Source organism: Pseudoalteromonas sp. UBA6610 (assembly GCF_002433295.1).
Taxonomy (GTDB): Bacteria; Pseudomonadota; Gammaproteobacteria; order Enterobacterales; family Alteromonadaceae; genus Pseudoalteromonas; species Pseudoalteromonas atlantica.
Window position 1 is genome coordinate 1 of the sequence record NZ_DJHW01000094.1, and the last position, 54,258, is coordinate 54,258.

Annotated in this window: 43 protein-coding genes; 27 read left to right on the forward strand and 16 right to left on the reverse strand. The window is 40.9% G+C overall.

The window, feature by feature from the left end; genetic code table 11:
- Positions 1-258: hypothetical protein (locus tag B4F91_RS12430; protein WP_288635805.1), on the forward strand; the 258-nt coding region annotated here is incomplete at its 5' end.
- A gap of 504 nt (positions 259-762) precedes the next feature.
- Here the strand turns inward: B4F91_RS12430 and yejK are convergent.
- Entirely contained in the window at positions 763-1,779 is a 1,017-nt protein-coding gene (gene yejK, locus B4F91_RS12435; RefSeq protein ID WP_004588924.1) for a nucleoid-associated protein YejK, read from the reverse strand.
- A 62-nt stretch (positions 1,780-1,841) separates the two neighbouring features.
- On the opposite strand from yejK, the gene B4F91_RS12440 reads away from it, so the two are divergent.
- The 6 genes from B4F91_RS12440 (at position 1,842) to B4F91_RS12465 (ending at position 7,610) form a co-directional block, all read left to right on the forward strand.
- Positions 1,842-2,054 carry a DUF1414 domain-containing protein gene (locus tag B4F91_RS12440; protein WP_004588923.1) on the forward strand — a complete coding sequence of 71 codons (213 nt, stop codon included), beginning with the start codon at positions 1,842-1,844 and terminating at the stop codon, positions 2,052-2,054.
- Positions 2,055-2,059: 5 nt separating this feature from the next.
- Complete coding sequence (locus B4F91_RS12445) at positions 2,060-3,556, forward strand: DUF3413 domain-containing protein (protein WP_286938859.1); 1,497 nt, start codon at positions 2,060-2,062, stop codon at positions 3,554-3,556.
- Between the two features lie 82 nt (positions 3,557-3,638).
- A complete protein-coding gene (locus tag B4F91_RS12450) occupies positions 3,639-4,118 on the forward strand; it encodes a hypothetical protein (RefSeq protein ID WP_004588921.1) in 480 nt (159 codons plus the stop codon).
- 200 nt (positions 4,119-4,318) lie between these two features.
- Entirely contained in the window at positions 4,319-6,037 is a 1,719-nt protein-coding gene (aceK, locus tag B4F91_RS12455) for a bifunctional isocitrate dehydrogenase kinase/phosphatase (protein WP_286938861.1), read from the forward strand.
- 17 nt (positions 6,038-6,054) lie between these two features.
- The gene (locus tag B4F91_RS12460) at positions 6,055-6,993 is read left to right on the forward strand and encodes a LysR family transcriptional regulator (protein WP_024032602.1); all 939 of its coding nucleotides are present in this window, start codon (positions 6,055-6,057) and stop codon (positions 6,991-6,993) included.
- 173 nt (positions 6,994-7,166) lie between these two features.
- Positions 7,167-7,610, forward strand: a complete 444-nt coding sequence (locus B4F91_RS12465; protein ID WP_096041891.1) for a ferritin-like domain-containing protein — start codon at positions 7,167-7,169, stop codon at positions 7,608-7,610.
- A gap of 302 nt (positions 7,611-7,912) precedes the next feature.
- Here the strand turns inward: B4F91_RS12465 and B4F91_RS12470 are convergent, their stop codons facing one another.
- Genes B4F91_RS12470 through B4F91_RS12480 form a run of 3 tightly spaced genes read right to left on the reverse strand, consistent with a single transcriptional unit; the run spans position 7,913 to position 12,620 of the window.
- The gene (locus B4F91_RS12470; RefSeq protein ID WP_288635816.1) at positions 7,913-10,945 is read right to left on the reverse strand and encodes a TonB-dependent receptor plug domain-containing protein; all 3,033 of its coding nucleotides are present in this window, start codon (positions 10,943-10,945) and stop codon (positions 7,913-7,915) included.
- 23 nt (positions 10,946-10,968) lie between these two features.
- Positions 10,969-12,048 (reverse strand): FecR family protein, encoded by a 1,080-nt coding sequence (locus tag B4F91_RS12475; protein WP_004588916.1) that lies wholly within the window; start codon positions 12,046-12,048, stop codon positions 10,969-10,971.
- A complete protein-coding gene (locus B4F91_RS12480) occupies positions 12,045-12,620 on the reverse strand; it encodes an RNA polymerase sigma factor (protein WP_004588915.1) in 576 nt (191 codons plus the stop codon). The genes B4F91_RS12475 and B4F91_RS12480 overlap by 4 nt, the downstream gene beginning before the upstream one ends.
- Before the next feature lie 119 nt (positions 12,621-12,739).
- Between B4F91_RS12480 and B4F91_RS12485 the strand changes: the two genes are divergently transcribed.
- The gene (locus B4F91_RS12485; protein WP_273609460.1) at positions 12,740-13,255 is read left to right on the forward strand and encodes a DUF2937 family protein; all 516 of its coding nucleotides are present in this window, start codon (positions 12,740-12,742) and stop codon (positions 13,253-13,255) included.
- Here B4F91_RS12485 and B4F91_RS12490 read toward each other — a convergent pair.
- Positions 13,235-14,122 carry a LysR family transcriptional regulator gene (locus B4F91_RS12490; RefSeq protein WP_024032599.1) on the reverse strand — a complete coding sequence of 296 codons (888 nt, stop codon included), beginning with the start codon at positions 14,120-14,122 and terminating at the stop codon, positions 13,235-13,237. The genes B4F91_RS12485 and B4F91_RS12490 overlap by 21 nt on opposite strands.
- A 120-nt stretch (positions 14,123-14,242) precedes the next feature.
- Here B4F91_RS12490 and B4F91_RS12495 point away from each other — a divergent pair, with 120 nt between their 5' ends.
- The 8 genes from B4F91_RS12495 (at position 14,243) to B4F91_RS12530 (ending at position 23,283) form a co-directional block, all read left to right on the forward strand.
- Positions 14,243-14,893: a peroxiredoxin-like family protein gene (locus tag B4F91_RS12495; RefSeq protein ID WP_024032598.1), complete on the forward strand. Its 651-nt coding sequence runs from the start codon at positions 14,243-14,245 to the stop codon at positions 14,891-14,893.
- Positions 14,893-15,660, forward strand: coding sequence for a haloacid dehalogenase type II (locus B4F91_RS12500; protein WP_286938000.1), 768 nt, complete (start codon positions 14,893-14,895; stop codon positions 15,658-15,660). The genes B4F91_RS12495 and B4F91_RS12500 overlap by 1 nt, the downstream gene beginning before the upstream one ends.
- Positions 15,661-16,041: 381 nt before the next feature.
- A complete protein-coding gene (locus B4F91_RS12505; RefSeq protein WP_054982349.1) occupies positions 16,042-16,650 on the forward strand; it encodes a PilZ domain-containing protein in 609 nt (202 codons plus the stop codon).
- Between the two features lie 57 nt (positions 16,651-16,707).
- Complete coding sequence (locus B4F91_RS12510) at positions 16,708-17,763, forward strand: agmatine deiminase family protein (RefSeq protein ID WP_286937998.1); 1,056 nt, start codon at positions 16,708-16,710, stop codon at positions 17,761-17,763.
- Positions 17,760-18,653, forward strand: coding sequence for a carbon-nitrogen hydrolase (locus B4F91_RS12515; protein ID WP_286937996.1), 894 nt, complete (start codon positions 17,760-17,762; stop codon positions 18,651-18,653). The genes B4F91_RS12510 and B4F91_RS12515 overlap by 4 nt, the downstream gene beginning before the upstream one ends.
- Before the next feature lie 51 nt (positions 18,654-18,704).
- Positions 18,705-22,178, forward strand: coding sequence for a transcription-repair coupling factor (gene mfd / locus B4F91_RS12520; protein WP_138686074.1), 3,474 nt, complete (start codon positions 18,705-18,707; stop codon positions 22,176-22,178).
- Positions 22,178-23,014 carry a peptidoglycan binding protein CsiV gene (locus B4F91_RS12525; RefSeq protein ID WP_064386480.1) on the forward strand — a complete coding sequence of 279 codons (837 nt, stop codon included), beginning with the start codon at positions 22,178-22,180 and terminating at the stop codon, positions 23,012-23,014. Before mfd ends, B4F91_RS12525 begins: the two co-directional genes overlap by 1 nt.
- Before the next feature lie 17 nt (positions 23,015-23,031).
- The gene (locus B4F91_RS12530) at positions 23,032-23,283 is read left to right on the forward strand and encodes a DUF3862 domain-containing protein (RefSeq protein WP_286937993.1); all 252 of its coding nucleotides are present in this window, start codon (positions 23,032-23,034) and stop codon (positions 23,281-23,283) included.
- A 67-nt stretch (positions 23,284-23,350) separates the two neighbouring features.
- Here the strand turns inward: B4F91_RS12530 and B4F91_RS12535 are convergent, their stop codons facing one another.
- The 3 genes from B4F91_RS12535 to B4F91_RS12545 all read right to left on the reverse strand — a co-directional run bounded on the left by B4F91_RS12535 (position 23,351) and on the right by B4F91_RS12545 (position 28,841).
- Positions 23,351-24,703, reverse strand: a complete 1,353-nt coding sequence (locus tag B4F91_RS12535; protein WP_024032591.1) for a hypothetical protein — start codon at positions 24,701-24,703, stop codon at positions 23,351-23,353.
- A gap of 103 nt (positions 24,704-24,806) precedes the next feature.
- Entirely contained in the window at positions 24,807-27,509 is a 2,703-nt protein-coding gene (locus tag B4F91_RS12540; RefSeq protein ID WP_138579716.1) for a TonB-dependent receptor, read from the reverse strand.
- 906 nt (positions 27,510-28,415) lie between these two features.
- Positions 28,416-28,841, reverse strand: a complete 426-nt coding sequence (locus B4F91_RS12545) for a hypothetical protein (RefSeq protein ID WP_286937990.1) — start codon at positions 28,839-28,841, stop codon at positions 28,416-28,418.
- Between the two features lie 339 nt (positions 28,842-29,180).
- Here B4F91_RS12545 and ccoN point away from each other — a divergent pair, with 339 nt between their 5' ends.
- From ccoN to ttcA, 11 genes are all read left to right on the forward strand, one after another.
- A complete protein-coding gene (gene ccoN / locus B4F91_RS12550; protein ID WP_004588826.1) occupies positions 29,181-30,614 on the forward strand; it encodes a cytochrome-c oxidase, cbb3-type subunit I in 1,434 nt (477 codons plus the stop codon).
- A gap of 12 nt (positions 30,615-30,626) precedes the next feature.
- A complete protein-coding gene (gene ccoO, locus B4F91_RS12555) occupies positions 30,627-31,301 on the forward strand; it encodes a cytochrome-c oxidase, cbb3-type subunit II (protein ID WP_004588825.1) in 675 nt (224 codons plus the stop codon).
- Positions 31,302-31,306: 5 nt separating this feature from the next.
- Positions 31,307-31,492, forward strand: coding sequence for a CcoQ/FixQ family Cbb3-type cytochrome c oxidase assembly chaperone (locus B4F91_RS12560; protein ID WP_004588824.1), 186 nt, complete (start codon positions 31,307-31,309; stop codon positions 31,490-31,492).
- Positions 31,489-32,523 carry a cytochrome-c oxidase, cbb3-type subunit III gene (gene ccoP, locus B4F91_RS12565; protein ID WP_054982343.1) on the forward strand — a complete coding sequence of 345 codons (1,035 nt, stop codon included), beginning with the start codon at positions 31,489-31,491 and terminating at the stop codon, positions 32,521-32,523. The genes B4F91_RS12560 and ccoP overlap by 4 nt, the downstream gene beginning before the upstream one ends.
- 141 nt (positions 32,524-32,664) lie before the next feature.
- Positions 32,665-33,156, forward strand: a complete 492-nt coding sequence (locus B4F91_RS12570) for a FixH family protein (protein ID WP_004588822.1) — start codon at positions 32,665-32,667, stop codon at positions 33,154-33,156.
- Between the two features lie 8 nt (positions 33,157-33,164).
- A complete protein-coding gene (locus B4F91_RS12575; protein WP_286937989.1) occupies positions 33,165-35,540 on the forward strand; it encodes a heavy metal translocating P-type ATPase in 2,376 nt (791 codons plus the stop codon).
- Positions 35,537-35,704: a cbb3-type cytochrome oxidase assembly protein CcoS gene (gene ccoS / locus B4F91_RS12580; protein ID WP_002963071.1), complete on the forward strand. Its 168-nt coding sequence runs from the start codon at positions 35,537-35,539 to the stop codon at positions 35,702-35,704. Before B4F91_RS12575 ends, ccoS begins: the two co-directional genes overlap by 4 nt.
- Positions 35,697-36,368, forward strand: coding sequence for a sulfite exporter TauE/SafE family protein (locus B4F91_RS12585; protein ID WP_286741937.1), 672 nt, complete (start codon positions 35,697-35,699; stop codon positions 36,366-36,368). The genes ccoS and B4F91_RS12585 overlap by 8 nt, the downstream gene beginning before the upstream one ends.
- A gap of 68 nt (positions 36,369-36,436) precedes the next feature.
- Positions 36,437-37,174 (forward strand): FNR family transcription factor, encoded by a 738-nt coding sequence (locus tag B4F91_RS12590; protein ID WP_248531003.1) that lies wholly within the window; start codon positions 36,437-36,439, stop codon positions 37,172-37,174.
- 106 nt (positions 37,175-37,280) lie between these two features.
- Positions 37,281-38,207: a universal stress protein UspE gene (gene uspE, locus B4F91_RS12595; protein WP_024032584.1), complete on the forward strand. Its 927-nt coding sequence runs from the start codon at positions 37,281-37,283 to the stop codon at positions 38,205-38,207.
- Positions 38,208-38,310: 103 nt separating this feature from the next.
- Entirely contained in the window at positions 38,311-39,228 is a 918-nt protein-coding gene (ttcA, locus tag B4F91_RS12600) for a tRNA 2-thiocytidine(32) synthetase TtcA (protein ID WP_029774533.1), read from the forward strand.
- Between the two features lie 59 nt (positions 39,229-39,287).
- On the opposite strand, the gene B4F91_RS12605 is transcribed toward ttcA, so the two are convergent.
- From B4F91_RS12605 to B4F91_RS12640, 8 genes are all read right to left on the reverse strand, one after another.
- Complete coding sequence (locus B4F91_RS12605; RefSeq protein ID WP_286937985.1) at positions 39,288-40,355, reverse strand: hypothetical protein; 1,068 nt, start codon at positions 40,353-40,355, stop codon at positions 39,288-39,290.
- Between the two features lie 87 nt (positions 40,356-40,442).
- The gene (locus tag B4F91_RS12610) at positions 40,443-41,504 is read right to left on the reverse strand and encodes a hypothetical protein (RefSeq protein WP_286937983.1); all 1,062 of its coding nucleotides are present in this window, start codon (positions 41,502-41,504) and stop codon (positions 40,443-40,445) included.
- A 461-nt stretch (positions 41,505-41,965) separates the two neighbouring features.
- The gene (locus B4F91_RS12615; RefSeq protein WP_096042570.1) at positions 41,966-42,364 is read right to left on the reverse strand and encodes a hypothetical protein; all 399 of its coding nucleotides are present in this window, start codon (positions 42,362-42,364) and stop codon (positions 41,966-41,968) included.
- A gap of 692 nt (positions 42,365-43,056) precedes the next feature.
- Positions 43,057-45,015, reverse strand: coding sequence for an exodeoxyribonuclease V subunit alpha (gene recD / locus B4F91_RS12620; RefSeq protein WP_286937982.1), 1,959 nt, complete (start codon positions 45,013-45,015; stop codon positions 43,057-43,059).
- On the reverse strand, positions 45,012-48,575 hold the full coding sequence (recB, locus tag B4F91_RS12625; protein WP_288635814.1) for an exodeoxyribonuclease V subunit beta: 3,564 nt from the start codon (positions 48,573-48,575) through the stop codon (positions 45,012-45,014). The genes recD and recB overlap by 4 nt, the downstream gene beginning before the upstream one ends.
- Positions 48,562-51,864, reverse strand: coding sequence for an exodeoxyribonuclease V subunit gamma (gene recC, locus B4F91_RS12630; RefSeq protein ID WP_288635815.1), 3,303 nt, complete (start codon positions 51,862-51,864; stop codon positions 48,562-48,564). The genes recB and recC overlap by 14 nt, the downstream gene beginning before the upstream one ends.
- A gap of 160 nt (positions 51,865-52,024) precedes the next feature.
- Positions 52,025-53,086: an alkaline phosphatase D family protein gene (locus B4F91_RS12635; RefSeq protein WP_286936263.1), complete on the reverse strand. Its 1,062-nt coding sequence runs from the start codon at positions 53,084-53,086 to the stop codon at positions 52,025-52,027.
- A complete protein-coding gene (locus B4F91_RS12640; protein ID WP_286936262.1) occupies positions 53,083-54,210 on the reverse strand; it encodes an alkaline phosphatase family protein in 1,128 nt (375 codons plus the stop codon). The genes B4F91_RS12635 and B4F91_RS12640 overlap by 4 nt, the downstream gene beginning before the upstream one ends.
- Between the last annotated feature and the right edge of the window lie 48 nt (positions 54,211-54,258).

Here is a 54,258-nt window from a genome sequence, read left to right on the forward strand (position 1 = left end):
AAACCTGAGCCTGTTAAAGCAGAGACTGAAGTAGCTGAGCAAAAAGATGCCAATGCAAAAACGGTTATTAGCAAAGGGGCTGCAAGCGCACCTATGGCTCAACCGACACCAGTTGCTGATAGCGACGTAAAGCATACATCAGTTGCCATGGCACACGATAAACGTGAGTTAGTTCCTGATAGTGGCTTACGCGCAGGGTCAATTAAACCTGCAGGTCGTGCTAGTTCAGACATGACTAAAACAATGAGCGCTGAGTAACCCTTAGCCTCATTAAAAAGCCGCGCTATGTAAAAATAGCGCGGCTTTTTTTGTTTTAATACCTGTCTTGTCCTGAAATGTATTTTCTCATTTACCCCTCTTTCGCTTCTCTTTGCGTAATAGATTTTTAAGTGTTTTTATTAGTAAAAAATTAAAAAACCAAAACGCTGATTCTCGCGTGAGCAAGCTTCACGCCTACGGGCGAAATTTCATACAGTGAATTTAAAATTGTACACTCAAGCTTGTTGGTGTGATGGGCAAAGCCCGTAATAAACGCATATTCACAGAGAGGATAAGAGACGCTGCGCTTTTAGAGTGAGTAATAAAGCTAAACAAGCTAATTTGAAAGAGCTAATAAACAATAGCTTGTATTTTCTCAGTTACTCCTCTTTCACTTCTCTTTGTGCAATAGATTTTTAAGTGGCTTTACTACCTAGCAAAAATAAAAAAAACGCGATAAAAATATCGCGCTCTTAAATCGGCTTTTAACTAGATCAAATGAGTTTATTCGCTTTCATTTTCCATAAAGCGCTGTAACTGATCTTTTAAGTTTGGTGGAATGCCTTTAATAACCAGTGTATCGGTCGCTTCATTGTAAGTTACGCGCTCACCTAAATGTTTACGCTCAAAACTAACACTAACACCGCCCCCTAAACCCGAAAACTTAACCATACTGGTCACCGTTTTTTTATCGACCGGGAAAGAGTCTTCTAAATCGTAGCTTTGCTCTTTGCAAAAGTTATCAAACGGACTATCGTCACCTTTCGTTAGCGTAGCCGAAAGCTCAGTAACGCTTGCATCTTCACCTGTGGTCACACAATCGTTACAGTAGTCAAATACTTGCTTACGTAATTCGTCTTTTTCTGATTTATCGAATGATTGCTCCGATAAATAGTCTTCAACGGCATTAAGCATCACTTGGCTTTGTTGTTTAGGGTCTATGCCCTCTTCACAACCTAAAAAGTCTAAGAAAAAGTCTGCTACTTTTCGACCTGCTCGCCCTTTAATAAAAGAGATATAGCGATTGTCCTCAGCTTGAGTATCCCACGCGGTTAAATCGATACGTGCAGCTAGTTGCATGCGCGATATATCTAAGTGGCGCGACGCTGCTAAATCAAGCTCAGAGGTCATGCTGTAGTGCTCTTTAATATTGATCATAGCTATTAGCATGTAATCAGTAGCCACATACTGATAATGACAAAACACTAAGTAGCCTGTTTCGCTAAAGGCGTATTTATCTAACTCTTCTTTTAAAACAGTGGATGCCTGCTCGGTCATGTGCCAAAAGCCTAACTCGTCATTACGATAGCTTTGCATTGCCGAGGCTACAACACTGTTTTTATCGCCACTAAATGCACAGTAGCCTTTACCTGGCTTTGAGTTGTATGCATGATGAAGTTGTTCGATAAAAACAGCGACTTTATCGTTTATCACCATTTCATCGTTTCGTAGGTGAATTTGCGTATCGTCGTCTTTTTTGTCTACATAATGAACGACTAATTTTTTAACGTCTGTTGTCATCTTTGTTTTTCACGCCTCTGGTGTTAAAATACGAGAATATAACTCTTTTATTGAACCAACTGATGCCAATCTTATCAAAATACTCTAATGAAGAAGTAGAACAAATCGTCGATCAGCTTATTGATGTGCTAACGCAACACAATGCGCCGGTTGATTTAAGCCTTATGTGTTTAGGAAATTCTATCACGCATATCCTAAAAGAGCATGTACCTGCAGGGAAAAGACAAGCCGTAACTGAGAACTTTGCAAAAGCACTTGCTCAGTCGGTTAAATAAATTATATGAATTTATCGCAGCACAATCAGTTTTCGTCAAAAGCGAGTCAGTTATTAAGTTGGGGCCACTGGTTCACTTTTGCAAATATTGGTTTAGCGCTTTTTATTAGCCTAAGCTTTTTATTTGCAGATTCACCGCCAACTAGCTTTATGGGTATTACCTATATGTTAGTGACGTGGTTAAGCCATACGAGCTTTATCGCTTTTTTAGCATTTGTGCTGACGGTATTTCCTTTAAGCTTAGTGTTCCCCTACCCTCGACATATTCGAGGTATGGCTGCCGTTATTGCTACGCTTGGGGCGTCTATTTTAACGCTTGATGCGTATGTATACGTTAATTTGGGCTACCATTTAAGCTCTTCTGCGCTACCGGAAATCATTTCCTTACTGTGGCATCGTCTAACTAGCTCGCCTGCCCTTACTACATTGTTAGCCGGGGGGATTGTTTTACTCATTTTAGGCTTCCAGTTAGTTGTAAGTAACTATACATGGCAGCACTTAGCGCGTTTAAAACAACTTAAGTTTGCACGTTTTGCCAGCTCGTTTTTAGTATTATGTTTTGCACTTAGCCACAGTATTCACATTTGGGCAGATGCAAATTTAAAGTTTGATATAACAAAGCAAGATAACGTTTTACCGCTGTCGTACCCTACGACCGCTAAAAGCTTATTAGCAAAAAATGATTTGCTCGACATTGAAAGCTATAAACAAGCTCACAATGTAAGAATTAATAACCAAAATATTAATTACCAAATACCTGCGCCAATGCAAAAATGTGAAGATTACACTGCGCAGCAAGTCGATATTTTTGTATTTGATACCAACGAGCAGTTAAAACGCTTTGTTGCCAAGCATAAAAACCTACATAAAACTGATCAGTTTTTACAGCCAACACACCATGGCGATAGCTTGTTTAGTTTAGTGTATGGCTTACCTTCTTTTTATAAAATGGCTATTTTATCAGAGCAAACCTTACCTGCTTGGCAAAGTCAGCGCAGAAGCATAGAGCTTGCTGGAATTGAAAAGCTAAGCTTTATAAACGATCAAGCTCATTCAAACAGTGCAATTAAAATCATTAAAGGTGAAGATAATCCGTCTCCTCGCAGTGACGACACCCATATTTTTGCGTTTAGCTTAGCTAATAATAGCTCGGAAGTAGTTACATCATCGGTGTTATACAGCTCAGATAAGCGAATAGCCAAGGTAGATGGACTTATTCAACCCAGTGATATTATTGCAACCAGTGTAGGCCAATACTTAAACTGTAAGTCTGTGGTTAAACAAACCATGCTAGGTGAAAACCTGTATAAGAAAAAAACGGACACTGGCGTGAATTACTCGCAAGGCGTAGTTATTGCTTACAAAAAAGATAGAATTACGCTAATAGATTCAGACGGTAACTATAAAAATATATCTGCCGCTGAAGGTTTTTCTATTGAGCAAAGCCTCGATATCCCGTTTTTAGTACAAAGTATTAAAAAGCTAAAAACCTACACACAATAGCCCTATCCCTTAACCTAGCTTGCTATAACACCAAGCTAGGTTATATTTACTAAATCATAGTAAACGCTCAGGGATGAAATTAATGCAAAAACACACACTTTTTTTATGCGCAGTAATGGTATGCCCACTTTCTCTTCAAGCGCAAAATGCCACAACTTACTATAAATGCGTGACAAAAAACGGCACTATCTTTTCGCAATTCCCTTGTAACGATAACGCTACCGCCTACACAATTAATACAGTATCGGGAATTAATACTGCACCGGCACAAGATTACACAAAAGAGCTAAACGCATTAGAGCGCGAACGGATTGTGCTTGACCTGCAAGCTGAGCTGAGAAGTAATACTAATAAATTAGCGATTATAAAACGTAAAAAAGACCGCGCAGAATACAACCAACAACAGCGCCTCAACCGTATTTTAGATGACGAGGACAAAAAGTTAATTAGCAAAGATATTACCAAGCAATTAAAAATAATAAATAAAGATCATAAAAAGCAAACCACCGAAATTGAAAAGCGCATTAAAAAGTTAGAGAAAAAAATAGCCTCCTACCAATAACTTAGCTTTTGCCATCACACTCAATTATGCTTTAATCTAAAAGTATAAAAACTGAGAATATTTATCTTGGTTTTAAACTTAAAATAACATAACCTTAACAACCATAGAGTTAAAGCTCTAACGTGTATAACACTACAGCACCACTAACATTTATAAATGCTGTACTAAAATCGTTATATACACTTTTTTAAGGAGTGTTTATGCAGCCACGCCACATAGCTGAATTAATTTTAACGGGTTTTAAAAAGCATTATCAGCTGTTTCAAAAAACCACCGCCCAAGCCCCGCTTGCCTTTGCAAAGCGCGATTGGCAGCAAATTAATGAAATTAGTAAACTGCGTATTAGTTACTACGACGACAGAGTAAACGAAACCACTAAAGCATTAAAACAAGCACAGTTAACTGAGCAATTAAATGAGCAGCTTTGGCTTGAAGTAAAAATACTGTACCAACGCTTTTTATGCTTTCATCCTCAAGCTGAACTTGCCGAAACATTTTATAACTCAGTATTTTGCCGTTTGTACCACAGAAGCTATTTTCATAACGACTTTATATTTGTACAAGCCACATTAAAAGATGCCCCTGCCATTCCTGTTGAGGCAGAGTACCGCAGCTACTTTCCAGTGGTGGATGGTTTAAAGCCCACAATAAAGCGTATTATTGAGCATTTTGATTTTAAAGCCCCGTTTGTAAATTTAGAGCGGGATATACGTTTGCTCGTAAAGGCATTTTACAAACAAGCACCCGACACTCACCACCAGCCTTGGCAAATGCGCTTTGATATTTTGCACGCGCCTTTTTATCGTAACAAAGCAGCTTACATAGTCGGCCGTGTGGTCTCTCAAAGCGGTGTGCAGCCTTTTATTATTGCGGTACTTCATCACGAAGATAAAGGCTTATACCTTGATGCGCTATTAACCAAATCATCGCAAATGCGGGTTATTTTTGGCTTTGCACGCGCTTATTTTATGGTTGAAACCCATGCGCCCTCAGCCATGGTGCGGTTTTTAAATCAACTTATGCCTAATAAAACACTCGCTGAGCTTTATAATGCCATTGGGTTTCATAAACAAGGTAAGACTGAGTTTTACCGTGAATTTTTACATCACTTGTCTCACTCAGACGATAACTTTATTATAGCGCCAGGCACACCAGGCATGGTGATGATGGTATTTACGCTGCCCTCTTTTGGCTATGTATTTAAAGTAATTAAAGATAAGTTTGGCGAAAGCAAACCGTTTGGCCGCGAGACCGTGCTTAAACGCTATCAACTGGTAAAAAGCCATGATCGGGTTGGCCGCATGGCCGATACCATAGAATACTCTAACGTCGTATTTCCTTTGGCACGCTTTGATAGTAATTTACTGGCGCAGCTACACAAAACCATTGGCTCATCTATGGTAATTGAAGGCCCGTGGCTTATTATCAAGCATTTATATATTGAAAGGCGCATGACACCGCTTAATTTATTTTTAGAAAACGCCAGCGAAGAAAGTGCTGCCGATGCAATAGAAGAGTACGGCCAAGCACTTAAAGAAATGATTGCGGTAAATATATTCCCAGGCGATATGCTGCTTAAAAACTTTGGGGTAAGCAAACACAAGCGCATTATTTTTTACGACTACGATGAGGTTCAATACTTAACAGATATGAACTTTAGGGCGTTACCTAAGGCCAAAAGCTATGATGATTACTTAACTGATGAACAAAGTTACTCAGTTGCGCCGCAAGATGTTTTTCCTGAGCAACTTTGTACCTTTGTTATGCCAAACCCAAAGTACAAACAGTTTTTGCTCAGTACACACCCCGAGCTTGTTGATGTTAGTTTTTGGAAGCAAGCTCAGCAAAATATAAAAAAGGGTCATGTTAGTCACATATACCCATACCCGACAGCACAACGCTTTATTCATCACTGGTAAGCGTTAAAGGACACACAATGAACATAAGTAAAATAGATTTAAATTTGCTGGTTTACCTCGACACCCTATTACGTGAGTGTAACGTAACCCGCGCCGCTAACCAGTTAAGTATTACTCAACCAGCTATGAGTAACGGCCTTAAGCGTTTAAGAAACTTGTTTAACGATCCAATTTTGGTACGTACCAGTGAAGGTATGGTCCCCACAGAGCGTGCTATAGAGCTGCAACCGGTTATTCGCGGTATATTAATGACCCTAGAAGAAACCCTCGCACCTAATCGCGAATTTGAAGCCAGCCAAAGTAAACGTGTATTTAGAATAATGGCCAGTGACTATGCAGCCAGTACATTAGCGCCAAAGCTTTTAAGTAAACTTCATGAAGAAGCGCCCGATACAACCCTAGATATACTTACGCCTAGTGATGTAACATTTCATGATGTTGAAAATGGTAAAGTGGATATGGCAATTAACCGCTTTGAAAACCTTCCGCAATCTTTTCATCATAAACGTATATGGAAAGACAGCTTTTGCTGCTTAGTAAAAGCCGACAACCCAATTATCGAAAACTTTAGCCTAGACAGCTATTTAAAAGCCCGCCACATATGGGTAAGTAAAACCGGCTTTGGGGTTGGCGTAGGTATGGACCCTAAAGATGTACAAAAGCTAGGTTGGGTAGATGAAGCACTTGCCCATTTTGGTAAACACCGAAATATTGCCACGTTTACCCGTAATTACCACGTAGCCATTCATTTAGCAAAAGAGCAAAATTTAGTGGCGACCTTACCCTCAAAGGCTGCCAATATTTACTTAGATGATGCAGGCCTTAAAATTTTAGAGCCTCCATTTCCTATACCACCTTTTGAACTAGATATGATTTGGAGCCCTTTACTGCATCGCGATGCAAGTCATATTTGGTTACGCCAAAAAGTAGCCGAAGTGGCGGATGAGCTTAAATAACCTTATTACAAAAGCCATGTAAAATTTGCGAGGTTGTTTTATTTTAAATAGCCTTGCAGCTTGCTGAATAAAGAAATAATCAATAATTACAATAGTTTAAAAATTAAAATGAAATTGGAATGGCCTTTGCTTTGGTTACTATGAAACTTAAATTCATGTAAAGAGAGGTCATTATGAATACCCATCAAGGAACAGAAGCAACTCATATTACTGACATCATCCAAGTAATGAACAGTGGCATTGATTTTTATCAAAAAGCGCAAGAGAAAGTTGAAGACCCAGCCATTGGCGCATTATTTCAACGCATGATTGACGCACGAAAAGTAAGTGTTGAGCGCTTACAACCTTATGCTGTTAACGAAAAAGGTGAGCGTGAAGACGGCTCTTCTTTTGCTGTAGAAGCACGCAGAGCTTACACAGCCCTACTTACTACGTTTAGTTCTCATAACGATAAAACATACGTTAAAGAGCTTGAAGAGGTAGAAGATAAAACACTTGAAGAAATTAAAGCAGCGATGGATAAACCACAGCCAGCCGACTGTGAAGCAGCCTTAGCGAAAACCTTGCTAACGATGCAAAGCTGCCACACCGAAATGAGCCGTATGCAAAAGCATTAATTTTCAATTGCATATATTTAAAACCCAGCCTAGCCGCTGGGTTTTTTATTATTTCAACGTCCAGTTTAAACCCTGCTATGTATAGCCAAGTCCAAAATGCCTCATTTAGTATTATCAAAGCCATACAGGGGGTATACCAATCCGTAATAATGTTTAATTAAGCGAATTGGTATAATTTAACGCTGAGGTAAGGCGCAACACAATAAAAAATCGCGGTTTACAAATAAATGCTAAAAAGGCTAAATACAAAAAAAGGGCCTAACGGCCCTTTGAACTTAAATAACATAAGGGAGTGTTATTTATTAAAAACGGTATTCTGCGCCTACATAGTAATAAGCACCATTAAAGCCAAATGGCGCTGAACGGCGAGAGTATTCAAATACCCCATCGCTGCTTACAATCGTATTGCCATTTGAATCTACAATTGTGCCCGAGCGTGAGTTACCAATGGTGTTTTTATCTGGGTACACGTCAAATAAGTTATTTGCACCAATATTTACAGATAAATCTTCAGTAACGAAGTAATTAACTTTAACGTCAGTTAAAATTTCTGCACCGTAGGTTTGGCGTCCGCCATCTTCTACTGTGTATTCACCAAAGCGGTTGAGTGAAAGGTTTACAGTCCAATCACCACGCTGATAAAGTGCACTTAAGTTGATGCGATCTTCTGGTTGCCACTCTTCAATAATTGAAATTTCTTGATCAGAGAAAACATCTTCAACAGGTACGGTTTCAAGCCCTGAGCCCGATGGCGTAAATAACGATACCACCTCAGTTTCAGTAAAGTTAGCTGCTAAAGTAAAATCAAGCGTGCCACCTAACCCCTCGGTATTCCAAGTAGCTACAAAATCAATACCCGAAGTTTCGGTATCTGCACCATTTAAGAAAAACTGCCCTGCACCTGCACCTGAACTGATTAATGCAGCATCAAGGCTTGAAGAAAGCCCTTTGCCTAAACGATTACTAATTACTATGCGGTCGTCAATATCAATTGAGTAGTAATCCACAGTAACATTAATGTTATCCGTTACGTTGTAGACAATACCTAAACTACGGTTTTGCGATTTTTCTTCTTTAAGTTTTGGAATACCTAAACTTTGTGCAAGGGTTGAATCGTTTCTGAATGTACCTACTTCTTCAGCAACTAATGAGCCGTCTTCAGCCACAACGAATTGCGTGCTGATATTGTTAAAATACAATTGCTGCATTGATGGCGCTCTAAAGCCTGAGCTTAATGCACCACGCAGTGACACATCATCAGTAATTGCCCAGTTACCTGCAAGCTTAAAGTTTACCGTGTCGCCAAAGCCTTTGTAATTATCGTAACGCAGTGCGCCTGATAAAATGACATCTTCAATTAGGTAGGTTTCTGCATCAAGGTAAAACGAAATTACATCGCGTGACTCATCAACCGATGATGCCGGCGAAGAACCACCAAAACCTTGCGTACCGCCAGAGGCATCTTCAGAGCCTACACCGCCACTTAAACCACTATAAATACTTACCCCATCAAGGGTGTCGTAATCACGATAAGCATATTCGCTGCCCTCTAAAATACGGTATTCATCGGTACGAATTTCTGCACCCATAGCCAGCGAGTAGTCATCAAAGTTTTGCGTAAAATCTATATTAATGGTTTGCAGTGATAACTCCATGCCATAGGCATAGGCTTCACGCGGAATAGTACTACGAATATCAGCGGCACTTAAACCTTGCTCGTAACGTAAAAAGTTAGCGTACGAGGCATTAATTGTGTCACTTGTTGTGTAATCAATGCTGTTTTCACCGTAGGTGTACGATACATCTAAACTTGCATCGTTATCAAAATCGGTTTTGTAACCAAAGTTGTAAGAAATATCATCAATTGTGGTATTAATTTTAGGTAAAAAGCCTAACGGGATAGTTGCATCGTTATCTTGCAAAACAGGGTTACCGCCCGCATTCGCATTATGACGGAAAAACGCTGCTGATTCGTTATCGCGCGTTGAATAAGTAATAAAGCCATACAGCTCACCATCACCTAACTCATACCCTGTATTAACGGTTAAGCCAAATTGTTGTGAGTCGGCATCACCAATACGAAAAGTGTCTCTGTCGGCGGTCAGTTCACGCGGATCGCCTGCCAGTAAAGTACCGTCGCTAAGCTCTGTACAGCCATAAAACTGACACGAGCCGTGCAAACCTGCGCGGTTAGTAGGCGAGCGGTCGCGGTAATTAAGTGTTGCATTTAAGTAGCCGCTATCACCTAGGGCAAACCCTTTATTAAAATCAACGTTTACTGTTTCGCCATCACCCTCTGAGTATTGGCCGTAATTAACCGCTGCTTTGCCGCCTTCACTACCATCTTTTAGTACAATATTAATTACACCGGCAATTGCATCTGAGCCGTATTGCGCTGCTGCGCCGTCTCGTAAAACTTCTATACGTTTAATAGCTGAGGCTGGAATAGCATTCATATCGGTACCTGCGGTACCACGCCCTACTGAGGTATTGATATGAATAATACTTGCCTGGTGGCGGCGCTTACCATTAATAAGCACAAGTGTTTGGTCAGGCCCTAAACCACGCAGTGTTGCAGGTCGTAAGGCGTCAGTGCCGTCACTGATTGACGAGCTTGAAAAGTTAAATGAAGGTGCAATAGATTGCAACATACGGCCAACTTCGGTTTGGCCTGTGTTTTCAAGTGCTTCAGCACTTAAAATATCAACGGGTACGGGTAAATCTTCTACTGAGCGCCCTGCTACGCGGCTACCTACAATAGCAATTTTTTCTATTTTCTCTTGTGCAACATCCTCTGCTGCATTCACACCGTGTGAATTTGCTGCAAGCAATGCTGGTAATACAGCTGCACTAACCCCTGAAAGCTTCATCATGTTGTTATCTTTCCTATTGATTTGTTTGAGTTTTATACTCAGTAAACCATTTTGATCAACAACCGCATCGAGCTCAGTCCCACTTAATAATGCTTGCAGTGCATCTAATTGGGTATAAAAACCATAAACCGAATTTGCTTGGTAATTTTTTGCCAACTCATAAGAAAACACCACGGTTTGCTCTGTTTGTTTAGCAAATTCTATTAAGGCTTTGTCTGCTCGCTGCGCTTGTATATCAAATTGCACCATTTGCCCAGTGGTCTGTGTTGCCCCTTGCACACTCAAGCTAAAAATAGCCGGAGCAAGTACACTTAAACCACTAAATAAATGCGTTTGGTTACTGCGCAATTTATATAAACAGCTGACAAACAAAATTCCTCTATAGTTTTTTATCTTTTTTTTAAACTTTTTTTTAAACTTTTTTTTACTAATAACATTTAAAGATGCAACTTTACCTAACATTTGTTTGATATGCATAACATTTCTTATGATTTAGTTTGCTGTGTTAGGCTCACCATATGTTCACCTAAACGCTCATGCTCAATTGCAAAGTTAGTCTGTAAACTCTCAAGTAGCCCCTCAACATCGCCAGCTTTAAATACACCTGCCACTTTTATATTGGCAAGCTCATCGCTTGAAAGCTCAAAACGCGTAGAGGTGTAACGGCTCACTTCATTTAATGCATCGCTTAAATGCTCGCCATTAAAAATTAACATGCCATTTTGCCACGCTAAATCACGCTGTACGTCATCCACAGAAAGCTGCGTGATAGGTTTAGTAATGCTTTGCTCTATAATTGCTTTTTCGCCAGAGATAACAATATTGGCATTGATTTTACGTACTTTTTTAGCGTTATTATCAGCCAGTTGGTAGTCTTTAAAATCGTTGGCACTTACCGCAACACTTGGGTCGGTGATCATCACTTTACCTTCGGTTACAACCAGCTCTAAATCAGAAGAGGTATTGCGTTGTACATTAAATACAGTACCAAGTGCCGTAAAGCTCTTATCGCCAGCCATCACACTAAATGGGCGCGATGCATCTTTTGCTACATTAAAACGCCCTTCCCCCTTGCTCAGTAATAACTGACGACGGCCTTTGCTATAAGCTACCTCTAATAGGCTATTCGTGTTTAATTGCACTATGGTGCCGTCGGGTAAAACATACGTGGCTTGTTCGCCCACCTTCGTTGTATATATTTTGGTGTAATTTATTTTAGCCAGCTCTTCGTTGTAGCCGTTTTCAAGGTTAATTAATAAGTAACTACACACCATTAATGCTGCAAATAAGCTCGCGGCAATGGCACTAGAAAACGCCCATCTTTTTTTCTGGGGCTGTTTTACACTTCTATGCGGAAATAAACTGCTTAACTCGTTTAATACGGCCAATTCATCCCATAGCTGCGCAAGTTCGTAGACGGCATCTTGATGGGCGGTGCTTTGCATCATCCAAAGCTTAAATTGCTCTTTTTCAATTTCGCTTAAGCCCCTATCAATTGCGCTGATCCATTGGCAGGCTTTTTCTAAAATTAAATCTTTTGATGTAAATTGATGAACATTACTCATTTTGCTGCCCTCTCAATTGATAGAGCCGAATTACAAGCAGAATTATGTGCCGCAGATTGGTTATGATTTTGTTCATGTTCTTTCATGTATAACATGGTTTGTAATAAACCTTTGGCAATGTGTTTTTCTACTGTGCTTTCACTTAATTGCATGTGCTGGGCGATTTCTTTTTGGCTCATACCGTACACTTTTTTAAATATAAAGCATTTACGGATAGAAGAATTTAGTTGATCCGTTGCTCTGCAAAAAAGTAAAAAACGCTCTTTTGAGGTGTATTCATCCTCAAGTTGTGAGGATTTAAGCAGCGGGGGTAATTCTGCGTCGTGCTCTAACGAGTCATTAAACTTGTTATCCCACTTGGCTATATGATTAAGCGCTAAGTGCTTTGCAGTTTTAAGCATGTAACTGCGTCTAAACTGAATATCTTGTTTTAAATCAGCTTCGTAGCTTTTAATAAAGGTTTCTTGCACAATGTCTTCTACGTCATCGGGCTGTACAATACGCGACACAAAGCGTTTTAACTGCTTAGTGATATCAACAAACGTTGATGTCATATTTACTTTGGTAGTCATCCTTAACATAGGCCTATTGTTATTTTTATTACCGATAGATTACGAGTTTTTGGCATAAAAACAAGCGCAAATGTTAATTTAGCGTTGTTTAGGTGGGTTTTGAGTAAACAGGAGATCAAATGAGTAAATTATTAGATTACATAAGGCTCAGTTTTTTTGCAGCAGGTTTACTATTAGGGGTACAAATACCAGCCTTTGTAAGCGACTTTGGGCACGCTTTAGATGCACATTTAATTGAAGCAAATAACGCATTAGCCCCGTTTAAAAAAGATGCTCAAAACTACTTTAACAACGATTTAAACAAGTTAATTGCCCACTATGAAAATATTGGTGATGATATTGTGGGTAAAGGGGCTACCCATATTAAAAGCCTCAATAATCGCCAGCACTCTTTACAAGTGGCAGTTAATAACTTTAACCAATCGCCCTATTTATTTACTTTAACCAGCGACTTTCTCACCATTAAAAAGCAAGTATGGCAACGCTTTGAAGGGCAAATAGTGTTAAAAAAAGACTCCATAATAGCAGCGCTAGTTAGCGCCATTATTATTGCTATTTTTGCTGAGTTTATTGGCTTTGTAACCTTATTCATTATTAAGCGCGGGTATTACCGCTTATTCATAGCTGGCAAATAAAGACTTCATAAACTCATAAAACACCTCGGTTTTACGGGTTGTTAAGCTATTTTGAGGCCGTAAAAACCACACCGGCGCGTCGCTTTGGGCCATTACATTGGGCATCACCTCTACTAAGTTTCCGGCACTTAGCTCATCGTTAATCGCAATTTTAGATTTAATGGCTATGCCATGTCCGGCAAGGGCTGCTTGCGTCATGTTATCGGAATTAGAAATAGTAAAGCGCGTTTTGGCATTAAAGGTGTGTATTTTATTATTTTCATCATACAGTTTTAACTGCCTTTGCCAGGGTAAACACACCCAATAGTGCGTACTCAGTTCGCTTAGTGTACAAGGCATACCATGCTTTTTTATATAACTTGGCGCTGCACATAAAATCCGGGAGTTGTTGACAATTTTGCGAGAAAGCAGGCCAGAATCGGTTAATTGCCCTACTCTAATTGCCACATCTTGTGCATCATCGACCACATTGACAAAATGATCAGTAATTAAAAAGTCGAGCTTTAGTTGCGGGTATTGGGTTTCAAACTCGGTCAACTTAGGCATAACATACTTTGAAAAAACCCACGGTGGCATAGTCACACGTAATAACCCGCTCACTGAAGAGCTTCGTGCGCCAATGCTGTGCTCTGCATCGTGCAAGGCTTCTATAATAGCCCCTACGCGATGATAAAATAGCTCACCGGCGGGCGATAACCTCACTCGTCTGCTGTCTCTAAACACTAACACGGTTGAAAGCTCACGCTCGAGCTTGCTTAGCCTGTGGCTTACTGTTGCCGGCGACAAACGCTGCTCACGCGCAGCTGCAAGCACCCCTTTATTTTCTACTACGGCAATAAATGTTTCTAGGTCACTTAAATTATACATACATTTGGCTAGGCAGTTTTTGGTGTTTAATATTTTCGAATGAAGCTTTCAGTTTTGCAATATATATTTAAATAACTAAAACACCCATAATCGCCATACAGTTATATTCGAGATTTAATAATGAGTTTAAAATCACAGATTGATGCCTATAACGTGCAAAAAGAAGCGAAGCTACCTGGCGATGTATTAGCCCTTATGGCGCAGACAAATGAAGAGCTCATTGCTCAGCATATAAAAGATAATGCGCTACAGGTAGGCGCTAAAGTAAGCAATTTCAGCTTAAACAATCATAGCGCTGAGCAAGTTGAGCTCGCTGATTTATTAAATAATGGCCCGGTAATAATTAGCTTTTACCGTGGTAACTGGTGTCCATATTGTAATTTAGAGCTAAAAGCACTTAATGATCACTTACCCGAATTTAAAACGCACAATGCGCAGTTAGTTGCGATATCGCCACAATTACCCGACGAGACATTATCTAGCGCACAAAAAAATGCCCTTGAATTCGATGTGCTTTCAGATATTAATAACAAGGTGGCCGAGCAATTTGGTTTACTGTTTACTTTAGACGAGCGTATTGTGGCGCTTTATAGCCAGTTTGGAATTGATTTTGAAAAGTACTACGGCAATAAAAGTTATAAATTACCTTTACCTGCAACCTATGTAATTAACCAAAAAGGCATAATTACGTATGCCTTTTTAAACGAAGACTATACCCTACGCGCAGAGCCTACTGATGTATTGGCCGCCCTTGAATCGGAGCAACACTAATGTCTATTTTAAAATCGTTAAAAACCCTTACCCTATCACTACTTGTTGGTTCTAGCCTTGCCTCTGGCTACGCTATGGCTGAGGAGCCACAGGCACAAGTGAAACCTAAAGTACTTATTTTTGATGTAAACGAAACCTTGTTAGATTTAACCTCCATGCGCACCTCTATTGGTAAAGCGCTTGGCGGGCGTGAAGATTTATTACCACTTTGGTTTTCGACCATGTTGCATCATTCACTCGTTGATACTGTAAGTGGCAATTACCACGATTTTGGTCAAATTGGCGTTGCATCGCTGCGCATGGTTGCCAAAAATAACAACATAGCTATTACGAATGAACAAGCAAAAACAGCCATTGTCACCCCGCTTTTAACCCTACCTCCTCACAAAGATGTGAAAGAAGGACTGGCAAAACTCAAAGCACAGGGCTATAAGTTAGTAAGTCTGACAAATTCTTCGAACAAAGGCGTTAAAGCCCAGTTTGAGAGCGCTGGGTTAATGTCGTTCTTTGATGCGCGTTACAGCATTGAAGATATTAAAGTTTATAAACCAGACTTACGTGCCTATGAGTGGGTGTTAACAAAATTAAATGTAAAAGCAAATGAAGCAATGATGGTAGCGGCGCACGGTTGGGATGTAGCAGGTGCTAAAGAAGCCGGGTTACAAACAACCTTTATCGCCCGCCCAGGTAAAACACTTTACCCACTGGCAAAAAAACCAGACCACGTTGTGAAAGATTTACATGAATTAGCCGCTCTACTTAAATAAGCACTCCCAGCGCTAATTAATCAATACCCAAGCGGCCGATGTTAGGATGACATTGGCCGCTTTTTTATTAGGGCGTGTTGATTTTTGATAGTTAAATTTGCAGCAGCGAGTTTGGTTTTTAGGCAAGGCAGAGCCTATGAAGTGTAGTTATTTTACATAAATAGGCGAAACGCAGTAGCAGTTATCATGTCCACTAGGTTACAAACCTCGCGCCGCAATTTAAACGCCCCTAGATTAAATAAATTTCAATCCGCAAAGTTCAACACGCCCTAATCAACATTCTTAAAAACTGGCTTATAAACAAACCATTTAGCATTTTTATCTGCTAGCAATTTACTCCCCACAACGCTACTATTTAATGAATACGCAGTGGAGATAATTATGAACAGTCAAAGATTAAGCGAATTTGAAGAATACTTTCAAATAAATGAAAGCATTCGAGTAAACTTATTTGCTGTAGAAAATCAGTTAGTGCCGCAATCTCAACTCGCGCTTGAAGACGACATACCTCCGCTATTTAAGCTAGCTAACGAAGTCAGTGAGCTTGAACAGGCCTCTTTAAGACCCCTTAGAAACCTAGGCGATTTAGCACAAGAGCTGGCGGCTTTTTTACAAGCACAGTCGCGTAAAATTGATTTAATAATGAGCCACATTTTAGCCTCAGAGCAAGCTCAAGATAACGCCATACAGTGCGATAGCTACGGCGGAGGCGGCATTCGCTTTACTTCGCCTGATGTATACGCAATAGGCCAAGCTTTTAGAACAAAGCTATTTTTGCACCACGAAGCCTCAGCCGTTTACTGCTATACAGAAGTTGTGGCCGTTGAAAAACAAGACAGCGAACATTACCAATACACATTACTGTTTACTGCAATAAGAACCACAGACCAAGAATTAGTTGTCAGAGCCAGCTTACATGCACAAACACGCCAGCTAAAAAAACGCCAAGAACTCGAGCAAATTGACGATGATTCTAGCGGCGATAAATAGCTGACATATGCATGTAAAATGCTAAACTAGCGCCACCGTAATTTGTATCAAAACTTCATGAACTTTAGACTTTTACCTGAATGGGCTGAGCAAGACGCCGTTATGCTTACCTGGCCCCATGCACAGACCGACTGGGCTGATACGCTTGAACGCGTAGAGCCTGTTTATGTTGAGCTTGCAACGCATATCACAGCCGTGCAGCAGCTTGTTATTGTTGCCCATAACACGGCGCTTAAAAGCCACATTACTGCCTTGCTAACAAAAGCGAATATAAACTTAAGCCAAGTGCACTTTGTTGTTACACCAACAAACGATACCTGGGCACGGGATCACGGCCCTATTACCTGCGCAAATATTGACGACGCTCGCCAACTTAAAATTTACGACTTTATCTTTAATGGCTGGGGTAATAAGTTCGAAAGTGCCCTCGATAATAAAATTAACGCCGTACTGGTAGACCAGCTAAGTAATCCAAACACTGATTACCAAGCCCTAAATGTGGTACTTGAAGGTGGCGGCATTGAAATTAACGAACACGGTGTGTTGCTTACAACCAGCGAATGTTTACTGAATAAAAACCGCAACCCCGATTTATCATCAGGCGATATTGAGTCAATTTTAACAACGCATTTAGGCGCAACTGACTTTTTATGGGTAGATCATGGCTACTTAGCTGGTGACGATACCGACAGCCATATCGACACACTGGTACGTTTTGCCCCCAATAATACACTTGTGTATGTTAGGTGCGATGCTAAAGAAGATGAGCACTTTAACGCATTAGATGCGATGAAAAAGCAGCTGCAAAGCTTTAAAACACAAAATAATACCCCATATACGTTAATTGATTTGCCGTGGCCAAAACCTGTGTTTGATGATGACAACACCCGTTTACCGGCAACGTACGCAAACTACTTGATTATCAATAATACGGTTTTAGTCCCGACGTATAACGATGACAACGACGCACTGGCGCTAGCGCAAGTTCAAAAAGCGTACCCAGCGCACACTATTATTGGCGTTAATTGCCTACCTATTATTGAACAATTTGGTAGTTTACATTGCATTACCATGCAATTACCTCGTGGATTTTTAGCTGGAGCAGCACAATGACAAGCCCTGCAAAATTAACCGTTGCCTTAGTGCAACAAACTAACAGTGATAACGCCTGCCAAAATATGGCAAAGTCGATTGCTGGCATTCGTGATGCTGCTAAGCAAGGCGCACAGCTTGTGGTTTTGCAAGAGCTGCATCGTAGTCTGTATTTTTGCCAAACAGAAGATGTTGATGTATTTGACCTAGCCGAAACAATTCCGGGTCCAAGCACAAATACACTGGGCGAGCTTGCTAAAGAGCTCGGCATCGTTATTGTGGCTTCACTGTTTGAAAAACGTGCCACTGGGCTTTATCACAATACCGCGGTGGTACTTGAAAAAGACGGCACCATCGCAGGTAAATACCGTAAAATGCACATTCCTGATGACCCGGGCTTTTACGAAAAATTTTACTTTACCCCAGGCGATTTAGGCTTTGAGCCAATTCAAACCTCAGTAGGTAAGTTAGGTGTTTTAGTATGCTGGGATCAATGGTTCCCTGAAGCGGCCCGTTTAATGGCCATGGCTGGCGCAGAGGTACTAATTTACCCAACCGCAATAGGCTGGGACCCACGTGATGATAACGCAGAGCAAACACGCCAAAAAGACGCATGGGTAATAAGCCAGCGTGCGCATGCGGTTGCGAACGGCGTACCCGTTATTAGCTGTAACCGTGTAGGGCACGAAAACGACCCTAGCGGACAAAGCGAAGGTATACAATTTTGGGGTAACTCATTTATTGCAGGCCCACAGGGCGAAATGCTCTCAGAGGCGAACAATACCGAAGAGCAAATTTTAGTAGTAGAACTTGATCAAAAAGCCTCTGAAAACGTAAGACGTATATGGCCGTACTTACGCGACCGCAGAATTGATCACTATCAAGACTTAACAAAAATTTACCGAGACTAAATAACTGCATGGCGTTTGCGAGCAAACGCCAACTAAAAAATGGAGCACTAAATGGCGTTTGAGCAATGGGCAGCCTTGCCGTGGGTAAAATCTCAAAAAGATAAAATTCAATGGGGGCAGCTAACTGGCAGTGCACTAAGTATAGCCATTGCAGAAGGTGTAAAACAGCAAAACGATTTAGTGCTTATAGTTACGCCAGATACGCCAAGCGCATTACGGCTTGAAACCGAGCTCGAATACTTATTGCCAGATAACCCGGTAATGGTATTTCCTGATTGGGAAACCTTGCCGTATGACCATTTCTCTCCGCACCAAGATATTATTTCAGCACGCTTAGCCACTTTAAACACTTTAAAAAACGAGCAGCAAAGCGTACTTATAGTGCCTGTATCTACGTTAATGCTGCGTACTGCGCCTGCTTCGTTTATTTATGGCTCTACCCTTAATTTTAAAGTAGGCGATAAACTCGACACCCATAACCTGCGCAGTAATTTAGAACAAGCAGGATATTTAAACGTACAACAGGTAATGGAGCACGGCGAATACGCAATACGTGGCTCTATTGTTGATTTGTACCCAATGGGCAGTGTGCACCCATTTAGGCTCGACTTTTTTGACGATGAACTCGACTCTATTCGTTTATTTGACGTAGAAACCCAGCGCTCAGATGAAAAAGTAGATAAAATTGAGTTACTTCCCGCGCATGAATTTCCAACCAACGAAGCAGACGTTGAGCGTTTTAGAATAAATTATCGCGATAAATTTGGTGCCAGCTCAGAGCAAGACTCTGTTTACATGCAAGTAAGCAAAGGTACTTGGCCTGCCGGTATTGAATACTACATGCCGCTGTTTTTTGAAAAGCTTGCCACCATTTTTGATTACTTGCCAAACACCACTACGGTTATGCAACTAGGTGACTTAGAACACGCCGCAGATACCTTTTGGCACGATGTAAACGTACGCTACGAAAACCGTAAAGTAGATCCCCTGCGTCCACTACTGGCGCCCAGCGAGTTGTATCAACCTATTAATGAGTTGTTTTCTAATTTAGGTGAGTTTGCACGAATACGCTTATCGCAAGCTAAATTACCCACTAAAGCAGGCAATAAAAACTTAAATGTGAGCGAGCTACCCGCAGTAAGAATCGATCATAAACAACACGAACCCTACGGCGCATTTATTAACTATGTGGCAGAACAAAAAAAGAAAAAAAGCCGTATTTTATTAAGTGTTGAGTCTGATGGTCGCCGCGAGTCTTTATTAAGCGTGCTTAAGCCAAGCGGCTTAAAGTTTAAAGAATTTGAAAGCTTACAGCAATTTACACAAAGCCAAAGTGATGTTGGCTTAATTGTAAGCCCTCTTGAGCAAAGTGTTGTACTGGGTACAAAACCTAGCCTTTCTATTATTACCGAGCAAGAGCTGTTAGGTATTAAGGTGTCGCAACGCAGGCGCCGTAAACATAAATACGAAGCAAGCCAAGATGCGTTAATTCGTAACTTAGCCGAGCTTAAAGAGGGCCAGCCAATTGTTCACCTTGATCACGGTGTTGGCCGCTATCAAGGCCTGCAAACAATTGACGCGGCAGGTGTAATCACTGAGTTTGTTACCATTACCTATGCCGGTGAAGCAAAACTGTATGTGCCGGTATCGGCACTGCATATGCTAAGCCGTTATTCAGGCGGTGAAGAAGCAAGCGCCCCGCTTCATAAACTTGGCTCAGATGCCTGGGAGAAAGCCAAAAAGCGGGCCGCTGAAAAAGTACGCGACGTAGCCGCGGAGCTGTTAGATATTTACGCACAGCGCCAAGCAAAACCAGGTAATAAATTTGCACTCGATGGGCAAAGCTATCGCCAATTTAGCGACAGCTTTCCATTTGAAGAAACTGACGATCAGCGTAATGCTATTGAAGCCGTACTTGGTGATATGCAATCAAAACTTGCTATGGACCGTTTAGTGTGTGGTGATGTAGGCTTTGGTAAAACAGAAGTGGCTATGCGCGCCGCGTTTGTAGCGGTTAACGATAACAAACAAGTAGCCGTATTAGTACCAACCACCCTGCTGGCTCAGCAACATTACGAAAATTTCAAAGACCGTTTTGCCGATTTTCCTATCGAAGTGGGAGTGTTGTCGCGCTTTAATTCAACTAAAGAGCAAAAAGACACGCTTGAAAAAATGGCCGACGGTAAACTTGATATCGTTATTGGAACGCATAAGTTAATTCAGCAAGATATTAAATTTAACGATTTAGGTTTACTAATTGTTGATGAAGAGCACCGCTTTGGTGTGCGCCAAAAAGAAAAAATAAAGTCATTACGTGCTGATGTAGATATATTAACGCTTACTGCAACGCCTATTCCGCGTACTTTAAATATGGCGATGAGCGGCATGCGTGATTTATCAATTATTGCCACCCCACCTGCTAAGCGTTTAGCAGTTAAAACCTTTGTACGCCAACGCGACAGTGACTTAATACGCGAAGCCATACTGCGTGAAATTAAACGCGGCGGCCAAGTGTACTTTTTGCATAACAATGTTGAGACTATTGAGCGAGTCTCGCAAGAGATCAGCGAATGGGTACCAGAGGCTAGTGTCACCTCTGCTCATGGGCAAATGCGCGAGCAAGAGCTTGAGCAAATAATGACAGACTTTTATCATCAAAAATACAATGTACTGGTATGTACCACCATTATCGAAACCGGTATTGATGTGCCTACTGCTAATACTATTATTATGGACAGAGCCGATAAACTTGGCCTTGCGCAATTACACCAATTACGCGGTCGTGTTGGGCGAAGCCACCACCAAGCGTATGCTTATTTATTAACCGGCGATGCTAAAGCACTTTCTAAAGATGCCACCAAACGCTTACAAGCAATTGAGTCGTTGGAAGATTTAGGCGCAGGTTTTGCCCTTGCTACACATGATTTAGAAATACGTGGTGCGGGTGAGCTATTAGGCGACGATCAATCAGGGCAAATGCAAACTATTGGCTTTAGCTTGTATATGGAAATGCTAGAGCAAGCGGTTAATGCCCTTAAAAATGGTAAAGAGCCAACGCTTGAAAACCTGCTTCAGCAGCAAACTGAAGTTGATTTAAAACTCCCTGCCTTACTACCTGATGATTACATACACGATGTTAATGCGCGTTTAGGTATGTACAAGCGCATTGCAAGTTGTGCTAACCTTGCCGATATGGACGAATTACAAGTAGAGCTAATAGACCGCTTTGGTTTATTACCTGATGCCACTAAAAACCTATTTAGTATGCAGCAACTAAAAATGCGTGCTAGCGATTTAGGAATTACAAAAATAGAGGCAAACCCTAAAGGGGGCTACTTTGAATTTAGCCAAAATACGAAGGTTAATCCTAGCTTCATCATAGGCTTGATACAAAGTGCACCCCATGTGTACAAAATGGATGGCGCAAATAAATTGCGCTTTGCAATTAATGAGGTAAACCCTCGTGAACGCTTAAAAATGGTCACTGCAATGATTGCAGATTTCGAAAAAAAGGTTAGCCATTAATGTTGCTAAAAAAATCGCTTATCGTGTTATGTTGCTTATTTAGCAGCACCGCATTTGCAGAACGTTGGTTTGAAGTAGAAGTGCTGGTATTTAAACAGCGCCCTGCCCCCTATTTACAAGAAGACTTTAGCTTAAAGCACGAGCCCATTAAGGCGAAAAATACGTTAGAGCTACTCACCCCTTTATACACAGAGCAAGCTATGCAGGCATGTATAGATGGCGATAGTCGCTTTCAAAAACGCTCGTTTACCGATTCTTTAGTTAATGCCAACCCACAATCGGGTGTGTGTGATAACAGTATCGACTTTATGAAAAGTTACGACGAGTTGCCCGTTACGCCATTAGCACCGGCACAAGATACGATGGATGAGCCCTATTTACTCGCACCTGAGCAATTACAATTTACTGCCCAGCGCCGCGCTTTAGACAGAAAAGGTTTAGCCCCGCTACTGCATACTGGCTGGCGCTTTGAAGGGGCCAGTAAATCGCGTGCGCCAAGCGTACATTTAATTTCTGGTGATCATATAAAACGCGACGTTAACACTACGCCTAATTATTCAAATCCCGACTTTATTAGCTTAGTACAAAGTAAGCCACAGCTATTTGATACCTCAGAGCAGCCCCTAAGCTATTGGGAGCTAGATGGTTTATTTAAAATACATTTACGCCACTACCTTTACATAACCGCTGATTTTGACGTAAACGAAAAACTACCTAATGGGGATATAGAATCGGCCCGCTTTTCACAATTTAAACGTGTAATAAGTGGTGAAATCCATTACTTTGATCATCCTCGTATGGGCATGATTGTACAAATACGAAAGTATAAACACTAAATCAATAGGACATAACAATGAAAAAACTCCTGATCATCGCAGCAACGCTAAGCCTGGCAGCTTGTTCAAAAGTAAGCCTAGAAAACTACGAAAAAATTGAAGTTGGCATGGATAAAGCCGAAGTAGAAGCTATTTTAGGTACTGCTGATAACTGCGTAGAAAAAACCCTACATACTAATTGTGTATGGGGTGATGAGTCTAAAAACATTGAAATAACACTCGTTTCAGACAAGGTAACTATTTATTCTAAGCACGGTATTACACAGTAATACTGCGCTAAATTAGCTAAATTTACATGACACTAAGGGATAGCCGTTGCTATCCCTTTTTTATTTTCTATTTTTTAGAGTAAATAAGTTCAATATTAACTATTTTACTGCGATTGAGGGTTATTTTGTAACGCTGGTATAAAGTTCTTTCCTCGTCTTTTAATACCATCACCAAATTTAACTGGTAGCGCCTTTCAACCGCTTGCTTTGATATTTTATTACCATCTAAATGATACAGCTTGCCCTCGCCGCGTTTTAAATACCGTGCAAAGGGCGCCAAATTAAAGCGCATACTTTGCTGTAGAGTATCGTAGCCTGGTAAAAACTCTTTAGCTGAAACACGTGTTTCACTGGCAAAATGCAGCCACTGCGCGGCTAGCTTGTTTTGCTGACGCCTTTTTGAAAATATTGTTTTTACTTCACTAGGGATTTTTTTAAAACGCATATACTCAAGCCACACAAACTGACTTGCAACGCGGTCTTTAGTGATGCTGTTTTTAAATACAAACCGCCATTTAGGACGCCCGCGCACAATAGCGCGCCAAATTACCCGTGTAATGTCTTCTTTAAATATTTCACGCAAGCCGTAAATAACCCCTAATATTAAAATAAGGGTAGCGGTAACTTCGGTAAAGGTTGAGCGCGCGTTAAGTATAACTACCATTACAAATGCCATAATGACAGCTGTAACCGTGCCTTTTACTAAACGCTTTAGGTAACTATTTAAATAACGCGTATTGCGATGCAAAATAACGCCGTGCTCTATTAGGCGCTGCAGTAAACGCATTTTATTTGTAATGCGGTTACCATCTTGCAACGTGGTTTCTGAGTTGTAATTTTGCTCAAACCGGTATGTATTTTCGTTTTTACAAAATTGCAGTAAGTCGTTGCGCTCTTTCGCAAAGTCACTGCTGCGCGGGCCTTCATCTAATAGCTTTAAAAACGACTGCTCAACATGCCAACTTAAATAGTTATCGGCATTGGTGTAAAACGGCACCAGCTTTTCATCATCGGGGGTATATCTGCGCAGCTTTTTTAGCAGCCCTTCACTTTGCTCAAACAGCTCTTGTGCACGGGCATAAAAAGCATCCACTTCTTGAATCTTTAATGCATCTTTAATATCAGCGTCGAGCGCTAAACGCACCTGATAACAGTACAAATTAAGGTTTTGGCGGTAATCTTGTTGCTCACCTTTGTTTTTACTAACAAAGCGGCTACGCACTAAGGGTAAGTGTATGTTTTTAGCGTTATAAGCTAAGTGCGATTTAAAGTGGTTATTAAAATAAGACTCTTCACTGAGGGTTTGCACGTTTATACCCATTTCATTGGGTATAGAAAAATACAGGTCGATACGCTGCTCAGAGCGAGGGGATAACTCTGGTTCTATGACAAAAGATAAATTTTCGTCTTGTTTTATCAAACAACTCTCCTTTTATTGAGTGTATAAGTGTACTGGTCTCCTTAATTTTGTTCAATAAAAAAGGCCCAGTAAACACTGAGCCTTAATACGATTAATGTGCTAATTAAAACTTAACGTTTACACCAGCAAAGAAACGACGGCCTAGTACATCGTATGTGTACGGGTCAGTGTTAGAATCGTTGTTACCTGTGTAGTAAGGAGGTTGCTTATCAAATAAGTTGTTGATACCCGCAGATAGAGACAGGCTATCATTAACTAAGAAGCTACCGCTAATATCGTGATAAACGACAGAAGGAGTCGTAGGTGCATAACAGCTGTCAGCATCATCTAAACAAGAGTAGCTATCCATACCAGCAATATAACGCGCTTGATACTGTGCATCCCAACGATCGCCTGATACATTTAGTGTTAAATTAGATTTAATATCTGCATACCCACCAGAACCTGATGTAATAAGACCCGCATAATCTACTGTCTCATCAAGTACAGTTACTACATATTCATCTAAATAAGTTGTATCTAACCCGGCTTTCCAATTTAAGCCAGCAGCTTCGAAGCTATACGCTAAGTTTAAATCGATGCCAGATGTTTCCTCTGCACCAATATTTTGTAGCTGGTTATTAAACTTAACTCGACCAGTCGCATCCATTGACACATTAGAAGATTGGCATAAAGCAGAGCTTGAATTACCAGCATTATTTAAACATTGATCAACAATGTATTGATTATCAACAGACGCAATCGCATTCTCAATTTCGATTTTGTAATAATCCAATGTCATCGAGAAGCCATCAAGCCACTGCGGCTCATAAACAATACCTGCCGTTAGTGTATCTGCTTCTTCAGGTGTTAATTGGTCATTACCACCTACAGTTACTTCTGCCTGCTCCTGAGCGCCAGGGTAACTAATTTGCTCGAAAGAAGGTGAATTACCAGAGTAAAGTTCAGATACTGTTGGAGCACGGAAAGCTGTAGAAACAACACTACGCAACATTAATTCGTCATTTACTTTCCATGTAAGACCTAGTTTCCATGTTTCATCAGAACCAAAAGTACTGTAATCAAAAGCACGAATTGCAGCACTTAGCTCTACATTTTGAGCAAAAGGCGCATCTGCAAGTAATGGGATAGCAAATTCCACATAAGCTTCATTTACATCAAAACCACCTGATGTTGGTTCTACCATAGGATCATTAGCTAAGCCTTGAGCTGTAAGCGAGTCAGGCGTATACCACGCCTTTTCTTGGCGACGTTCAACACCTGCTGCAAACGCTGCATAACCAGCTGGCATTTCAAACATTTCACCTGAAACAGATGCTGCTAAGATAAATAACTGACTACCACCATTGTTTACTTCAGTGTAAACATTTTTACGGAAATCTTCAGATGTCCATGCATTTTGATCAAGTGGGTTGAAAGTCCCCTCTAAGATCTGATCTTGAATGGCACCCATATTATGAAGATTACTTAGCTTATCAACTGAATCGTTACGACCAAAGTTAGCTGATATGTCCCAAGAGTAATCACTAATGAAACCCTGAGCACCAACAACAGCTCTTACTGTATCAACTGACTGTTCAAAATAACGTGCACCTGTATCAGACATGCGACGTCCGTAAGAAATTTTATCACCGTATTGGTAGTTAGTTTCTTGCGTGACGTAATTTCCATTTGCATCTTTATCTAAGTAGCCATCGCCATCTAAGTCAACACGATTATCATAGCTTTGACTTAGAAGTGAATCACCCATATCTTCTGTATATTCAAAATCAAACCATACTGGCTGAGGCGCCATTTGCTGCTCTGACCAACGTTTAGTATAAGTAAACTCAGCAAATAAACTTGTGTCATCAGATAGCTCATAAGTAGCAAGACCAGTTAAGTTTAAGCGCTCCATTGGCGTGTAAAGATAGCTTGAAGGAGAATAGTTGTAAGCATCTTCATTAGTGTAACGATGATAATCGCCACCACGACCAGTAACACCAGAGTCATCAATTAATGAAACACTAATATCTTTACCGCTAGCATCAACGGTGGTACCTTTTTCACCATTACCGTTCCAAATGTGACCGCCTTCGTTATATGAAGACCCTGTACAGTAAAGTCCGTTAGAGCCTTCAGCAAGTGGGCAGTTAGAAAAGCTACGATCTGCCTGCGATGCTTTACCACGGTCAGTGTACTGCATACCGATAACAATATTACCTTTATCGAATGAAGTACCTACAGTGAAGTCAACTGAATTTTCTGTAGCATCGCCTTCGCCAGTGATTGCTGTGTTAGCATTCATGTCTAGGCCTTCGAAATCATCTTTTAAAATGATATTCACAACACCAGCAACCGCATCAGTACCATAAACAGCAGATGCCCCATCTTTAAGTACTTCAACCGATTTAATCATAGAAACAGGGATAGTATTTAAATCGACAGTAGAAGCAGCGCCTGTGCCCGAGTTGATCATACGACGGCCATTTACAAGTACTAATGTACGTTGTGAACCTAAACCACGTAAATCGATAGAAGCATTACCACCCGAACCATTGTTAATACCTGGGTTGGTCATTGCACCGCCAGTAGCAGTCATCTTTTGTAATACGCTATCGATGCTTGTTGCACCCATTGCTTTAATATCGTCTGCACCAATTAATGTAACTGGACTGGCGTTTTCCATATCCGAACGCTTAATGCGAGAACCCGTTACTTGAATTTTTTCAATAGCGTTTGCGCCATCTTCGGCCGCTACTACTTGCATACTTGAGAACATTGGGATTGCTGCGATTACAGCTAAACCAAGAGTTGATTTTTTCATGAATAAACCCTACTTGTTGGAAATTTACCTTGATTGGTAATGCTCACTTTTTATAAGAATTGTGAGTCAGGGGGGCAACTTAGGCTGAGTTAACTGAACAAAAACTTAATGGAAGATCGTTATATATACAACACCAAAAAAGAATAACCAAAAAAGGTACAAAGGTTATAACTTGTTGCAGTGTTAACTAAAAAAAACAATTAAAAATCATTGAGATAAAACTAATACAAAGCAATTAAAACACACCTGAAATCAAAGTTATGCAGATTGTAATCAAATGTAATTAATGGATAAATATACCCTTTTTAGAAAAATTAACATATTAATCACAGCGCATTAGTAAAACCGTAAAGCTGTAATAAAATTAATAACCATAAATATGCAGATTTACCGCTTAAATAGTCTTATTAAGCTATTTATTTAGTTTTTTTGGCAATATTTTTTGTTCAGCGAGACTTCAACGTTTGCTCGGAATGGGAGGAGTTATTTGATTTAGCAAATCATTAGAGGGTCTTAAATTGAGGGCGTTTAGCTTTATTAAAATAGTTATCATTAAAGTAAGCAGGATTTACTTTTTTACATGCCCAGTAATGCAAGTAATACGCTTTTACTATAAACATTACGAAGCCCCCCTATTACCGTAAGGCAATTCACTCCATAACAAGAACGAGTAAGCACACCAACATAAAACAGATGAGAATGAAAAAAAAGGTTACAGCATACAAGGCAGCAAAGAGGTTTAAATGTGTGTTAGTGCTTTAAATACAATTTTATACACCTACTATTGCAGCGCTGCATATAAAAGGCGTACCGCTTAATAGTAGTGCCTTATTATAGTAATACCTTATTAATAGCTGATTTTTGTTATGCGCCAGCTAAAAAAATGATTGGCAGGAAAAAGGTACCTTAATACGTCACATAAAAATTATAAAAGTGAGTGATTTTCTCACCAGTTTGAACATTGCTTAAATTAAGCACCAGTTGCCACAGCATATTTTTCTCAGAGCATATGCCCACCATAGTGTCACTTTTATAAATAGTTGCTTCTTTAGTGAACTTTTGCGGAATAAAACCCATATACATGGTTATACTTTCAAGCTTAGCGTTATCTATTTTTAGGTGGGCGGGTAAATCAAGGTAAATACTAAAGGGGGTTTCGGGGGAAATAATTTTATCACTTAACCATACTTTAACACCGGTGTTATAAATACAGCGCTGATTCGTGTCGCAATTTGTTTTTAACAGTGCTTTTTGATCTTTTTGATTGGCATTGTCACAGCCTGTTAATACCAAAAACAGCATTAAAAACAAAGATAATCTATATATATGCATAACAAATCCGCGCTAAATAAAAACAAATCTTAATTAGCATGCTTTGAAATAACAATAGCCAGTGTGATGTTTGGTTAATATAGGTACAATCTGTATCAAAAAATAAACAACAAACTCACAAACTTTGATTGATGTCATAATTTTATGTAATTGACCTATCTTTTTTAGGCCAAAAAATTTATCATTTCACCCGCAAAAAATAAGGGTTTCTCGAGTTTGTTTTCTGAAGCATTCAGGCTTTGAACGTTTTAGGTAATACGCTTGGGGAAAATAGTAGGCCCCACTTTAAACGGTGGGTAATTCATTTCTAAACGCATTTATTGCAGCGGAAGCCAGAAAATGAGCCAAACAGTAGCATCACAAACTGAGTATAACTATAAAGTTGTACGCCAATTCGCTATTATGACAGTGATTTGGGGCATCGTTGGCATGAGTATTGGGGTTCTGATTGCTGCCCAATTAGCTTGGCCAGCACTTAACTTTGATACACCATGGTTAACATACTCTCGACTACGTCCGTTACACACGAACGCAGTAATTTTCGCATTTGGTACCAGTGCACTTTTTGCGACGTCTTATTACGTCGTTCAACGTACTTGTCAAACGCGCCTTTTCTCAGACAAACTCGCCGCTTTCTCTTTTTGGGGTTGGCAGCTTGTTATTGTATTAGCCGTAATTACATTACCACTGGGTATTACTAGCTCTAAAGAATATGCAGAGCTTGAGTGGCCAATCGATATTTTAATCGCGGTAGTATGGATAGTTTACGCAGTGGTATTTTTTGGTACGCTGATCAAACGTAAAGTATCGCACATCTACGTTGCTAACTGGTTCTACGCTGGCTTTATTATTACTGTTGCAGTGCTACACATTGTAAACAGCATGGCAGTGCCTGTGTCGTTAACTAAATCATACTCAATCTACGCAGGTGCGGTAGATGCAATGGTTCAGTGGTGGTACGGTCACAACGCTGTAGGTTTCCTACTAACGGCTGGTTTCTTAGGTATGATGTACTACTTTGTACCAAAGCAAGCAGGTCGCCCAGTTTACTCTTACCGTTTATCGGTAGTTCACTTTTGGGCACTTATTTCACTTTACATTTGGGCAGGTCCTCACCACCTTCACTACACTGCGCTTCCTGATTGGACGCAAAGTTTAGGTATGGTTATGTCTATTATCTTATTTGTACCGTCTTGGGGTGGTATGATTAACGGTATAATGACGCTTTCTGGCGCTTGGCATAAGCTACGTACCGACCCAGTACTGCGTTTCTTAGTTGTTTCATTGTCTTTCTACGGTATGTCTACGTTTGAAGGCCCAATGATGGCAATTAAATCTGTAAATGCATTATCTCACTACACAGATTGGACTATCGGCCACGTACACTCAGGTGCACTAGGTTGGGTTGCGATGATTTCAATTGGTGCTATTTACCACCTTATTCCTGCGTTATTCGCACAAGGTCGTATGTACAGCGTTAAATTGGTTAACACGCACTTTTGGTTACACACAGTAGGTGTTGTACTTTACATTGTTGCAATGTGGATCTCAGGTGTTATGCAAGGTCTAATGTGGCGCGCAGTTAACTCTGACGGTACATTAATGTACAGCTTTGTTCAGTCTTTAGAAGCATCACATCCTTTCTATATTATGCGCTTTGTAGGCGGTGTATTCATCGTTACAGGTATGTTAGTTATGGCTTACAACGTTCTGCGTACAATTTCAGCTGAGAAAGAATCACTGAAGTTAGACGCGCAAGCACAATTAGCATAACGGAGTGAGATGATGAGCAATAAAAATTCACAAAACAAACATGAAATAGTAGAAAAGAACGTTGGCCTAATGGCTATTCTGACTGTTTTTGCTATTAGTTTTGGTGCATTAGTTGAAATTACTCCGCTAATGTTCCAAGACGATACAACAAAACCTGTAGAAGGTTTGCGCCCACTTAACGCGCTTGAAATGGAAGGTCGTGACATTTATGTACGTGAAGGTTGTTATAACTGTCACTCACAAATGATTCGTCCTTTTCGTGATGAAGTTGAGCGTTACGGTCACTACTCTGTAGCGGGCGAATCAGTATGGGATCACCCTTTCCAATGGGGTTCTAAACGTACTGGTCCTGACCTTGCACGTGTAGGTAACCGTTACTCGGACGATTGGCATTATGCACACTTAGTTGACCCACGCGCCGTGGTTCCTGAGTCGAACATGCCAGGTTTTCCTTGGTTAGCAGAGACAAAGGTTGATACCAGCCTGACTCTGAAAAAACTACAAATTTTCCGTGATACTTTTGCTATTAACCCAGAAAACCCTAAACACCCGGGTTTAGGTTATGGCAGCGACGAAGAGCTACAAGCAGATGTTGATAAAGTTAACGCTATGAATAACGGCGAAGGCGCAACAGAAATGCAAGCCCTAATCGCGTATTTACAGCAACTTGGCACCCACTTGAAGTAATTATTATGGATTACGGAACATACAGAGGCATTTTGACTCTGGTAATTTTAGTATTGTTTATTGTGATTGTTGTATGGGCATACAGCAAGCGTAGCAAAAATCGTTTTGATGACGCTGCTAATGCCATTTTCGAAGATGAAAAAAAACATAACAACACACTCTCTAACGAGGAAAAGGAGTCTGAAAAATGACTAGCTTTTGGAGTATTTGGGTTATTGTATTAACCCTAGCCTGCTTAATCATCATTTTTAGCTTATTAGTTTGGAACCTTAAAAACTATGCGGGCGTAAAAGAAGGTGAAGACTGCGGACATGAATATGACGGCATTACCGAACTAAATAATCCACTACCAAAATGGTGGACGTACATGTTCTTCGCAACATTTATTTGGTCGGTATATTACTTAGCAGCTTATCCAGGTTTAGGTAACTGGGAAGGCTTAGGTAAATGGACAAGCTCTAACCAAGGTATTACCTCTTTAGCTGAATCTAAAGAAGCCACGGCTAAAGCAAAAGAAGAAGGCCGCTATGTAAAGCTTGATAAAGAATACGAAGCAGCACAAGAGCGCTTTGGTCCTATTTTTAACAAGCTTGCACAAGTACCAGTATTAGATTTAGTTAACTCTAAATTTGAAGGTGATGCAGCGCAGCAAGTAGCCCTTGAAAATGGCGAAAAGCATGAACAAACAGACGGCCAGTTAGCACTTGAAATTGGTCAGCGTTTATTCTCGCAAAACTGTGCCCAATGTCATGGTTCAGATGCACGTGGTGCAACTGGCTTCCCTAACCTAACTGATAAAGATTGGTTATACGGTGGTTCACCAGACAAAATTAAAGAAACGCTTCTTTATGGTCGTGTAGCCGCAATGCCTTCTTGGAGTGCAGCACTTGGTGAGCAAGGCGTTAAAGAAATGACAGCGCACGTACTTAGCTTGTCTGGTCGTACTGTTAACCAAAAAGATGCCGCTGCAGGTGCCGCTAAGTTTGCGATGTGTGCCGCGTGTCACGGTGCAGATGGTAAAGGCTCTGTTGCACATAACTTACCGTTTGGTGCACCAAATCTTACAGATAACATTTGGTTATACGGTGGCTCTCAACGCGCTGTTGAAGAAACCCTTAACCATGGCCGCGCCGGTGTAATGCCAGCATGGAAAGACATTTTAGGTGAAGATAAAATTCACCTGTTAACTGCCTATGTTTACAGTTTATCGCAAGATAAATAAACACCGAGTTAACTATTAATTAATCTTTTTATTTCAACAGATTAATCCAGATCAAAAAAGCCTCCAGTCGGAGGCTTTTTTTTAGTCTTTTACAAATATTTGCTATAAAATAGCCCTACCTAAACTAATTTTAGAGCAACTATGCAACCTACTCCGTGGTATAAAAATTTTTGGCCTTGGTTTTTAATCTTTTTTCCGCTAGCGGCTATTATCGGGTGCATAACCTTAATTATTACTGCTGTGGGCAACGGCCCAGATATGGTGGTTGATGATTACTATAAAAAAGGCAAAGCAATAAACTTAGAACTTACTAAGTTTGAAAAAGCCAAAGCACTGTTTTTACATGGCAAGCTTAATGTTACAAACGAGCGTGCCAGTTTTGCCTTTACCAAAGGCGATTATAGTAACGTACACGCTTTAAAGCTGTCTTTTTATCATCGCACCATCAAAGCGCATGACTTTGAAGCAACGCTTACCCCTAATGCAAATAAAGAATTTACTGCCCTTTTAGATAACTACACACCAGGTGCTTACTCTGTCTTTATAGAGCCGGTGGATGGTAGTTGGAAGTTAAAAGAAAACATTACTCTTCCTACAGAGCAGCCTTTGTTAGTTACCCCAAATTATAAGTAGCCACCACTATGAGCGTTTCTTGCTTTCATTGCCTTGAAAGTGTGCCAAATGGATTTCGCGCAACCGTAACAATAGATAACACGCCACAGCCTATGTGCTGTATTGGCTGCCAAGCAGTTGCGCAAAACATTGTTGACCAAGGCATGACCGACTATTACAAATACCGCACCGTACGCGCTGGTAAAGTAGAGCAGTTAGTCCCTGAGCAACTCGCGTTTATTAAAAGCTACGACAACGAAGACATACAAGATGAGTTTATAGCCACAACCGATAACTTATCCCAAGTACTTTTAAGTGTTGAAGGCATTACCTGCGCCGCGTGTGCATGGCTTATCGAAAAGCAATTACTTAGCTTAAAAACGGTAAAGCGCGTTGATGTTAATACCTCAACTAACCGTGCCATGATCCAATGGGATAAAACCCAAACCCCGCTGAGCGAAATTATTACTTCCTTAGCCAAAATTGGCTATAAAGCTTACCCGTTTCAAGCCGATGACGAAGCCCAACAAAAGCAACAAACAGCAAAAGCCTATATACGCCGCTTAGGTGTTGCAGGGCTGATGACCATGCAAGTGATGATGTTTGCCTTTGCCATGTACTTTGGCATGTTCTCGGGTATGGATAATAACTTTGAGCAATACTTTAGGTGGATAAGCCTAGTGCTTGCCTCCCCCGTTATTTTATACAGCGCATTACCCTTTTTAACTAACGCTATTAATGGCTTAAAAGCAAAACAGTTAAATATGGACTTACCCGTTTCGCTGGCTATTTTTGGTGCGTATAGCGCCAGCTGTTATGCCACATTTATGCAAGTAGGCGAAGTGTATTTTGAATCGGTATGTATGTTTACCTTTTTATTATTATTAGGTAAATACCTCGAATTTAGGGCCCGATTAAAAGCCAGCGAGTTTACTGCCAACTTACAAAAGCTGCTACCTTTAACCGCCCGCACCCTTGATGATAACGGCCAAGAGCATATTATTGCAGCTAAAAAGCTTAAACTTAATGATGTTGTACTCATAAAAGCTGGCGAAACTATCCCCGCTGACGGAGAGCTTATCAAGGGGCAAACAAGCGTTGATGAGTCGATGATGACCGGTGAGCATCAGCCCGTTAATAAGTTTATTGGCCACAATGTGTATGCCGGGTGTGTTAATCATGATGGCTTAATAGAAATAAAAATAAATAAAATTGGCCAAAACACCCTACTAAACCAAATTATACACTTACAACACACTGCGCTTACCAAGCGCCCTAAACTGGTAGAAATTACCGATAAAGTTGCCCAGTGGTTTATTGCCTGCTTGCTAGTTTTTGCCTCTATAACGGCCGTTGGCTGGTACCAAATTGACCCAGAGCACGCGTTTTGGATCACTATTTCTGTATTGGTTGCCACTTGCCCTTGCGCGCTTAGCCTTGCTATACCTACCGCATTAACGTGCGCTGTAGCCACACTCACCCGCAAAGGGGTGCTAATTAAACAAGCGCATGTGCTCGAAACCCTCTCGCAATTAACGCTGTTTGCCTTTGATAAAACAGGCACCCTCACACAAGGTAAATTTAGCTTAGATGCCATTGATATACTCGATGACACAATCTCTAAAGAGCAAGCGCTTAATATTGCAGCCCAGTTAGAGCGTTATTCTGAGCACCCCATAGCCAGCGCATTTAATAAATACGCCACCACCGAGCTTGCCCTTACAAACATTACTGTACACCCAGGTATGGGCATTAGTGCACAAAGCGCAGATAAACATTACGCTATTGGTAAAAGCGGCTGGTTTGACAGTAAAAAAACAAATGCCCAAGCAAGCCTATTTATAAATAAACGCGTAGTTGCTCGTTTTTACTTTATAGATAAAGTAAAACCCGGTGCCAGTGAGCTTATAAGTACCTTACAAGCACAAAACTTAAGCTGTCATATGCTCACAGGCGATGCATCAGACGCAGGGCAAAAAATAGCAAAACAGTTAAAGCTCAACAGCAGCCAAAGCGCCCTGTCGCCTAAAGATAAACAAACCGCCGTGGAGCATTGGTCATCACAAAACGAAGTGGTTGCCATGGTAGGCGATGGCATTAACGACAGCCCAGTATTTGCCAGTGCCCATTTATCCATTGCAATGGAAACCGGTGCCGACATTTCTAAAAACAGCGCCGATGTAGTGCTGTTAAACAGTGATTTAGCCTCAATTGCGCACCTACTCAATGTTGCTAAGCAAACCAGGCGAATCATTAAGCAAAACCTGACGCTGTCTTTGTTGTATAATGCTTCTATTTTACCGCTTGCAGCGCTTGGGCTTGTTGCCCCGTGGATGGCCGTTATTGGTATGTCTGCCAGCTCAATTATTGTGATTAGTAATTCACTAAGGCTTTTAAAGTTATGAGCATAATTTATATTTTAATCCCGATTGCCATATTATTTGTGATTATTGCCATTGGCGTGTTTTTTTGGGCCGTTAAAAGCGAGCAATTCTCTGATTTAAACAAACAAGGTCATAGTATTTTGTTTGAAGATGATAAAGAACAGCACAACAAAAGTAATGATTGACCCACTTTACACCAGCGCCTTTTTAATGGGCTTAATTGGTAGCGGGCATTGCCTTGCCATGTGCGGTGGTATTGCCAGCTCATTGCAATTGGCCAGTAACAAGCGCCAATCTGTTATTTATTCATTTGCTTATAACATTGGCCGAGCGTGTAGTTACATGCTGGCTGGCGCACTCGTTGCGGGTATAAGTAGCCAATTTGCAAAACAAAATACGTTTTTTTCTGTAACCCTTTCATTCATTGCGGCTATTTTTATGCTGCTGGTAGGCGTGTATATAATGCGCTTAGGCCCCACTCTGCAATGGCTTGAAAAAATAGGCAAAACACTTATTTGGCAGCATATTGTTAAGCTTAATAAACATTTAATGCCAGTAGATTCAACGGCTAAAGCATTGGGTTACGGCGCTTTGTGGGGGTGGCTACCCTGTGGTTTGGTTTATTCAGCGCTCACATGGGCAATGACCAGCCCTAGTGCATTTGATGGTGCCCTAGTGATGCTTTGCTTTGCGCTTGGCACCTTTCCGGCCATGATCACCTTAGGCCTGGCCGCCCAAAAACTTAATAGTGTTATTAACCACCCATGGACGCGAATTGTGTTAGGCAGTATTATAATTTGGTATGGTATGTACCTGTTGATCATTGCCATCGACAAACTAGTACATTAATCGTCAGCTGTATTAAGCCACTCGGCTTATTTTCATTGCTGTGTATAAAAATTAAAACGGATTAAATTATGGATTTCTCTCAAAGTCGCGCTAAAAGTAATTGTGCAATTAGCTGTAACAACTGCAGCATCAGCCAATTGTGTTTGCCGTTTTCGTTAAATGGCCAAGAAATGGATAAACTTGACGAAATCATTGAGCGCAAAAAGCCCCTGCACAAAGGCGACTACTTGTTTGAATCCGGTGCTGCGCTTAATGCAATTTATGCAGTACGCTCAGGCTCATTTAAATCGTACACATTGTCTGAACAAGGTGATGAGCAAATTACCGGTTTTCACTTAGCCGGCGATTTAGTCGGCTTTGATGCTATTAGTAAAATGGCTCATCAGAGCTTTTCGCAAGCACTTGAAACATCAATGGTATGCGAAATCCCGTTTGATACACTCGATGAGTTAGCAGGTAAATTACCCAAACTTCGCCAACAAATTATGCGTTTAATGAGTAGCGAAATTACCTACGATCAAGAAATGCTGCTACTTCTTAATAAAAAATCTGCAGAAGAACGCCTAGCGAGCTTTATTTATAACCTTTCGGAGCGCTTTGGCGAGCGCGGATTCTCGCGTAAAGAGTTTAGATTTACCATGACTCGTGGTGAAATAGGTAACTATTTAGGCCTAACCGTTGAGACCATCAGCCGCTTATTAAGTCGTTTTCAAAAAGCGGACTTAATAAAGGTAGAAGGTAAATTTATTACTATTTTAGACAGTGACGCACTCGCCAAAACGGCAGCAATAATTAAGCCTAGCTAAGCTAATAGGTGTTGTAACTTTGATTTAGAACAACAATTTGTGTGCTACCCCTTTAACTGCTGTGTATTTACGTTACACTGAAAGTAAGTTAAAAAGGGAGTAGCATATGAACACTATTAAACGTATTTTAGCCGTTATTGATCCTACTAAGGATGACCATCACGGTTTAGCTCGCTCGATTGATTTAGCCAAAAAGTCAGGCGCCAGTATTACCGCCTTTATGACTGTTTACGACTTTTCTTACGAAATGACCACCATGTTGTCGTTTGAAGAGCGCGAAGCAATGCGAAAAGCCGTTATAAACGATAGAGAATTATGGCTTAAGGATATAATTTCTACCTACCCAGATGTAAATATCACCACCCAGGTGGTCTGGCATAACCGCCCTTTTGAAGCCATTATTAATACCGTTATTGAACAAGAATACGATTTAGTGGTTAAAAGTACCCATCAGCATGGTGCGCTAAAATCGGTTATTTTTACCCCTACCGACTGGCACTTAGTACGTAAATGCCCCACACCTGTGTTATTTGTAAAAGAAATGGCTTGGCCTGAGCAAGGTAATATTTTAGCCGCGGTCAATGCGGTTAGTGAAAACGATGAGCATGTAGCCCTTAATAAACGCATTATTAAAGATGCACAATTTTTATGTGAACTTGCCAACGCTAAACTTAATTTAGTTAATGCCTACCCTGCTACCCCCATTAATATTGCCATAGAGATACCAGAATTTAACCCTGGGCTTTATAACGAATCTGTAAAAAAACACCACATAGAATCCACCAACGAGCTTGCTAAAACTTTTAGTTTAACTAATGAGCAATGCTTTATAGAAGAAGGCCTACCGGAGGATGTGATCCCCGATGTAGCAAATCGCTTAAATAGCGAACTGGTGGTGATTGGCACCGTAGGGCGTACGGGGCTAAGTGCCGCATTGGTTGGCAACACTGCCGAGCACGTAATTGATAGCCTAGATTGCGATGTCTTGGCATTAAAACCTGATGGCTACGTAAGCCCGCTTGCCAAAAGTTAAACAAAGCCTTAACTAGCGCTTTAATACCCATAGTACTTGGGTATATAATACGCCCCTTTATTTTCAGCAAATAATTTGCCGCATTGTTTTATAAGGGGGCGTAGTGTCTCACTCAGCTCAAGCCAAAGCTCAATACAACTTAAATAAGCTACAAAAGCGTTTACGCCGTCTTACTGGCCAAGCCGTCATGGACTTTAACATGATAGAAGAAGGCGACCGTATAATGGTATGCCTATCGGGTGGTAAAGACAGTTACACCATGCTTGATATGCTTAAACATTTAAAGCGTGTGGCGCCCATTAAATTTGATTTATTTGTTGTTAATCTCGATCAAAAACAACCAGGCTTTCCTGAACACGTTTTACCTGAGTACCTTGATAAACAAGATATTGAATACAAAATTGTAGAAGAAGACACCTACAGCATTGTTACCGATATCATCCCTGAGGGTAAAACCACGTGTTCGCTTTGCTCACGCCTACGTCGTGGTATTTTGTACCGTACAGCCAAAGAAATGGGCGCAACTAAAATTGCCCTTGGCCATCACCGCGATGACATGATCGAAACACTCTTTTTAAACATGTTTTATGGCGGTAAACTTAAAAGCATGCCGGCTAAGCTAATGAGCGATAACGGCGAGCATATGGTTATCCGTCCGCTCGCTTATTGTAAAGAAGCCGATATAAGTAAATACGCATTTAGCCAAGGCTATCCTATTATTCCGTGTAACTTATGTGGCTCACAAGAAAACCTGCAACGTAAACACACTAAAAACATGCTAGCGCAGTGGAATAAAGACCACCCTGGGCGTATTGAGAGTATTTTTACTGCAATGCAAAATGTGGTGCCTTCGCATTTAGCCGATACAGAACTATTTGACTTTGAAAACCTAAAAACCGGCGACGTTATTGATGGCGGCGATATAGCACTCGATAAACCAGATATACCTAACGCGCCTGTAAGCGATGAAGATGAAAACCAACAGCAACAAGCTGATGTGGTTACTATTAACCTAAGCTAACGGTTTTAAAAATACAGTTAAGGGGCTACTCGCCCCTTTTTTTATACTCATTAATCCTGCTAAGCGCCTTTATCAGCTAACCCTTTTAAAAACTCTAAACTCATTCGTTCTTGCTCGTTTGCTTGATAAGGCAACTGTTGCAAACTATCGTAGGCAAAATCTGTAATTTCAAACTCAGTAATCTCACTGCTACCAAAACTATTACGCTCACCTGGGCTTGGCGACATGCGCTCTATCACAAAGTCACTTAAACGCATGTTAACCACCCCTTGTGGTAATACCGACCAATGCGCCTTTAAATCCACCGTTTGACTGCCTTGTGAAAGTTTCTTTTTAGTCACCAAATGTGCAAGTGGGGTCGTATCACTGTATAAATTAGCTCTAATTCTATATAAGCCGCTTTTAAGCACTTTTAAATGAGCTGTGGCTATCATGTTTTCGTTTTGTGCATAGGCATTATCAAAATCAATAAGCGTCGCACTGGGTGGCATATACTGTATTTGCGCAACTGCAGGCACCTTTTTACCTGCTACATTTGCCTCTACAAATAGCTGTAAATTTCGCGGGTAGTCTTCACTGCCTTTAAAGCTTACTGTGGCTTCGCCCTGCTGAGCTGTGGTGGTTTTTGAATTGATTGACGCTTTAGTATCGGTATTGCTTAGCGCTACATTTACCTCTGCTAGGTTTTGCGCAGCAATATTAATGGTTATTTCTTGCGGGTATACAAACCTATATTTATCTAAACTAACAACGAGGGCATTACCCGCATCGTCAATGGGGCTTGTAACTGGGTAAAACTGATTGGGCTTTAAACGGTCTTCATCAAGTGCGCTTAAGGGCTGCGAATAAGGCGGGTATTTTAGTGCGCTTTGGTATTGCATTGCCACATGCTCAGCGGCACTGGCCAAGTGCTGATCATAATGTATTTTGGCAGGGCTTTTTGCCTGTTTTTGTTTTGGCACATCAATGGTTATTACGGTGTTTTTATCTGGGCTTGCTGGATCTGTCTTGTTTTTTATTGCCAGTGCAGCGGGAGGCTCAAGCGTTTTAACTTCATTTTTATTTGTAAACCACAGTAAAAACATCGCAATACTGACTACAGCGGCACCAATGTAAAACTTTTTCATGTTGCATCAATCCTTTAAAAGCGTGCAGCAAATAACTACACGCTCTAGCGTTTAATACCTAACGCGTTTATAAAATTTAGGTACTTATTAAGGGATCACGTTATAAATAAGTGCCGAGGCGCTTTGCGTGTTTGAATCCTTAATATAGCGGTAGTGTTTTTTCCAAAACCAAGTACCCGTTGTTTTATCAAATGTGTTAAAGCCAACATTTTGACCATCTACATTTATATTGTTCATGGCAATTGTGACATTCCCTTTGCGCTGCGCATTATGGATCTCGTTGTGGCTGTAACTGTCGCTCATCATCATTGGATAATGGTGCGGCATAAAGCTATTAACGGCATCGCCTTGTGATTTTAACTGGCCATTAGTATCAATACTGCTACTGCAACTGCCAAACGATTTAGCCGCGCTTGCTCCACACGATGAATGCGATGCCACCACCGAATCATCATTACCTTTTAAAAACCCGCCCGTTAAACCTAGGTACTCATTACCATCGGCTACAAAACGTAAACGCGGCGTACGCGCATCTGGAAACGGCGAAATTTTGCGTGCGTTATTTACTTTTAAATCGTGTAATACGCCCACCGCTTCTGTCACATCACTGCCTAACCACCATTTGAGTGCTGCATCCACTGCAAAGTTCCATGCTGCGCCAGTTAAAGCACTTACAGCAATATCGGCAAGCTCGCTGCCGCCCCCTGCTCCCGCTAAATCAAAGGTCGCCACAATATTAAGTGGCGTAAGGCCTGCATTTTCAAGCCAATTAGCTTGGTTATCAATAATATGGCGAGCAACTAAGTCGCCTGTTGAATGCGTTACTAGCACACAGCCATCAGCACATAAGTTAGAACGCGATATTTGCTTTAATTTAGGCCATACCCAATCGGTCGCAATTTTACCTTCAATGCGCTCATAGGCTGGCCAATCAATACGTTCATCAGCACGGTTATTCCAATAGGTTTGCCAATAGGTTTCACCCTCGTTTAATACATCGCTGCCCGACTTATTGGTTATTTGCGATACCTGCAAGCCGTGGATCAGTATAATTTTGTGATCTTTACTCAGTGCAGAAAAGCTCATTAAAAACGCAGCGCTGGCAAAAAGTAGATATTTAAGTGTGTGTGTTCGTTTAGAGTTGTTCATATAAATCCTTAATGTGTTCAGTGTTTTATTTTTATGCCTATGTACTTAAGGTATTCATTTACACATGTGCAGGCGCACATGCATTGACCAGTATTAGGAACAACGCTCAAAAATGCAACAGTTTATTATCATTTAAATTCTACTAAGTCTATATTGACTGTATATTCAATTACTTAAATTTAAATAATTGCAATATTTAGGACTGTAACGATTCTATAATAATAGAATTACCATCTATTTTTAACACTTTGGTGAATGAATTAATGTATACTTAAATATTTTTTTTTAAAATGACTAATATTTTCTAGTAATCTAAGTCACGAATAAATCTACTCTTTTAAGAGAAGCTTACATTAATAAAAGCTATCTAAATTGTATTTTGAAGGAAATATCGAAGTGGAAATGCTAAGTTGAGAGATCAAGCAGAACACTTGATCTAAGATGATAATTCTTAAGCTGAACTAGAAATATAGGCTTTCTATTGTTTCACCACCGATTTTAATATCACACTTATCGCCAGACTTTGAGTTTGATGACTGAATTGCACCAGCCACTGCACCAAAAACCCCTCCTTTGCTACTCAAAACTGAGCCAAAGTAACAATAACTAGAAATATGTACATCTTGATAGTCACTTGCTAAGTTTAGTGTAGGAGTATATGGGGGAAAGCGCCCTTTCAATAAAGGATCTCCATTTACAGTAAGTTGTAATTCGTTGCGATTCTCATCATACTGACCACCAAACACATAAGTTTGTCCTTGATATGCAATAGTTTTTTCTTGTGCTTGAATCGGCGGTGTTGACCCACAACCAGCTAGAGCAAGTACGGGTAAAACACTGATAATAATTTTTTTTAGCATAACTGAATAAATTTCCATATAAATTAAATGAGCGAAAAATATACCCTAATGAATATTAACTTTCAATAGAGTCTTTTCTTATTATTTATTATATAAACATAACAATAAACAACCTTGAGAACCATTAATAAAATAATTTTCTCTCTGCTTTAAACTTACAGCAGTATAAAACTAACTTTTCTTAAAAATTTTATAAATAAACCGGCTTTATAAAAAGAGTAAGTTCAGTATAAACTTATACTAATTTGCTAATTAAGTAAGCTATGCTGGGCTAGGGCGATTGCGTTAATAGTCAGAAAAAATTTGTTCTAAATAAGAGTTTTACACAGCTAGAGATGCCTCTAATGAGTGCTGCGGGTTAGTTATACATATTGCCGTAGATATTTCCCTATACAGCTTATTAGATGCAACTCATATTTCGCTTTTAAAAATCACCAAAGTTATAATTTATCGTAACCCCTTTTTTCTAAGTTAATTATAATTCGTTAGTAGCTGCGCTTATAACCAAACCAATCATTACTACAGTATTTTTGAATGATTTTAAGCCCATCAAACTGTCATGAAGATTAAAGTACAGAAGTGGCTATTTTTCTGATTCCGAGAAACATTAAATTTACTACTACATTCTTTAAAGCATTAACCCACATTATAAAAGGTAATTAAAATAAATAATCATCAGTAAAGTAGGTTAACTACTTTAGTCTTTCATACAATCCTGAGGCTCTTGATACGCTTTTGCTCATGGCCAATTGCAGTACTTTTTTATCGGCCACCAGCTCAAAGGTGTTTTTAGCACGTGTTATGCCTGTGTACACCAGCTGTCTATTTACACCCATACTGGCGTGTTTAAGCGGCGGTAAAACCATAGCTGTATAACTAAACTCCGAGCCCTGCGATTTATGTATGGTCATTACATACACTTTATCGTGAGCAGGCAGGCGCGCGGGTGAAAACGCCCGTACCGTGTTTTGCTCATCAATAAATAATGCTTTTAACTGCCCGCTTTCATCGGGCATTAAGATACCAATATCACCATTAAACAACTTAAGTTGATAATCGTTTTGGCTCACCATAATGGGCATACCACTGTAATGGCGCTGGTTTGGGCTTACCGATATTAACCCTTGTTGCACAAGTGCGCGCTCAATGCGGCTGTTTAAGCTATTTACGCCGTAATCACCCTCACGAACGGCCGCTAATAGTTGATATTGAGAAAACGCCGCGTGAACATCTGCAACACTTGCCCCTTGGGCGATTAAATTTAAATAATGAGCGTAGTGCTTAGCAGCACTGTTTATTAATTTTTCTATGGGTTTTGCAACAAAGTCATAATCTAAAATAACATCGTTAAATTGCCCTTGTGTGCTTTGTTGCTCTACGTATTTTAAAATACCGTTATGGTTAGTATTAACCGCCAGCGCAAGCTGGCCAATGCCACTTTGTGCATCAAATCGGTAGCTGTGTTGTAAAAACGCAATGCAATCGGCTAGTTTAAATTCGCTATGTCCAGGCGACGCTAATTTAGCCTCTCCTTTAAAACATAAAGCATTAAGCTCATCACATCGTGCTTGCGAGTAATTAGGCGTTTCACCCAATGCTAACCCTTGGCATAAATCACTCATTACACTGCCGGTATCTACCGAGGCAAGTTGGTCTTTATCGCCAAGCAATATTAAACGCGCATGCGCAGGCAGTGCTTCTATTAATTTAGCCATGAGTGATAAATCAACCATGCTGGCTTCATCAATAATAAGTACATCTAAATGCAGCGGGTTGGTGCTGTTATGCTTAAATTTATTAGTAAAGGGTTTAACCCCTAAAAGCCGGTGAATGGTTTGCGCACTATCGGGAATTAAGGCCTTTATATCCTCAGGAATAATTTTAAGTTGCTCTTTTGCCCCTAAAATTGATTCACTTAAACGTGCTGCAGCTTTACCTGTAGGCGCCACCAGCTTAATGCTTAAAGGTGCACTTTTATAAAGCGACTGTAAAATAGCTAATAGCTTAGTCACGGTGGTGGTTTTACCAGTTCCTGGCCCGCCCGTAATAACGCTAAAGCCTTTTGTTGCTGCAATAGCACAGGCTACTTTTTGCCAATCAATCGCAAGCGCTGAATTATCAACAAAGTAGTCATTTAATAATTGGCTGAGTAACTGGGTATTTATATTTAAATGGCGCTCACTCATCGCAAGTAAACGTGTAGCTAAGGTGTGCTCATAATCAGCTAGGCGCGCAAAATAAAGCCGTTCGTTAAATAACTGTAAGGGTTTGGCCTCGCCCACACTGTTATGGGCACTTAAACAGCTAAGCGCATCGAGGTAGTTAAAGGCTTCGTTAAAAGGCGATGTAATATTTGGTACATTGCCCTCGGTTTTAGTAAAGTCGCTTTGGCGTAAATTAAACGGGTTTTGCCAGTCGACTTCTTTTAATGTTAAACAGCTATGCTGGCTTTGCTGTGCTAAACACAGCAATAACACTATATAAAACACGTCGTTTTGCTGGTTATCACACAGCATTAAGGCAAGCTTTACATCTACCATTCTTATGCGTTTTTCATCTAATAAGTAGTCAAGCAGCTCCACCGTATTTAACGGTTGGGCAGGTGCTGGCGGCTCATCAAACAGGCTTTGCTGCATAGGGTAGTCACTCATAACATGGCTCCTTGGCTAAATAAGCCATCTAATAGTGTGATTTGCTCTGCGCTAAGCTTATTAAAATACACTCCTTTGCCCGCCGGCATGGCGCGTAAAAACGCATAATAAACCCCGCCTAAATGGGTTTCTATTGCATAATCACTAATGCGTTGTTTGAGTAATCGGTGCAGCGCAACGCTATAAATTAAATACTGTAAATGATACTGATGGCTATTCATGGCTTGCTCTAGCAGGTCGCTTTCATAGTCAGCGGGCGTATTACCTAAGTAATTAGACTTATAATCTAAAATATAATACTTCCCTTGATAGCAAAAAATTAAATCTATAAATCCCTTTAACAGGCCTTTTACATGAGAAAACTCGAGTTTGCTTTGGGTAAAACCAAAATGCTTAACCAGTATTTCGTTTAATTTAGGCGCGCTTAAACTATCTAAAGGTAAGTTAAATTCCATTTCGACTAGGCAATCTGTCGGGGCTAATTGACTTAAGCTTAACCCCTCATTGTTTAAAGGGCAGGTTAACGAATCAAGCACCCATTGCTCGGTCACGTGTTGCCAGCTTTCGCTAATATGGTATTTATCCAGTGCATGTTTAACTACCTCTGCTAAATTTTGCTCTGGATTTGTAGGGTGTACTTGCGCACTGGTAAAGTCTATTTGCTCAAATATTTCATGCAAACAGCTTCCAGGCTTCGCCCCCTTGGGGAAACTGTAAGGCGATGGTATTTCATCTTGGCTGTTAGCAAATTCATCTTTTTCATGATCTTCATCGCTGCGCCCAGGCTCAATATGATCGGTGTGCTTTTTAAAGCTCAGCGCACTAAAGCTGGTTGCTCGCCAATCTCGCTCTATGTTAGCTGTAACCGTATTAACTCTTAACGCTTGGCTTTGCTGCACTGCGCTATTAAGTGTTAATTGGCCTTGTTCGGCCAATTGCTCAGCCGTAAATTGCTGATAGTGCATTTCGGTGTGAGCGTCGCAAAATTCACTTAAGTGGGTGCGCCACGTTTGGCTACTTGTAAGCTCAAGCCCTGCAAATAACACATGCCCTAATGCACTACTTTGTATAGCCAAACGGCTACTTTGCCCTTGCCCTATGTTATACACCCCAAGTGCACAAAAATGTACCGCGCGGGTAAGGGCAACATAAAGTAAGCGTAAGTCTTCAGCTAGGCGTTCTTGCTCGGCTTGTGCTAAGGCGTCTTCGTTTTTACTTAAATCGTAAACTAGCTGGCCGTTTTGGTGATAAAGCGCTTCTTTTGTTTCGCGATAGCCACTGGCGAAAGGCATAAATACCAGCGGATACTCGAGCCCTTTTGAGGCATGCATAGTCACAATTTTAACTAAGTTGGCGTCACTCTCTAGGCGTACTTGCACGGTTTCGCCATCTTGCTGGCTTACTTTTTGTGCATACCAACGTAGCAAGCGCAAAGTGCCTTCTAGCTCTATTTGCTTTTGCTGCAGTATTTCACCTAAGTGTCTAAAGTCGGTTAACCAGCGCTCAACGTTATAGCCAAGGCCTTGCCACTTAGCGCTCAGCTGATTATGGCTCAACAAACGTTCAAGCATCGCCATTGCGCCTTGCTTGTTCCAAATATGGCTAAGTTGAGCAAAAAAGTTTAAGTGCTCTTGCCATTTATTTTCATCATCAGCAAGGGCGTAAATTTCGTTGTAGCTTAAACAAAATAACGGCCCAGCTAATACGCCGCGCAGTAACGACTCGTTGTATTGCCCATGCAATGCCGTTAAAAAATTAAGTAAATGGTGGCTAAGCTCTTGGCTAAAAACACTGTCGCGCGATAAATACACGCTAGCAATATTGGCATTGCTCAGTGCTTTTTTCATTATTTGCGCTTCTACACGGTCGCGCACCAATATACAAATATCGGCAGCGGTCACCTTATGGTTACCAATGCACGCTCGCCCTTGCTCGGCTTGCTCAAGCAATGTCACTATTTTATTGGCAAAATAACTGGCCAAATGCCCTTGCCCAACGCCTTTGCTGGTGGGTTTGTTTTTTTCATCTGCAGCTTCATCTACAAATACATTAAATTCAAACGCGGTGGCAGGTTTGCCATCTATTGTAAATGTTTCATCGGCTTTTTTGCCTTTTGCTGTTACTGCGTTAAACGGTATGGCATCGTTATAAATAAAGCTATTAGCATGTTTAGAAAACAAACTGTTTACACTGCTTACTATATCGGTGCTTGAGCGAAAATTAGTACCTAAAGTAAATTGCTGCTCAGGCTCTACCGACTCTTTTGCGCCAATATAGGTAAAAATATCTGCGCCCCTAAAGCCATAAATAGCCTGTTTTGGGTCGCCTATCATGGCAAGCGTCGTTTTTTCTTGGCCGTATATTTTGCTAAAAATTCCGTACTGAATCGGATCGGTATCTTGAAACTCATCAATCATGGCAACAGGAAATAGCTGCGCTATTTTTTGCGATAAAGCCTCGCCCTGCTCGGCATTTAAAGCACTGTGTAAATTAGTCAGTAAATCATCTGGGGTGATCACACTTTGCTCTTGCTTGCGTTTTACAATTGCCTGTTTAACCCACCGAGCTGCGGTTTGTACAACGGCAATTTTAAGGCCCTGATTAATTTTAGTATTAAGTGCGCTAAGCTCATCAAACAGGCTAAGCAGAGGGTGGCTAAATAATGGCTGATTTTTTTTATAATTACTGGCGTCACTTAAGTTTTCGCTGCTCCACACCTCAAACGAGTATTTATTGGTGCCAAATTCAAAAAATAACTCATCACCTAAACAAAATCCTTCAAGGGCCGTTAAACTGCCTTTTCGCCCAGGTGTTTTAGAGCCACTTAAACCCGAGCCCTTTATTGCAGCTATAAACTCTTGCTCCAGCACTGCTTTTTTAAAAGCGGGTACTTTAGCAATGTACTCATCGCGAGCTTTAAATACGTCATCTAAGTTTATTTGCGGCACTATGTTCGCATTGGCTTTATTTAGCACACTACTAACTTGGCTAAATAGCGATTCAGGGGCTGCAAACACCTCTAAAATAGCATCAGTGCGTTCTTTATTAAGTGGGTATACAAAGGCGCGCCAAAAATCCTTAATTGTGTCGAGCAGTATGTCGCGCTCATCTAAAATAAATTCAAGGTTAAAAGCAACGCCCGATTCAAACGCATGCTGCTTTAACATGCGTTGGCAAAAACCATGAATGGTAAATATAGCGGCTTCGTCCATAGATTTAGCGGCGGCATCGAGTAAATCAAAGGCGCGATGTTTATCATCTACTGCGGCTATTACGCCTTCTATTAATTCATCATTTGGGTTTTGGCCAAGTAATGCATCGCGCGCAGCAATAATACGGCTGCGTACGCGGTCTTTAATTTCTTGCGTTGCAGCATCGGTAAATGTCACCACCAATATTTGCTCAACGCTTAACGGGGTGTTTACCTCCCCCGGTATTTGCAAGCCTAATAAATAACGTAAATAAAGCCCGGTAATGGTGTAGGTTTTACCCGTACCCGCACTGGCTTCTATTAAACTTTGCCCTTTTAACGGCATTGTTAGTGGATTAAGCGCTTGCATGGTCACTCTCCTTTGCATGTGCATGTAATGGGGAGAGTAATTTTTCGCTCCACTTAATAAACTCTTCTTGGCAGTCATTGAGCGATTGCACCGTTAAACGAATATACGGGTTTTCGCCCTCGCCGCGCCCTATGTATTGTGGGTTAAACTTGCTAATGGCTTTACCAATATCGCCACCACTTTTAACGTATTCATAGCCACTTACCGGATAAAATGCCACAGGCTCTTTGCGCAAGGCTTGGTATAACGAAAACCAATCACTGAGTAAGGCATCGGCCTCATTTTTACTCAGTGGTGCAAAGCTAATTTGCTTATCAAGCCCCAGTAAAAGGGTTTCAACATTTTGCTCCATACTTTGTGCAACAAGATGATATATAAAGCCTTTAATTAAATCTTTGGCCTTTATACTGGCACTTCGGTAAAACACTTGTTTTTGAAGGTAAATATGATTAAGCCAGCCCTCAATGGTGGTGTTTTCTATTCGCAAAGACACCTCAAGCGGGTCGGTTTTGCCGCTTTTAATATGCTCTTTTACTTGCCCAGCTAGTGCATCTACTCGGTGCGCCATGCTCTCATACACTAAATTGCCCACATTGGCTTGTGGCAGCTCCCCCCGTTGCAATATTTGCTCTGTACTTAAAGGTTGCTCATTAATGTTGGCTTGCAGTATTTCGTCTAAATAAAAGTAGCGGCGCAGCGCATCTAAGCTAAAAGGCTCTTCATCTTTTGCTACTTCGTTAAATTCAGGTAGGCGTAAACCTAATGTTTGCTGGTAAAAGCTCTCTTGTGCGTTGCACACACTGCGAATAAATACATCAAGCTCTAATTGCGCGGGCGCGGTTACATCAATGGCTGTTAGCGGCTGCGCGTCTATACGCTCGCTTGGTAGCCAAATAGGATTAAAACTGTGATTACTCAGCTTAGCCTCAGCTTCAGTGTCTGCTGTGTAATACGCACGATTAAAAGGCTGTAAGTGCTGTTGATTAATCAAACACTCAGGCAGCGTTTTTTCGCTGTTATTTGCTAACGTAAAGCTACGGCCTATGTACTCTAAAAGCTCGCTTACTAAGGTCGAGGGCATACGCGGTTGATTATCAAAACACGAGCGGCCAATGTAACTTATGTATAAATTTTCGCGGGCACTCAGGAGGGCTTCTAAAAATAAGTAACGGTCATCTAATTTACGTGAACGGTCACCTTTTTGTTTTTTAGAATACGGCACTAAGTCAAACCCTATTGGCTGCACCGTACGTGGGTAATCGGCATCGTTTAAGCCAAGCATACACACCACTTTAAACGGCACGGCGCGCATAGGCATTAGTGTACAAAAGTTAACTTGCCCCACTAAAAAGCGCTGCCCTACGCCTTTTTCTTGAATGCCTTGTTTTATCAGGTAGCTTACAATTCGTTGCGATACATGTTTATCGTAATCGCCATTATCGTAGTGCTTTTTAAGCTCCTCTAAAACATTTTGCAGTACCAGTAAATCCCAGCTGTCTTCGCCTTCATTGTAATAAATAGCATTTATTAGCTCAGATAAAATATCCGCTTTATTACTAAGGGTATCATCAGGGGTTAGCTCATCTTTAAAGCGCTGCAGTACATCAATAAAATGCACCAATTTATTAAGGGTATCAAGCGCCATGCCCTCTACTTCATCGGCACTATAAATGCCGTTAAACGGGCATTGCTCATCGCGCTGGGCTATGCCTAGCAGTAAACGGTTTAAACCATGCTGCCAGGTATTTAAATCTATTGCGGGTAAATCAAAGCTACTTTTGTGCTCAGCATTTATACCCCATTTAACCCCTACACGCTCAAGCCAATATTGAATTTGTTCGTACTCGTGCGCCTCTAGCGCAAATTTTTCGGCAATTTGTGTTACTTGCAATAAATCAAGGATATCCGAAACACCAAAACGCGAAAACGGCAAATTGGCTAAGCTGGCAAACGAGCTCAGCACCGGTTTTTCTTGCTCTATGGCTAAATCGGCCAATGCATAAGGAATAAAGCGACTGGTGTTTTGCGCGCCGCCAAATACCGCTTCAATATACGGGCTGTACGTACCTACATCAGGCATCATTACAATAATGTCTTTAGGAGTGAGCGACGGGTTTTGATTAAACAAAGTAAGTAAATAGTCGTGCAGGCGCTCAACCTCTCTAAGCGGTGTGTGGCAATCGCTTAAAGTAATGCTGGTGTCGGTGTCGCTAATGGGCAGTTTACCCTCATCATTAATAAACCATTGCTTGTTATCGGTAAGCGACTCACCTTTAAATGCCAGTTGGTAAATCTCGCTTTGAATTTGGCCCAGCAAGCTATCGTCAAACGCATCTATAAAGCCATCAATCCAACGCGCATCAAGTTGTACGAGTTGCTCAAAATAATCGCGCCCTAGTTTTCCCCATGACGATAAAAGCGGATTACCTATAAAGTAGTATTCTTCATCAGGGTTAGTTTGTTTTTTTTGCTGCGCTTCTAAAAGCGGCATTTTGGCGTATTTGGCATTTATTTTGGCTGCTGTTTTTTCATCAACCACATCGCCCCAATAATGCTCGCTAGGATTAAAAAAGAATAAAAACACCTCTGTTTTTTTGCTCAAGGCTTCAAACACCTCAAGCTGCGAGCTCGCAATCGCCGATATACCAAATAAACTAATGCGCTTAGGTAGTAAGCTATTATCCATATTCTCAAGGGCGGCGAGTAACTGCCCTTGCATATTGGCACGATGAAATTGGCTTTGCCCAAGCGCTTTACTGTGCGCCACCAGCTTTCGCCATAAATCGCTTTGCCACGGAGCAATGCTTACATCAACATCGTCAAGTTCGTCTTTGCCGCTATCCCAAGTGGCAATCCAATGCGGGCGGTACATTAAATATTGGTCGTACACATCGGCAATTTTTTCACACAGGGCAAAGGTTTTTTGCCCGTCTAGGTCGCCCTCTAAATAGGTTTTTAAGGGCAAATAAAGCGGTTCATCAATACAGCTGGGCAGTATTGCAAATAATTTCCAAGCAAGATTAGGCTTATTAAATGCCGACTCTTTAGGCACATTGGGGAGTAACTGCTGATACAACTGCCATATAAAGCTCGATGGCAGCGGAAAATCGACCTGCGCGGCTAACCCTAGGTTTTCGCTTAAACCAATTTTAAGCCACTGCGACATACCCGGCGACTGCACTAATACCACTTCTTTATCGAATAGGCTTTGCAGCGGGTTTACTTTTAATAGCTGATTAAACTGAGCTTGCAGCGCTTCCATACGGTTTGATTGAATAATATTGAGCATACAACTGGAGTCCTTACTTGAAGTAAAACCAGTTTAAGATATTTTCATTTATAGGGGTAGCGCAATCAGCAATTTGGCACTAATAAATCAGCGGGTTAGCAGGTAGTTTAAACGCACAGCGTTAATTTTAATCACTGTGCGTTTTATTTGTCAGGTCATTTTATTTATAAGGGCTAATGCTTGATAAGCTAAATGCGCTTTGCATAATCACTTTACCATCTATCCCTTTAAGCTTAAGTGAGATGGCTGGATCTGCTTGTTGCCAATCTATGCTTAAATCGCCGTAATTCACATTGTGGGTGTAATCACCTACACGGTGTTTATTTGGGCTTACGTCTTTCCACTTTTCAGTGAGGCCTGAGCTGGTCATTTCTATTAAAGGGTAATCAAGGTTTTGTTGATACTTTGATATTTCGCCCCAGTGCGTATCACCACTGATGATAATAACCCCATTCACTTGATGCTTTTTAATTAACGCAAATAAACGGTTACGATCCTCTGGGAAATTAGCCCACGACTCCCACCCTGTAAAATCGGGTAATAACTGCAAGCTTGAGGCAATTAGCTTTATAGCCGCAGGCTTTTTAAGCTCTTGCTCAAGCCATTGCCACTGCGCCTCACCTAGCATAGACGCGCCTTTCACTTCTGTTGGGCTATACGGGCCTTGGTTATTAAGCTTACGCTTAGTGTAATATTCAAGCTCGCTTACGTGGTTAAGCGCATCACGGTTCCAGCGTAAATCGGGCATAATAACGTGTACTGTTTGCTCATCCTCACCATACATATAGGACGTGTAAATGCCGTTCGTGCGGGTGCGCCTAGGTGAGCTTTTAGGCTCGCCCCAAAAATCGAGCATAATTTGGCGAGACTGCTCTTTATGTGGGTAGTCTTTACCAATATCGTTTTGACCAAAGTCGTGATCGTCCCACATCGCAATGATTGGCGTATTCGCTTTTAGCGTTTTAAAGCCTGGTTTTGCACCTAATTTTTGGTATTTATTGGCAAGTACCGTCATATCGTTGGTGTCGCCGTAAATATTGTCACCTAAAAATATAAATAAATCGCCCTGCTCTTTATTAATGGTGTCAAATATTGGGATGTCTTTATCTTGATGCCCACACGAGCCAAATAAAATTTTTGAAGGGGCTGCCATAGTATTTGCGCTAAACGCTAACCCTAATGCTAATGCGGCGTGTGTAATAGGTTTTACTAACTGCTTCATTTTAAAATCTCACTTATTGGCGGTGCCATGTTTGAATTTAGGTGTTTTGGGTTTATACCCAATGCGCTTAAAACAGTGGCTGCAACCTGCGCCTGTTTAAGCTCATTTTGTGTTGTAATTAAACCGTGCCCTTTTATTGTAGGGCCAATGGCAGCAAGCCAAATATGCTCAGAGCCGACAATGCCCTCAGGAAATTTATTACCCGCTAAATGCAGCTCAGCCAACGCACGTTTAGAGCTATGATGTTGCCAGTCACTTGCACTGCTTCCGCGGCCGTGGTCGGTGGTAACAATAAGCGTTGTATTGTTTTTATAGCCCGGTGTAGTTTGAATTGTGCTCCATAAGTCTTTTATAAACGCATCGCTTTGCCTTGCAGATTTTAAATACTGGTCGTAATGGCCATCGTGCGCAAAGTCGTCGGTTTCACCTAAGCTAATAACTAACAAGCGCGGCATTTTTGCCTGCATATACGCTTTGGCAAATCGGTAAGTAAAACTGTCCAAGCGTACGTTTTCCCATGGGCTTGGAATTTCATTTTGAAACGCGTTTAAAAGCTTAGCATCAGCAAATAAATCGTTTTCTATGGGCATAAAACCCGCATTCACATACACGTTACTACGCTGTGTATTCACAATGTAAGGAAATACATCCCAACTCCCAAACAAAGCGGTTTTACCTTTAAAGTCTGCACGCTCATCTAGGCGCTCTAAAATGGTTTTATTCGCGTTTAATACTTTATTGTTACTATTAATTTTTTCATCTACTTCGCCGGTGAGAATTTCGTTATACCCAGGGTATGAAAAATACCAAGGGTTGTTCACCGACATATTAGAGCCTTTTGCTCTATCACCTACAATTACGCCCTTTTTAGCCACATGCTGAGTTAAAAATGGCATGAGTAATTGCTGGCGCTCATTGGCGGTAGGCGCCCCAAATTGCTTATTTAATTGCGTTGGGTTTTTAACAAAATCGGCATTATTAATGAGGTTTTTATCTGCCCCGCTAAACACCTCTTGCCAGCGCACACCATCAAGGGTCACTAGCACTACATTTTGCGCTGCGCTTGCGGTATTGCTGATTAATACAATGACGCTAAATACCGTGGCTTTTATAATTGAGTTCATAATTACTGTGTACCTAATTACTCTGTGTCCCGTCCTGAAATAGGTTGA

Excerpts from the sequence above, each read along its gene's own strand:
- mfd (WP_138686074.1), top strand. The coding sequence starts at position 18,705 with ATGGCGTTTGAGCAATGGGCAGCCTTGCCGTGGGTAAAATCTCAAAAA.
- B4F91_RS12570 (WP_004588822.1), top strand. The coding sequence starts at position 32,665 with ATGCAACCTACTCCGTGGTATAAAAATTTTTGGCCTTGGTTTTTAATC.
- B4F91_RS12590 (WP_248531003.1), top strand. The coding sequence starts at position 36,437 with ATGGATTTCTCTCAAAGTCGCGCTAAAAGTAATTGTGCAATTAGCTGT.
- recD (WP_286937982.1), bottom strand. The coding sequence starts at position 45,015 with ATGAGTGACTACCCTATGCAGCAAAGCCTGTTTGATGAGCCGCCAGCA.
- ccoO (WP_004588825.1), top strand. The coding sequence starts at position 30,627 with ATGAGCAATAAAAATTCACAAAACAAACATGAAATAGTAGAAAAGAAC.
- B4F91_RS12530 (WP_286937993.1), top strand. The coding sequence starts at position 23,032 with ATGAAAAAACTCCTGATCATCGCAGCAACGCTAAGCCTGGCAGCTTGT.
- B4F91_RS12635 (WP_286936263.1), bottom strand. The coding sequence starts at position 53,086 with ATGAAGCAGTTAGTAAAACCTATTACACACGCCGCATTAGCATTAGGG.
- B4F91_RS12545 (WP_286937990.1), bottom strand. The coding sequence starts at position 28,841 with ATGCATATATATAGATTATCTTTGTTTTTAATGCTGTTTTTGGTATTA.
- recB (WP_288635814.1), bottom strand. The coding sequence starts at position 48,575 with ATGCAAGCGCTTAATCCACTAACAATGCCGTTAAAAGGGCAAAGTTTA.
- B4F91_RS12610 (WP_286937983.1), bottom strand. The coding sequence starts at position 41,504 with ATGAACAACTCTAAACGAACACACACACTTAAATATCTACTTTTTGCC.
- B4F91_RS12505 (WP_054982349.1), top strand. The coding sequence starts at position 16,042 with ATGAACAGTCAAAGATTAAGCGAATTTGAAGAATACTTTCAAATAAAT.
- B4F91_RS12460 (WP_024032602.1), top strand. The coding sequence starts at position 6,055 with ATGAACATAAGTAAAATAGATTTAAATTTGCTGGTTTACCTCGACACC.
- ccoS (WP_002963071.1), top strand. The coding sequence starts at position 35,537 with ATGAGCATAATTTATATTTTAATCCCGATTGCCATATTATTTGTGATT.
- B4F91_RS12605 (WP_286937985.1), bottom strand. The coding sequence starts at position 40,355 with ATGAAAAAGTTTTACATTGGTGCCGCTGTAGTCAGTATTGCGATGTTT.
- B4F91_RS12615 (WP_096042570.1), bottom strand. The coding sequence starts at position 42,364 with ATGCTAAAAAAAATTATTATCAGTGTTTTACCCGTACTTGCTCTAGCT.
- uspE (WP_024032584.1), top strand. The coding sequence starts at position 37,281 with ATGAACACTATTAAACGTATTTTAGCCGTTATTGATCCTACTAAGGAT.
- recC (WP_288635815.1), bottom strand. The coding sequence starts at position 51,864 with ATGCTCAATATTATTCAATCAAACCGTATGGAAGCGCTGCAAGCTCAG.
- B4F91_RS12470 (WP_288635816.1), bottom strand. The coding sequence starts at position 10,945 with ATGTTAGGTAAAGTTGCATCTTTAAATGTTATTAGTAAAAAAAAGTTT.
- B4F91_RS12515 (WP_286937996.1), top strand. The coding sequence starts at position 17,760 with ATGACAAGCCCTGCAAAATTAACCGTTGCCTTAGTGCAACAAACTAAC.
- B4F91_RS12495 (WP_024032598.1), top strand. The coding sequence starts at position 14,243 with ATGAGTTTAAAATCACAGATTGATGCCTATAACGTGCAAAAAGAAGCG.
- B4F91_RS12445 (WP_286938859.1), top strand. The coding sequence starts at position 2,060 with ATGAATTTATCGCAGCACAATCAGTTTTCGTCAAAAGCGAGTCAGTTA.
- ccoP (WP_054982343.1), top strand. The coding sequence starts at position 31,489 with ATGACTAGCTTTTGGAGTATTTGGGTTATTGTATTAACCCTAGCCTGC.
- B4F91_RS12575 (WP_286937989.1), top strand. The coding sequence starts at position 33,165 with ATGAGCGTTTCTTGCTTTCATTGCCTTGAAAGTGTGCCAAATGGATTT.
- B4F91_RS12640 (WP_286936262.1), bottom strand. The coding sequence starts at position 54,210 with ATGAACTCAATTATAAAAGCCACGGTATTTAGCGTCATTGTATTAATC.
- B4F91_RS12510 (WP_286937998.1), top strand. The coding sequence starts at position 16,708 with ATGAACTTTAGACTTTTACCTGAATGGGCTGAGCAAGACGCCGTTATG.
- B4F91_RS12480 (WP_004588915.1), bottom strand. The coding sequence starts at position 12,620 with ATGACTACCAAAGTAAATATGACATCAACGTTTGTTGATATCACTAAG.
- B4F91_RS12485 (WP_273609460.1), top strand. The coding sequence starts at position 12,740 with ATGAGTAAATTATTAGATTACATAAGGCTCAGTTTTTTTGCAGCAGGT.
- B4F91_RS12440 (WP_004588923.1), top strand. The coding sequence starts at position 1,842 with ATGCCAATCTTATCAAAATACTCTAATGAAGAAGTAGAACAAATCGTC.
- B4F91_RS12450 (WP_004588921.1), top strand. The coding sequence starts at position 3,639 with ATGCAAAAACACACACTTTTTTTATGCGCAGTAATGGTATGCCCACTT.
- B4F91_RS12490 (WP_024032599.1), bottom strand. The coding sequence starts at position 14,122 with ATGTATAATTTAAGTGACCTAGAAACATTTATTGCCGTAGTAGAAAAT.
- B4F91_RS12560 (WP_004588824.1), top strand. The coding sequence starts at position 31,307 with ATGGATTACGGAACATACAGAGGCATTTTGACTCTGGTAATTTTAGTA.
- B4F91_RS12500 (WP_286938000.1), top strand. The coding sequence starts at position 14,893 with ATGTCTATTTTAAAATCGTTAAAAACCCTTACCCTATCACTACTTGTT.
- B4F91_RS12540 (WP_138579716.1), bottom strand. The coding sequence starts at position 27,509 with ATGAAAAAATCAACTCTTGGTTTAGCTGTAATCGCAGCAATCCCAATG.
- yejK (WP_004588924.1), bottom strand. The coding sequence starts at position 1,779 with ATGACAACAGACGTTAAAAAATTAGTCGTTCATTATGTAGACAAAAAA.
- ccoN (WP_004588826.1), top strand. The coding sequence starts at position 29,181 with ATGAGCCAAACAGTAGCATCACAAACTGAGTATAACTATAAAGTTGTA.
- B4F91_RS12465 (WP_096041891.1), top strand. The coding sequence starts at position 7,167 with ATGAATACCCATCAAGGAACAGAAGCAACTCATATTACTGACATCATC.
- B4F91_RS12475 (WP_004588916.1), bottom strand. The coding sequence starts at position 12,048 with ATGAGTAATGTTCATCAATTTACATCAAAAGATTTAATTTTAGAAAAA.
- B4F91_RS12525 (WP_064386480.1), top strand. The coding sequence starts at position 22,178 with ATGTTGCTAAAAAAATCGCTTATCGTGTTATGTTGCTTATTTAGCAGC.
- B4F91_RS12585 (WP_286741937.1), top strand. The coding sequence starts at position 35,697 with ATGATTGACCCACTTTACACCAGCGCCTTTTTAATGGGCTTAATTGGT.
- aceK (WP_286938861.1), top strand. The coding sequence starts at position 4,319 with ATGCAGCCACGCCACATAGCTGAATTAATTTTAACGGGTTTTAAAAAG.